Genomic DNA, 56,735 nt, shown 5'->3' with positions numbered 1-56,735 from the left:
GGGCCCTTGCCCTCGAGAGCCTTGCGGCCGTGCCCGCCGGTGCCCGTGGTGGGGCCCTTCTTGGACTTGCGCACCGCTCCGGGGCGGGGTTTGTTGGCCATGATACTTACCTTCGATCAGCTGGCAGCGTCTGCACCGACTCGGCGGACGCCGGTCGCATTGGGATGATGCCGGTCAAATAGAGTTTAGCGGTCTGCCACGGACCACGTGGCGCCGTCCGCGGAGTCCGCCACCGTGATCCCCGCCGCAGCCAGGGTGTCCCGGATGGCGTCCGCCCGCGCCCACTCCTTGGCCTCGCGGGCCGAGCGGCGTTCCTCGAGCTGCGCGCGGACGAGGGCGTCCAGAGCCTGGTGCTCGACGCCATCGCCGGCGGCGCTGCGCCAGTGCGGATCCAGCGGGTTGATGTACAGCACGTCCGTCATGGCGATGACCTGGTGCAGGGCACGGTCCGCCGCGTCTTTGTCCTTGGCGTCCAGGGCCGTGTTGCCGGCGCGCACGGCCTCGTGCACGGCGGCCAGCGCCTGCGGCACGTTCAGGTCGTCGTTCATCGCCGCCTCGAAGGCCTCCGGCACGCGCTCACGGGATGCCGGCACGGCGGCCCCCTCGCCATAGAGGAAGGCCAGAGCCCGCTGCATGAAGCCTTCAATGCGTTCGACGGCGGCCGCGGCCTCCGCAAGGGAGCCCGGGTTGTAGTCCAGCGCCGAACGGTACTGGGCCTGCCCGAGGTAGTAGCGGACCACCAGCGGGCGGGCGATCGCGAGCATCTCGGCCGGGGTCACGATATTGCCGACCGACTTGGACATTTTTTCGCCCTCGTAGGTGACCATGCCGTTGTGCATCCAAAAGCTGGCGAACCCGTGGCCGGCCGCCCGTGACTGCGCCACCTCATTTTCGTGGTGCGGGAACCGCAGGTCCAGCCCGCCGCCGTGGATGTCGAACGCGGTGCCCAGGTACTTCGTGACCATGGCCGAGCACTCGAGGTGCCACCCCGGGCGGCCCGTGCCCCACGGGCTGGGCCAGCTGGCGGTGGCGGGTTCGCCCTCCTTGTACCCCTTCCACAGCGCGAAGTCGCGCGGATCGCGCTTGCCCCGGGGACCGGCGTCGGGCGCGGCCTGCATGTCCTCGATGTTCTGCCGCGTGAGCGAGCCGTACTCCGCCCAGGAACGGACGTCGAAGTACACGTCGCCGGAGTCGTCAAGCGCCGGGTAGGCGTGGCCCCGGTCGATCAGCAGCTGGATGAGCTGGTGCATCTCCGGGATGTGCCCGGTGGCACGGGGCTCGTAGGTCGGCCGCGCGACGCCCAGCGTGTCGTAGGCGCGCTGGAAGGCCTGCTCGTAGCGGTAGGCCAGCGCCCACCAGGGCTCGTTGGCGATGGCCGGCGCGTCCTGGTCGGCGGGATCGAATGGCCCGAACGAGGCAGCCGACTTGGCGAGGATCTTGTCGTCGATGTCCGTGACGTTTCGGACGACCGTGACCTCGTAGCCGCTGTAGCGCAGCCACCTGGTCAGCTGGTCGAAGGCGATACCCGAGCGGATGTGGCCGACGTGGGGATCCCCCTGCACCGTGGCGCCGCAGTAGTACAGGCCTACTTTGCCCGGCTCCAGCGGGACGAACTCGCGGACTTCTGCGGCGGCGGTGTCATAGAATCTCAGGCTCACCGCTCCAGATTAGCCGCGCCTGCGGCTTGGGGCGCAACTGCCATGACGACGGCGGTGGCGACGGCTGCGATGCCCTCGCCGCGGCCGGTGAAGCCGAGCCCGTCGCTCGTGGTCGCCGAAACGCTGACCGAGGCACCGGCCGCCTTGCTGAGCACCGCCTCGGATTCCCCGCGCCGGGGGGCGAACTTGGGCCGGTTGCCGATGACCTGGACGGCGATGTTGCCGATCTCGAAGCCGGCGGTCCGCACGATCCTCGCGGCCTCGCCCAGCAGCCGGACACCGGAGGCGCCGGCGTACTCCGGGCGGTCTGTACCGAAATGCGTCCCGAGGTCCCCCAGGCCCGCGGCGGAGAACAGCGCATCTGCCGCGGCGTGGGCCACGGCGTCGCCATCGGAATGTCCAGACAGGCCGCGCTCACTTTCCCAGAGCAACCCGCCCAGCCAGAGGGGCTGCGGCTCGTCGTCGGGAGCGAAAGCGTGCACATCGACGCCGATGCCGGTGCGGGGGACGTTGCTGGGACCGCTCATTGTTGGCCTTCCTGTCCGGGGGCAGCTGCGGAGGCGAGCCGGCGGGCCGCCAGCGCCTCCGCCGTCATCAGATCCAATTCAGTGGTGATCTTGAGGGCTTCTTCCGAACCGGGCACCAGGAATACCGTCACTCCCCTGCGCTCGACCAGCATCGCGTCATCCGTGATCCCTTCGGCGTCTTCGCCGGCCGACTCCAGCCAGCCGTGGGCCTCGGCCAGGATCCGGGCATCGAAGCCCTGCGGGGTCTGGACCGCACGGAGGATGGCCCGCTCGGGTGTCCCGGCAACCTTTTCGGCGGCGATGCCGTGCTCCTGCGGCGAACTGGGAACCGCCGTCTTGATCGTGTCCGTGACCGGGACGGCGGGGATGACGGCCTGCGCCCCGGAGGCCAGCGCTGCTGCGACGCGGCTGAAGACCTCGGGCGGCGTCAGCGCACGTGCGGCGTCGTGCACCAGGACGGCATCCAGCCCGGCTCCGAGCCCCGCCAGCGCCCTGCCGACCGACTCCGCCCGGCTGCTGCCGCCCTCCACCACTGTTACCAGGGTCTTCACGCCGGCGCGCGCGCAAATGCCGCGGAGCCGGGTGTCGCCCGGAGGAACCGCAACGCAGAGGCGGGCGGCCACGCCGGAGGCAAGGACCGAGTCGAGCGCATGTTCCAGCAGGGTGCGCCCCGCCAGTTCGACCTCGGCCTTGGGGATGCCATAGCCGAGCCGCTGGCCGGAACCCGCGGCCACGATGACAACGCCGATGCGCAGCGTGGGAGGTGTAGACACGCGTCAAGCCTACCGGCACGAAAAAGGCGGCCGGTCCGCTGGGACCGGCCGCCGGGGCTTTCAGGGGCAGTCTAGGCTGCTAGGACGCAAGCACCTCGTCCAGCACTGCCGCCGCCTTGTCTTCGTCTGTCTTTTCCGCAAGGGCCAGCTCCGAAACCAGGATTTGCCGGGCCTTGGCCAGCATGCGCTTTTCGCCTGCCGACAGGCCGCGGTCCTGTTCCCGCCGCCACAGATCGCGCACTACCTCGGCAACTTTGATAACGTCGCCGGATGCGAGCTTCTCCAAGTTGGCCTTGTAGCGGCGCGACCAGTTCGTGGGTTCCTCGGTGAACTCGGCACGGAGTACGTCAAACACGTGCTCCAGGCCTTCCTTGCCCACCACATCACGAACGCCTACCAGATCTACGTTCTCCGCCGGAACCTCAATGGTCAGGTCACCCTGAGCCACTCGGAGCTTGAGATACATCTTCTCTTCGCCCTTGATGGTGCGCATCTTGATCTCTTCGATCTTCGCAGCACCGTGGTGAGGGTAAACAACCGTCTCGCCGACCTCAAATACCATGTGGACTTTCCCCTTTCCCACAGACAAGTTTATCATGCCGCTTACGGTCTCCCCGGGCCGCCGGGTGGGCGCCGATCCGCGCCATTGCAGCGATTCGGCGCCGGCCACCCCTTGACGAAGAGCGAATTTGATGCATGCGGGCAGGTTGGTTACGCCGGAGGAATCCAACTTTTGCCGGGACTGCCGGTAGGCTATGGCTGAGCTGTGTACAGCTCCCGCTCGATGTAAAGCCTTTGAATGAGGAGTCCCTGCCGTGAAGATTGCGCCGAAGAACCGTGTGCAGCGTGCCCTAGCAATTGGCACCGCCGCGCTAGCCCTCCTGGGGTCCGCTGGGTGCAGCACCATTAACGACCAGGCGACTACCTTCTCGTACGCCGCAAGCGACGGCATCGTGGCCAACGTCGGCCCCATCCTGCTGCGCAACCTGATGCTGGTCGCCGCCGACGGCGATTCGCAGGCACGGGTGCTGGGCACCGCCAGTAACTCCTCCGACTCCCCCGTGCAGGTGACGGTGACCGGTACGGGCGGCACGGCGAGCGTCACGGTTCCGGCGAACGGGCAGATCCGCTTCGAACAGGATGAGAACAAAACGATCGTCGAGACCCCGGGCGCGGACCCGGGTGCCCTGGTGAACCTCGAGGTAAAGGTCAACTCGGAGTCCACCGAGCTCGGCGTGCCGGTACTGGACGGGTCGCTGGCCGAGTACAAGCCCTTCGTTCCGAGCTCCGCGGCGTCCCCGGCACCGGCCGAGAGCGGTGCCGCGGCTCCCTCCGGTTCCGCCACCCCGGCGCCGACCGAGGCCGGTCACTAACCGGGCTGCCCCTACCGGACTCACGAAGGAGGGCCGCATCCTTGAACGGATGCGGCCCTCCTTTGCGTTTGCTTCGCCGGCGTGAGCCTATGTGTCCACGCCACGGCGGTCGCTTCGAAGCATCTGCCTAGGGCTCGAACTTGTAGCCCAGCCCGCGGACCGTCACCAGGTAGCGGGGTGCGGACGGGTCCGGTTCGATCTTGCCGCGCAGGCGCTTGACGTGCACGTCGAGGGTCTTGGTGTCCCCGACGTAGTCGGAACCCCAGACCCGGTCGATGAGCTGCCCGCGGGTGAGGACGCGGCCTGCGTTGCGAAGCAGCATTTCGAGCAGTTCGAACTCCTTCAGGGGCAGCGAGATGGGTTCCCCGGAAACGCTGACCACGTGCCGTTCCACGTCCATCCGCACGGGGCCGGACTGCACCGTGTTGGAGATCAGCTCTTCCGGCTCGCCCTGCCGGCGCAGCACCGCGCGCACCCGCGCGACGAGCTCGCGGGACGAGTATGGCTTGGTGACATAGTCATCCGCGCCCAGCTCCAGGCCGACGACCTTGTCGATTTCGGCGTCCTTGGCCGTCAGCATGATGACGGGCACATTCGAGCGCTGGCGCAGCTGGCGGCAGACCTCCGTGCCGGACTGGCCCGGAAGCATGAGGTCCAGCAGGACCAGGTCGGCACCCGAGCGGTCGAACTCGACAACGGCGTCCAGCCCGTTGTCGACGACCTGCACTTCAAAGCCCTCTTTCCCCAGAAGGTAGCTGAGCGGATCGCTCAACGACTCTTCGTCTTCGACAACCAAAATGCGGGTCAAGCACTAACTCCTTGCTCACGGGCCCCGTTGGAGCCCTTTTTTGTCGGCTCAGCCGGCTCGCCGCCGGCCTCCGTTTCCTCTTCGGTCTGGTCCATCTCAGGCAGGCGGACGGTGAAGGTCGATCCCTGGCCGGGCTGCGACCACACCGACACCTCGCCGCCGTGCTGGGAAATGATGTGTTTGACGATGCTCAGCCCAAGGCCGGTTCCGCCGGTCTGGCGGGAACGGGCGGCGTCCACCCGGTAGAACCGTTCGAAGATGCGGTCCTGCTCTTCGGCCGTGATGCCCGGTCCCTGGTCCGTTACGGAGATGGTCGCGAGTCCGTCGCGGAACCGCAGGCCCACGCCCACCTTGGAGTGTTCGGGCGCGTACCTGATGGCGTTCTCGATCAGGTTCCGCAGGGCGGTCATCAGCAGGTCCGGGTCCCCGTAGACCTTTTCCTCGACCTTGCCGCCCACGATGATCTGGATGTCCTTGCTGTCCGCGGTCAGGCGGTTGCGGTCCACGGCCTCGGCCACCACCGGGTTAAGGTCCACGGCCGTGCCGGTTTGGACCACGTCGGCGGCCTGCAGCCGGGAGAGTTCGATGATGTCCTGCACCAGCGCGCCCAGCCGCGTGGCTTCCTTCTGCATCCGCAGCGCGAACCGGCGGACCGCCTCCTCGTCGTCGGCCGCGCCCTCGATCGCCTCGGCGAGCAGCGACAGCGCCCCGACCGGGGTCTTCAGTTCGTGCGAGACGTTGGCCACGAAGTCGTTGCGCATGGCCTCGGTGCGGGTGATTTCCGTGCGGTCGTCGGCCAGCAGCAGGATGTAGTCGTCCCCAATCGGTGCCACCCGAACCTGCACGATGATGCTGCCCTGCCCGAACGGGCCCCGGGGCAGTTCCAGCTGGCGCTCCTCGATCACGCCGTCGCGGCGGACCCTCGCAGTCAGCTCCAGCAGTTCCTTATGGACCACGGTGTGGCCGCGCACCAGCCCGTAGGCGTACGCACCCGGGCTTGCACGCACCACGCCGTCGATCACGTCGACAATGACATAGGCGCGTCCGACGACGGCGAGGACTTCCGCTGCGCCTTCGCGGATGGTGGGCTCGGCAACCTCCACCTGGCGTCGCTGGCGTTCGCTGAGCCGGAAGGCCAGCACGCCGAAGGCGCCCATCAGCAGGCCGACCAGCCCGGCCAGCAGGGCGATCATCAGAGGTTCCACGCCTATAGCTTATGCCGCGGCAGACGTCACCCTCCCCGGATTTGGTGGCATTCAGTCAGGGGTTCAACTAACGTTCACTTAGAGAAGCACCGGATGTTAACGGCGCGGTGGCAGTCTCCACTGTGACTGTGGCTGCTGCGCGGTCGACTGAGTGTGGCTAAAGACAAAATGAAAGGACGGCCTGTGCGAAAGGTATTTCAAGCGGAGCTCCATCAGGTAGGCGAACAGCTGGTCGAGATCTCGCGGCTCGTGACCGAGGCCATCGAGAAGGCGAACACGGCTTTCACCACTGCGGATACCGAACTCGCGCAGGACGTCATCGCTTCCGACGCACGGATCGACTTCCTCCAGAACAACCTGGATGAACGCGCCATCGAGATTCTGGCCCTGCAGGGCCCGGTGGCTTCGGACCTGCGCGTCATCGTCGGCTCGCTGCGCATGAGCGCCTCGCTCGAGCGCATGGGCGACCTGGCGCGCCACATCGCCCAGCTGGCCCGGATGCGCTACCCGGAACTGGTGGTCCCCGAGCACCTGCGCCCGACCTTCGACGAGTTCGCCGAGCAGGACATCGCCATTTCCCGGCTGCTGACCCAGCTGCTGGACACGCGCGACCTGGACCTCGCCCGCGACATCGCCCGGCACAACGACCGGGTCAACGAGCTCCACGCCGGGATCTTCAAGGCCATTGCCGCCCCGGACTTCTCGGGCTCGCCGGCGACCGCCGTGGATGTTGCCCTTGCCAGCCGCTACTTCGAGCGCTTTGCGGACCACGGCATCTCCGTGAGCCGCAAGGTGACCTACCTGGTCACCGGCGAGTGGACCGTCAACGGCGACGCCGTCTAGCCGGCATCCGAGCAGACAGAAGGCCGGTCCCGAGCAGGGAACCGGCCTTCTGTGTGTCCTGGGGCTGCTACTTCTTGCCCTGGTTGGCTACCGCCTCGATTGCCGCGGCCGCCGCGTCGGCGTCCAGGTAGGTGCCGCCGGCCTTGACCGGCTTCAGGTTCTCGTCGAGCTCGTAGACGAGCGGGATGCCGGTGGGGATGTTCAGCGCCGCGATGTCATCGTCACTGATGCCGTCGAGGTGCTTGACCAGCGCGCGCAGGGAGTTGCCGTGGGCGGTCACCATGACGGTGCGGCCGCTGAGCACGTCCTTGGAGATGTCCGACTCCCAGTAAGGCAGGAAGCGCTCCAGCACGTCCTTGAGGCACTCGGTACGCGGGACCGAGGCCAGGTCCGCGTAGCGCGGGTCTTTCGCCTGCGACCACTCGCTCGAGTCGTCCAGCTCAGGCGGCGGGGTGTCGTAGGAGCGGCGCCACAGCATGAACTGGTCGTCGCCGAACTCCTCGCGGATCTGGGTCTTGTCCTTGCCCTGCAGGGCTCCGTAGTGGCGCTCGTTCAGCCGCCAGTTGCGCTTGACGTCGATCCAGTCGCGGTCAGCGGCCTCGAGGGCGATGTTCGCGGTGACGATGGCACGCTTGAGCCGGGAGGTGTAGAGCACATCCGGAAGGATGCCTGCCTCGACCAGCAGCTCGCCGCCGCGCTTGGCCTCGGCCCGTCCCTGGTCGGTCAGGGGAACATCCACCCAGCCGGTGAAAAGGTTCTTCTCATTCCAGTCGCTTTGGCCGTGCCGCAGCAGAATCAACTTGTAGTTCGTCGAGGCAGTCATGGCGTTCATCCTATCCGCCAGCCTATGCCGGGCCCTCTCCCGTGCCGTGACGTTACGCACTCGCAGGTGCTGAATGGAACAACCTGGCGTCCGCGGAGTCTATTCTGATTTTCCGTGCCGAGCTCCCGTCCCGCAGCTGCCGTCCGCCCGAAAACCGCCAAGCCGATCGGAGCGGTCACGCGGGGCACCACCAATCCGAACCGGCTGCGCCGGATGGACCGCTGGCTGTGCGGTCCCCGGGGAGCCCTGCTGCGCTCGGCCGCGGACCCGCTCGTGATCGACCTGGGCTACGGCGCGTCGCCGACCACCGCCGTCGAACTTCACCACCGGGTCTCCAGGCTGCGCGCGGACGTGGAAGTGATCGGCGTCGAGATCGAGCCGGACCGCGTCCTGCGGGCGAAGCCGCTGGAACGCCCCGGGCTGAGCTTCCGGCAAGGCGGTTTCGAGATCCCGGTGCCCGGACGCCGGCCGGCAGTGGTGCGGGCCTTCAATGTCCTGCGGCAGTACGCCGAGTCCGAGTACGGCGCGCACTGGGACACCGTACGGGACCGGCTGGCCCCGGGCGGTGTGTTCATAGACGGCACCTGCGACGAAATCGGGCGCCGGGCCACATGGGTCGCGGTGGAGCCGGGCGGCCCGGTTTCCCTGAGCATCTCGCTGCGCTTCGGGGCGTTCGAGCGGCCCTCCGACGTGGCCGAGCGGCTGCCCAAGGCGCTGATCCACCACAATGTTTCCGGCGAACGCGTCCACTCCTACCTGCAGGCGCTGGACCGGTGCTGGGCAGAATCTGCCGCCGTCGCCTCTTTCGGGAACCGCCAGCGGTGGCTGTCCATGTGCCGCATGATGCGGACGGCCGGCTGGCCCGTGCAGGACGGCCCGGCGCGGTGGCGGCTCGGGGAAATCACCGTCGGCTGGACGGCCGTCCGCCCGGACTAGGCCGTCCCCGTACCTACCAGGGGCCGTAGGGCCCGTAGGCGCTGCCGCCGGAGCCCTTGAGCTCATTCAGTGCCGGCTTGACGTCCGCCAGGTAGACGGAGGCGGCGATCACGGCGGCCAGCTGGAACAGCATCCACGTGCCCAATCCACCGCCGAAGAGGGACAGCGCGCCGACCGCGGTTGCAGCGGCCGTCATGCCGATCCAGAAACCCTTGGTGCGCTTGAAAGCGGCCTGGAAGTGCTCGCCCTTGCGGCCCACGCAGTCGATGAGCGCCCACAGTTCGATGCCGAGGGCCACGTAGCCCAGGCACCGGTAGAGCCATTCCTGAATCTCATACGCAATCAGCACGTCTCCAGCCTAACGGTTCGGAGTCCGGTTAGTCCTGCACTTTCTGGAGCGCCCGGTCGAGGTCGGCCCACAGGTCCGCGGCGTTCTCGATCCCGACGGAAAGCCGCAGCAGGTGTTCCGGCACGGAGGCGGGCTCGTTGGCATGGCGCCGGCGGCGCTCGATCAGCGACTCGACTCCGCCGAGCGACGTCGCGGGAGTCCACAGCTGCAGGGCCTCCACGACGGCGTCCGCAGCCTCGGCGCCGCCCCGGACCGTGATGGCGATGATGGAGCCGAAGCCGTCCATCTGCGCGGCGGCCCGCTCATGTCCGGGGTCGCCGGGCAGCCCCGGGTAGCGCACGGCCTCCACGCGCGGGTGTTCCTGCAGCTTGCGGGCCAGCTCCATGGCGGTGGCCTGCGAGCGCTCGATCCGCAGCGCGAGCGTGCGCAGACCGCGCAGGGCCAGCCAGACCTCGAACGGCCCGGCGATCGCGCCGCGCAGCGAGCGGTAGGACAGCAGGCGGGTGCGGAGGGCTGGATCCGAGGTCACCACCGCGCCGAGGACGACGTCGGAGTGGCCGGCCAGGTACTTAGTGACGGAGTGTACGACGACGTCGACTCCGCTTTTCAGGGGGCGCTGGCCCAGCGGGGTGGAGAAGGTGTTGTCGGCGATCACCAGGGCCCCGGCGTCGTGCGCCGCGGCGGCGAGGACGCGGATCTCGGCGATCTCCAGCATCGGGTTGGTGGGGCTTTCCAGCCACAGGGCGTCGGCGCCGTCCAACGCCGCCTTGACCGCCTCGGTGTCGGCGATGTCCACGGGGCGGACCGTCAGGGCACCGCGGTCGGCCAGGTCCTGCGACAACGCCAGGCTGCCCTGGTAGCTGTGCCGCGGCATCACGACGACGCCGCCCGAGGGCACCAGGGACAACGCGGCGGAGACGGCGGCGAGGCCGGAGGCGAAGACGAGGGCGGGAAGCTCCGACCCCTCCAGTTGGCCCAGGGTCTCCTCGAACGGATCCCAGCTCGGGTTCGCGTAGCGGCCGTAGGCCCGGTCCCCTTCGTAGACCTCGCCCTGGCCGACGAATGTCGACGACAGCACCACCGGCGGATTGACGGGGGCGTCGTGCGTTCGGTCGGGGCGACCGCCGGCCACCACAACGGTGTCCGGCGCCAGGAATTCGGGATGCTGGGACGAGTGCTGGCTCATGAAAGAAGGGTAGACCCGGCGGCTGTCCACAGGATAACTGTGACTTCTCCGGCGCCCCGCCGGACCCGATAGGCTGGTCTGGTGACTTCCGAGAGCCATCCCCTGCCTGTCCCTGCGGCGGCCACCGCGCCGGCGAGGAACGGCGGCTTGTTCATCGCGTTCGAAGGAGGCGACGGGGCGGGAAAGTCCACGCAGGCTGCCGCTGTCCAGGCCCGCCTGGAATCACTCGGCCGCACCGTGCTCCGCACCCGGGAGCCCGGGGGAACACCGGTGGGCGAGAAGCTGCGCGCCCTGGTCCTCGAGCACGGCCACGGGGACATCGATTCGCGCACCGAAGCCCTGATCTTCGCCGCCTCGCGCGCGGCCCACGTCCGGCAGGTCATCGTGCCCGCGCTGGAACGCGGGGAAATTGTCCTGTGCGACCGCTTCATCGACTCCTCGGTGGCGTACCAGGGCGCCGGCCGCAGACTCGGGCTCGAAGCCGTCCGCGAACTCAATCTGTGGGCAACCGGCGGAGTCCTTCCGGACCTCACCGTCCTGCTGGACGTCGACCCGGAACGCGGCCGCGACCGCCGCGCCGCGGAGGGCGAAGACCGGATGGAATCGGAGCCGGACGATTTCCACTCGCGCATCCGCGCAGCTTTCCTGGAGCTTGCCGCCGCCCGGCCGGAGCACTACCTGGTGCTGGACGCCGGGCAGGACCGGGAGGAGCTGACCGAGGCCATCATGGAACGGATCTGCGGGATGCGCGGATGAGCGTCTGGACCGACCTTCCCGGACAGGACGCCGTGGTGGAGCAGCTCAGCCGTGCCGCGGCTGCCGAGCACCCGCACCATGCCTGGCTGTTCACCGGGCCCCCCGGTTCCGGCCGCTCCAACGCGGCCCGTTCCTTCGCCGCCGCGCTGGTCTGCGAGCAGCCCCGGCCGGAGGACCGCGGCTGCGGGGAATGCCATGCCTGCCGCACGGCCCTGGCCGGCTCCCACGCGGACGTGTCGGTCATGGCCACGGAGAACGTCACTTTCCGGATCGAGGACGTGCGCGAGTGGGTGACGAAGGCACAGGACAAGCCGTCCTCGGGACGGTGGCGCGTGATCATCATCGAAGATGCCGACCGGATGACCGAACGCACCACCAACGTGCTCCTCAAGGCCATCGAAGAGCCTCCGCCGCGCACCGTCTGGCTGCTCTGCGCGCCGAGTCCGGCGGACGTCCTGGTCACGATCCGCTCGCGCTGCCGCCCGGTGGGACTGCGGATACCGTCCATCGGCGACGTGGCCGAACTGCTGGTCCGCAGGGACGGGGCCACCCCCGAGCTGGCCGAGTTTGCCGCCCGTGTCTCGCAGAGCCACATCGGAGTGGCCCGCCGCCTGGCCCGGAACGAGGACGCCCGGACCCGCCGGGACACCATCGTCCGGCTTCCCCTCCGCCTCCGCGGAGTCTCCGACGCCGTGATGGCCGCGGGCGAACTGGTGGAACTTTCCAACGCGGAAGCGGCGGCCGCCGCCGAGGAACGCAATGCAGCCGAGCGGGAGGCGCTGCTGCACACGCTGGGCGCACCGGAAACCGGAACCCTGCCGCCGGCCATGCGCAGCCAGCTCAAGGCGCTGGAGGAAGAACAGAAGCGCCGGGCCAAACGCAGCCTGAGCGACTCGCTGGACCGGGTGATGATCGACCTGACCACATTCTTCCGCGACGTACTGACGCTGCAGCTGGGAACCCGGACGGAACTCGTCAACGAGTACCTGCGGCCCGAGCTGGCGGCCTTCGCGGAACAATCCTCCCCCGAACAGACGTTGGGCAGGTTGGACGCGATTGCCCAGGCCCGCAAGCGCCTGCAGACCAATGTGGCGCCCGTGCTTGCCATGGAAGCCATGGTGGTCAGCCTGCTGTGAAGCAGCGTCCGGTCCCCGACTCCCCTTGCCGACGACCCAGGAGTGGAATCCTTTAATGCGCCTATCACCGCGCCGAAGCCGCCGTGCCCTCACAACCGGAGCGGCCGCCGTCGTACTCCTGATGCTCGCGGGCTGCGGGCTGCTCCCCCAGCCGCCGGAGCCGTCCGCATCCGGGAACGCGGCGGATCCGGGCACGGTCGATCCGGCGCTCAAGTCCTATTACGCGCAGGACGTTGCCTGGAAGGACTGCGAACAGCAGTTCCAATGCGCCAAGGTCGAAGTGCCGATGGACTACGCCGAGCCGGACGGTGAACGGATCGAGATCGCGGCCATCCGCAGCTCGGCCGGGAACGGTTCGAAGGGGTCCATCCTGCTGAATCCGGGCGGCCCCGGCGGCTCCGGCTATGACACGGTGAAAGACTCGCTCGCGTACATGACCACCGAGGAGCTGCGCCGGAACTACGACATCGTCGGCTTCGACCCGCGCGGCGTGAAGCGCTCGGCCCCGGTGAAGTGCATGTCGGACAAGGAGAAGGACGAGGCGCGGCAGGTCCAGTACGACCTGGACACGGACGCAGGCCTGGCCGAGGCCGCGCGGGACTCCAAGGAGCTGGCCCAGGAGTGCGCCGAGAAGACCGGCGAGGTGCTCGGCCACGTGGACACCGTCAGCGCCGCCAAGGACATGGACATCCTGCGGGCCGCGGTGGGCGACGCGAAGCTGAACTACTTGGGCTTCTCCTACGGCACCTTCCTGGGCGCTACCTACGCCGATCTGTTCCCCGAGCGCGTGGGCCGCCTGGTGCTGGACGGAGCACTGGATCCGTCGCTGAGCAACGCCGAAGTCACCCTGGGGCAGGCCAAGGCGTTCGAGGCCGCCATCCATAGCTACGCGGAGAGCTGCCTGCAGTCCTCCGACTGCCCCATGGACGGGACCGCCGATGCCGCGGTGGGCCAGATCCGGGACCTGATCGCCGCGGTGGAGGACAATCCGATGACGGCCGCGGACGGCCGGCTGGTCACCGTCGGCATGTTCGTCTCCGGGCTCATCGTCCCGCTCTACAACGACCAGAACTGGCCCGCCCTGACCGCGGCGCTCAAGGGCGCGTTCGGCGGGGACCCGACGGAGATGCTGCGGCTGTCGGACCTCGGCGCCGAGCGGCAGCCGGACGGCAGCTACACCGGCAACAGCACCGAGGCCTTCACCGCGATCAACTGCCTCGACTACCCGATGGAGTCCGGCCTCGACGCCATGCGCGAGGAAGCCAAGGCACTGGAAGACGCCTCCCCCACCCTCGGCCGCTACTTGGCCTACGGCGGGACGACCTGCGAGAACTGGTCCTACGATGCCGTGCGGACGCCGGCGCCGGTGAAGGCCGAGGGCGCGGACCCCATCCTGGTAGTCGGTACCACCGGGGATCCGGCGACGCCTTACGAGTGGGCCGAATCCATGGCCGCGTCCTTCGAGTCAGCCTCCCTGCTGACCTTCGACGCCGAGGGCCATACCGCCTACAGCCGCGGCAACAAGTGCGTGCAGGACGCCGTGGACGCCTACTTCATCGACGGCACCATGCCGAAGGACGGGGCGGTTTGCTAAGCCTGTTTTGACCCGCGCGCGGATGCTCTCCTATAGTTATTCCTTGTGGATTCCGCCCGGCACAGCCGAGTGAATCCTCCGCCTCCTTAGCTCAGTCGGTAGAGCGTTTCACTCGTAATGAAAAGGTCGCCAGTTCGATTCTGGCAGGGGGCTCCGTTCAAAAGCCCTCGGATTCCAGTGGAGTCCGAGGGCTTTTCCGCTGTCCGATGCCTCGTGTCCGGTGGATGCCCGCCGCCCCCTAGCAGCCGCACTCCCCGCTGTACAGACCTCGGCCAGGACAGCGGCCCCGGCCCCGGCGTTGTTCACCTGGAGGACTGCCGCCAGCGTTGTTTCCCTCACATCCGCCAATAAATGCCCTAGTCAGCCTGTAAATGCCACGGCCATCCTGCGTACCGTGGTCGCGACCCCTGTATCTCGAATGATGGGAAGCGCGTGACCCGACGAAACGACCATTCTGCTGTTTCGGGCACTTCCGGAGGCCCTGCCGGTGACGGGAGGCGGCCGGCCAGCGGCCGCACCAGACTCAGGTCCCTACCGCTGCTGAACAACCTGGGCGCCGATCTCCCCGCGTCGCTCGTCGTCTTCCTCGTGGCCCTCCCGCTGTCCCTCGGCATCGCGGCCGCCTCCGGCGCCCCGGTGATGGCCGGCCTGATCGCCGCCGCCGTGGGCGGCATCGTGGCCGGAAGCCTTGGCGGCTCGGCGCTGCAGGTCAGCGGCCCGGCCGCGGGCCTCACCGTTGTCGTCGCCGGACTGGTCGATCAGTTCGGCTGGCAGGTGACCTGCGCGATCACCGCTGCCGCCGGCGTCGTGCAGCTCCTGCTGGGCCTGAGCAGGGTCGGGCGGGCCGCCCTGGCCGTTTCGCCCGTTGTGGTCAAGGCGATGCTGGCCGGCATCGGCATCACGATCGTGCTCCAGCAGGTCCAGGTCCTGCTCGGCGGCCAGCCGGAAGATTCGGCGCTCGCGAACATTGCCGCCCTTCCCGCCGCGGTGGTGGCGCTTGAACTGCAGGCCTTCCTGCTGGGCGGGACGGTCGTCGCCGTCCTGCTCGGCTGGAAGTACCTGCCCCGTCCGGTGCGGCGGGTTCCCGGACCGCTGGCGGCCGTGGCCCTCGGGACGGCGCTGTCGGTGCTGCTCGCGGCGGACGTCGAACGGATTTCGTTCAGCGGTTCGATATTCGACGCGGTCGCGCTGCCGAGCCTGCCGGAGGACAACTGGCGCGGGGTCGCCCTCGCCGTCGTTACGGTGGCCTTGATTGCCAGTATCGAGTCGCTGCTCTCCGCCGTTGCCGTGGACAAGATGCAGAACGGCCCGCGCACGAACTTCAACCGTGAACTCGTGGGCCAGGGGTCAGCGAACATGGTTTCCGGGATGCTGGGCGGGCTGCCGGTCACCGGCGTCATCGTCCGCTCCGCCACCAATGTCGAGGCCGGCGCGGCATCCCGGACCTCGGCGGTCCTGCACGGCGTCTGGATCCTGGTGTTCTCGGCGTTGTTCGCCTGGCTGATCCAGCTGATTCCGATGGCGGTGCTGGCGGGCCTGCTCGTGGTCATCGGCGCGCGGCTGGTCAAGCTGGCCGACATCAAGACGAGCCGCCGCACGGGCGACCTGCTGGTCTACGTCACCACGCTCGGGTGCGTGGTCTTCCTCAACTTGCTGGAAGGCGTCCTGATCGGCCTGGCACTGGCCGCGGCATGCGTGCTGTGGCGGATCCTCCGGGCGCCGATGCAGGTGCACGAACCGGCCATGCCCTCGGCGCCGTGGCGCGTCACGATCGCCGGATCCTGCAGCTTCTTCGCCCTGCCCCGGCTGAACCACGTGCTCCATTCGCTGCCCGAAGGCCGCGAGGTGGTGGTGGAGCTCAACGCCGACTACCTGGACCATTCCTTCCGCGAGGCCCTGCTCGCCTGGCAGGGCCAGTACTGCGCCTTGGGCGGATCCGTCGTGCTGGAAGAGCACGGGACCACCGCGTTCCGGGATGCCGCCGACTGCACGCCCGAACGCCAGGAACCGCGGGAGTTTCCGCTGCCGCCGAGGGCCTCCTGGCAGCCGGATCCGGCGGCCGCGCCCGGCGCGCCGTCCGGGGCTGCGGCCGCGGCCGCTGTCGGCGGGCAAACCGCAGCGGCGGATGCGGCGGGTAACGACGACGGCGGCGAGCCTCCCCTGAGGTCCATCCTCCTGGGCATTGACAAGTACCACCGCCGGTATGCCGACAAGGTCCGCCCGCTGGTGCAGGACCTGGCGAACGGCCAGAACCCCGACACCCTGTTCATCGCGTGCGTCGACTCCCGGGTCAACCCCAACCTCCTTACCAGCAGCGGTCCCGGCGACCTCCTGACCCTGAGGAACATCGGCAACGTGGTGTCCAGCGATGCTTCCGTGGATTCGGCGCTCTCCTTCGCCGTGCACGGTCTGTCCGTGGACTCGATCGTTGTCTGCGGACACTCCAACTGCGGGGCCATGAAGGCCGTGCTGGCCGACGCGGAGGGCGCGGGTTCCCCTTCGCTCGGCAGCGGCTTCGACGCGTGGCTCGACCATGCCCGCCCAAGCCATCGGGAGCTGGCGTCCGGCCACCCCGTCGCCCGCGCCGCGGCAGCAGCCGGCTACGGCAAGCTGGACCAGCTGAGCATGGTCAACGTGGCCCTCCAGCTGCGCAAGCTCGAGGAGCATCCGGCGGCCGGGCCGGCACTGGCGGAGGGGCGTATTGAGGCCATCGGCTTGTTCTACGACATCGCCACCGCCCGCGCCGTCCTGGTCACGCCCGATGGCATCGAGCGCCTGGCCCCTGCCCCGGAAGCGTCGGACGCCGGCCGCGCCGGGCAGGAACAGCCTGTCGCCTGACCCCGCAGGTTCCCGCCGCCGGCCATTGTCATGGTTCCGCGGGGAAGAGCACTATGGAACTAGGATTCCTGGGCAGACCTGTCGAATCCGCGCCGTTCCTGATGATGCCGGCGCCTGCCGCCATCATCAGGAACAGCGGACGCCGAACAGCGCCCGTTCAGCAACATGGCCAAGAAAGGAACGTCATCATGCCTGAGTTCATGGATGTTCATCACAACATGGTCGGGATCACCGCCGAGGCGCTGAGGGAAGCGCACAATGCGGACCTTGCTATCCAGGACGACGAGAAGGTCGTCTTCAAACAGGCATGGGCAGATCCCGAGAGCGGCGTCGTCTACTGCCTGTCCGAAGCGCCGTCGGCCGACGCGGTGCAACGGATCCACGAGCGCGCCGGCCACCGCGCTGATGAGGTGCACGCGGTCCCGCTTGTGGTCTGACGCCTGCCTGGAGCGAACCGGATCCCTGCTTCCGAGCGAAGCAGGGATCCTTCGTTTCCGCGCGCTGCTAGCGCGCGTCCCGCCCGTCCAGCAGCCGGACCGCCTCGGCGACGTCCTCGACGACGATGGCCGCCCGCCGTCGAACGCTTTCCGCCGCGCGGGCCGAGCCTGCCGCATCGGTGGCCAGCCGCGCCATGGCGGCTGCCTCGGCGGCGGCCGCGAGGGAATTGCCGGCCTTGGACAGGCAGCGGTGGACGGCCGAGAGGCTGCCGCCGGGGATGTCCAGTCCGTCGCTCGGGTGCAGCCTCTGGGCCTGCGCGCAGCAGGTCCGGACCTGCGGTAGCTGGGCGGACAGTTCGTTGGCGATCACGACGAGCTCGTCGTAGAGGGCGTCATCCGCTACGCCCTCAAGAACCTGGTGGTAGCGGTCCAGTCCGCGCATGAAGCGGTCGTGCGTGCGCCGCCAGATGCCCTTGCCCAGCTCCTTGTCATCCCGGCGGGCCTGCCGGGCGGCGCCGAAGAACTCCATCCGCTACAGGTACTGGCCCGGGCGCGGGTGGGCCGGCGCGTTCTCCGATTCGGACCCTTCGGCGCGGCGGGGCTCGCCGTCCTCGCCGATGACGACGCCGGGCGCGATGACGGTTCCCGGCGGCAGCTGGCGCAGCTGCAGGCGGGCGGCCATCTGCTGGGTTGCCGCCTGCTGGGCCGCGATGGCGGTCTGGATCCCGTGGAAGAGGCCTTCGAGCCAGCCGACCAGCTGGGCCTGGGCGATCCGCAGTTCGGCATCCGAGGGGATGGAGTCTTCACCGAAGGGCAGGTTGATGCGTTCGAGCTCGTCCATCAGCTCGGGCGCCAGGCCGTCCTCGAGTTCCTTGATGGACCGCTCGTGGATCTCCGCGAGGCGGGTGCGCGCGGCGTCATCGAGCGGGGCGCTGCGCACCTCCTCGAGCAGTTGCCGGACCATGGTGCCGATGCGCATGACCTTGGCCGGCTCATCCACCAGGTCGTGGAGCGAGGTGCCCTTCTTGCCGTTCTCCTTGGCCGGGGCCCGGACGGCGTCCGTTTCGCCGGACGCCACCGCGCCCTCGAGGACCGGATCGTCCGCCTGCGGTATCTGCTCGTCAGTCATGGTCTCATCTTGCCAGAGGATAGGGACATTCCGGCGGGACATCGGGCAGGCACCGCCGACGTCGTCCGCGACGGACAAAGGCACCGCCCGTTCGCTGTGCGCCAGCGGGCGGTGCCTTCATGCGTGCCGGTGGTGTCAGCAGCAGCGGCCTTCAGGGTTGCGATCCTGCCGGTCCGTCTTGTCCCGCCAAAACTCCCGCTCGGTCATCGGTGTGGCGCCGGGGTGGGTGCGGCGGTGGAAGTCCAGGTAATCCCGATAGGCGTTCTCGCCCATCATGCCCTTGAAGAACCAGACGAATCCGTGCCAGCCCTCGCGGGCTCGTGCCAGCGCATGGTTCATGACCGCTGCCCGTGATGGTGTGCGCGCTCCAGCCTGAGCTCATCCGGCAACTGGTTCCACTGCTTGTCCAGCTCGCGTTCCGCGGGCGTGGCGATCAGGCCGGCCGGTGCGTACGTGGCCGAGACGGTGGCGGGCTCCTCGTGGGAGGCCCCGCCGCCCCGCTGCCACGCCCTGATCGTGACGGCGATCGCCGTCGCAATCACAATGATGGTCAGGACCACGAACACGATGGACAGCGTGCCCTGGACCGTAGTGTTGCGGACAACCGCCTCCATCTCCGCGACCGACTTCGCGTTGCCGAAACTGGTCTCGCCGGAGGCCAGCGCCCCCCGGTACGCAGCGTTGTTGGCCCAGTAGCCCACGCGCACATCCGGGGAGAAGATCTTCAGGATGGACGCCCAAATAGTGATCACCGAGGCAAACGCCAGCGGCAGTGCAACGATCCAGAGGTACTTGAAGGCGCCGCGTTTGGCGACGATGGCCAGGCAAACCGCGAGCGCGATGGCGGCCAGCAACTGGTTCGCGATGCCGAACAGCGGGAAGAACGTGTTGATGCCCCCGAGCGGATCCGTAACGCCGAGGATCAGGATGTACCCCCACCCGGCGACCATGATGGCCGTGCAGATCCATACGCCCGGCCGCCAGGAGACGTTCTTGAACTGCGGAATGAAGTTGCCGATGGTGTCCTGGAGCATGAACCGCGCCACCCGGGTTCCGGCGTCGACCGCGGTCAGGATGAACAGCGCCTCGAACATGATGGCGAAGTGGTACCAGAAGCCCATCATGCCGACGCCGCCAATCAAACCGTGCATGATCTGCGACAGGCCCACGGCCAGCGTCGGTGCGCCGCCGGTGCGCGAGACCACCGATTCCTCGCCGACGTTCTGGGCCAGCTGGGTCAGCATGTCCGGCGTCAGGTTCACGTTGGCCAGGCCGAGGCTGTTCACAAACGCCACGGCGCCTTCCACCGTGCCGCCGGTGGCCGCCGCGGAGGCGTTCATGGCGAAGTAGATCCCGCGGTCGATCGAGAGCGCCGCGACCAGTGCCATGATCGCCACGAACGACTCCATCAGCATGCCGCCGTAGCCAATGAAGCGGCTCTGCCTTTCCTTGTGCAGCATCTTCGGCGTGGTGCCGGAGGCGATCAGGGCGTGGAATCCGGACAGGGCGCCGCAGGCGATGGTCACGAAGAGGAAGGGCCACAGCGCGCCGGGAACCACGGGCCCGTCCACCCGGCCGGCGAATTCGCTGAAGGCCGGGACGTTGATCTCGGGCCGGACCAGCACGATGGCCACGGCCAGCATGATGATGGTGCCGATCTTCATGAACGTGGACAGGTAGTCGCGCGGGGCCAGCAGCAGCCACACCGGCAGTACCGCGGCGATGAAGCCGTAGACGATGATGCCCCAGGCGATGGTGGTGCGGTCCAGCGTGAACAGGGCCGCCCCCCACTCCGTCTCGGCGATCCAGCCGCCGGCGACGATGGCGGCGATCAGCAGCACGAACCCGATGATCGAGACCTCGCTGACCTTGCCCGGACGCAGGTAACGCAGGTAGACGCCCATGAACAGAGCGATCGGGATGGTCATCGACACGGAGAAGACGCCCCATGGGGACTCGCCCAGCGCGTTGACCACCACGAGCGCCAGGATGGCCACGATGATGATCATGATGGCCAGCGTGGCGATTAGCGCCGCCGTGCCGCCGACGACGCCCAGCTCCTCGCGCGCCATCTGGCCCAGCGAGCGGCCGCCGCGGCGCATCGAGAAGAACAGCACCAGGTAGTCCTGCACCGCACCGGCCAGGATCACGCCGATGATGATCCAGATGGTTCCGGGCAGGTAGCCCATCTGCGCGGCCAGCACGGGTCCGACGAGCGGCCCGGCGCCGGCGATCGCGGCGAAGTGGTGGCCGTACAGCACCCGCCGGTCAGTGGCGACGTAGTCCTTGCCGTCCGCCTTGTACTCGGCGGGCGTGGCCCGCAGGTCATTCGGCTTCGTCAGCTTGTTCTCGATGAACTTCGAGTAGAAGCGGTACGCGATGAAATAGGTACAGACCGCGGCGAAGACGAACCAGATGGCATTGATCGGCTCGCCGCGGACGATGGCAATCATGCTCCAGCTCACGCCCCCGAGCAGGGCGATGCCGACCCAAATGGCGATCTTCGTCGGCGTCCATGTCCGGTCTTCGGCTGCGATCACCGCGGGGTCTAGGGCGACGGGCGGAAGGTTGGGGTCCTGGACCAACACTGTGGAGTCCGGGTCCGGGTCCCGGTCCCGTCCAGGCAGTGGTGCGGATGTCTGGCTCATGATGCTCCCTCGATCAACGAAGCGACCTTATAATTGCAGGCTAACAGCAGCATGCTATGGGTCACAGCCTTTGGCCGCTAAATCTGGCACCGGCCGAGGATCATCCCGCTGACCTGCGGTTATTCAGCTACGGTCAGGAGGACTTTCCCGATGTGATCGCCCGAATCGAAGTACTCGTGCGCCGCGGCGGCCTGCGCCAGCGGAAAGGTCCGGCCCACCTGCACCTTGATATCGCCGGAAGCCACCAGCGGCCAGACATGATCACGGACCGCCTGAACGATGGCGGACTTCTCCTCCGCCGGCCGCGCGCGCAGGGTGGTGGCAATGACCGCGGCCCGCTTCGCCATCAGCTTGCCCAAATCGAGCTCGGCCTTGGCCCCGCCTTGCAGTCCGATGACCACCAGCCGGCCGGCGGTGGCCAGCGCGTCGAGGTTGCGCTGCAGGTACTTGGCGCCGATGACATCGAGGATCACGTCCGCCCCGCGGCCGCCGGTGGCTTCCTTGACCCTCTCGACGAAGTCTTCCTCCCGGTAATTGACCAGCAGCTGGGCGCCGAGCGGTCGTACGACGTCGAGTTTCGCCTGGGAGCCGGCCGTCACCATCGGGATCCCCCCGAAGGAGCGGACCATCTGCACGGCCATCGTTCCGATGCCTCCGGCGCCCCCGTGGATCAGGACGCTCTCGCCTGCCTGCACGCCGGCCGCCATGAAGAGGTTGGAGAACACCGTCGCGGCGGTCTCCGGCAGGCTTGCGGCGTCCAGCAGGGAGACCCCGGGCGGCACCGGCAGCAGCTGCCCGGCCGGAACAGCCACCCGTTCGGCGTAGCCGCCGCCGGACAGCAGGGCGCACACCTCGTCCCCGGCTTTCCAGCCCTCCACGCCCTCGCCCACGGACGAGATCCGGCCGGACACCTCGAGCCCGGGAATGTCGCTCGCGCCCGGAGGCGGCGGATACACGCCGCGGCGCTGCTGCACATCGGCCCGGTTCAGGCCTGCGGCAACGACGTCGACGATCACCTCGCCCGCCCGGGCTTCCGGAGCCGGAACATCCCGCAGCTCAACCACTTCGGGTCCGCCTGCGCCCTGGTAGAAAACGGCCTTCATCTGCGCCTCCTGGAGCTCGGGGAAAGAGGACTGGTCTTTTGATATCTCCAGCGCCTCCATGCCACACTACTAGTCAGGGAAGGTTGTCCGAGCGGCCGAAGGAGCTGGTCTTGAAAACCAGTAGGCGGCAACCCCGTCTCATGGGTTCAAATCCCATACCTTCCGCTCCTGAAAACGGCGAGGGCCCCGGCAACGGGGCCTTTTCCGTTTAAGGGACCGGTTTCCTGCGGGGCAGGGCCCCCTTAAACGAAGCGGCCCGGCGCCCGCCCGAGGGCGCCCGGACGGCCCTTGTCCGTCCTCCCCGCCGCCGCTATTGTCGGAATTGGCCCCGCCTGCGCGCCGCCAGCCACATTTCCACACTCCTTCCGGCCCCTGAGCGGACCGTCTCCCTGCGTTTCCAGCAAAGGAGCTCCAGATGTCAGACCGCGAAACCTTCCCCTCCGGCATTCCCTGCTGGATCGACCTGTTGAGCTCGGACCCGGACAAGGCCCAGGCTTTCTACACCGGCCTCTTCGGCTGGACCGCCGAGACATCCGGTGAGGAGTACGGCAACTACGTCATCTTCTCCAAGGACGGCCATCCGGTGGCCGGCCTGGCCAGGAACGAACAGCAGGGCCAGCCCGACTCGTGGTCCGTCTACCTGTCCTGCCAGGACGTCTCGTCCACGGCCGATGCCGCCGCCGAGGCGGGCGGCCGGATCCTGGCCAAGCCCATGAAAGTCGGGGACCAGGGCTCCATGTCCGTTTTCCTCGACCCCACCGGCGCGGTCATCGGCGCCTGGCAGCCGGACCAGATGAAGGGCTTCGGGCGCGAGGGCGACGAGGGCGCGCCGGCCTGGTTCGAGCTCTCCACCCGCGACCACGACACCGCCGTCGGGTTTTACGAAAAGGTCTTCGGCTGGAGAACCGAAGAGATGAGCGATGCCGCCGATTTCCGCTACACCCTGAACGCCCCCTTCGAGGAGTCGAGTGCCGGCATCTACGATGCGGCGGCCCACCTGCCGGCCGGGGCTCCCTCGACGTGGCAGGTGTACCTGGCCGTGGCGAACGCGGACGACGGCGCCGCAAAGGTACTCGAGCTCGGTGGCACGGTGCTTCGGGAACCGTGGGATTCGCCCTACGGACGCATGGCCCAGGTGGCGGATCCGACCGGTGCCGCATTCATGATCAGCACAGTTAAATAGGCCTTCGCTCCCCCAGTCAAGGGGAGACATGACGAACAGCATGTCCTGAAGGCAATGTTTCAGGAAACTATTCCCCGTGTTCTTACCGCCCGGTAACCTGCAGTTCATCCCGTCGCGATGGGGTGGAACGGGCGTGCGCGCGCGACGCATCCTGCCGCAGCTGCCGGCATTCCCCGCCGGCCGCGCCGCCGCACCATAGTGGGGAATGAAACTGGAGAATAAAGTGCCAAAGGCTGCTTCACCCGTGAAGGCCACATTGGGCGCCGCCCTGTCGATCGGCCTGCTGGCCCTTCCCGTCGCTGCCCTGCCCGCCGTTGCGGCAAATACCGGACCGGAGCCGGAGGCGCCCGCGCCCTCCGCCGGCGGGACCCACGAGCTGAACCTCCTGGGCATCAATGATTTCCACGGCCGCATCGATACCAACACCGTCAAGTTCGCCGGCACCGTCGAGCAACTGCGGGCCGAGAACCCCGAGGGCACGCTCTTCACGTCCGCGGGCGACAACATCGGCGCCTCGCTGTTCGCGTCCGCGGCGCAGGACGACCAGCCGACCATCGACGTCCTCGATGCGCTCGACCTCGCGACCTCGGCAGTCGGCAACCACGAGTTCGACCAGGGCTACGAGGACCTGACCGGCGACGTCATCTCCGGCAAGGACCCGGCCGATTTCGCATACCTCGGCGCCAACGTCTACGAGAAGGGCACCCGGACACCCGCGCTGGACGAATACCAGCTTGCGGAGGTCAACGGCCTGACGGTCGGCATCATTGGGGTCGTCACCGAGGACACCCGGACACTCGTCAGCCCGGGCGGCATCTCTGGCATCGATTTCGGCGATCCGGTGGAGGCGGTCAACCGGGTGGCGGCGGAACTGTCCGACGGCGAAGGCGACGAAGCGGACATCATCCTCGCGTCCTACCACGAGGGTGCGAGCACGTCCGCGGACCTGGGCGCCGCCACCGCCGCCAGCCCGGTGTTCGAACGCATCGTCAACGAGACCTCGCCCGAGGTCGACGCCATTTTCAACGGCCACACGCACCTTGCATATACCTTCGACGCCCCGATCCCGGGCAGCGATGGAACCCGGCCCGTGGTACAGACCGGCCAGTACGGCGAAAACGTCGGCCGGATTCAGCTCACGGTGACCGAGGGCGAGGCAGGCGGCGAGCCGACGTTCGACGTCACGGACTACTCGATGGACATCGTCAAACGTTCCACCACCGACGACGCCGCCCTGACCGAGGCCTACCCGCGCGTGGCCGAGGTCAAGGAAATCGTCGACGCCGCGCTCACCGAGGCCAAGACGGTCGGCGCGCAGCCGGTCGGCTCTGTCACGGCCGACATCACAACCGCGTTCGCGGACGGCAAGCGTGACGACCGCGCCTCCGAATCGACGCTGGGCAACCTCGTCGCGGACTCCCTGGTGGATACCCTCTCCCCTGAGGAACTCGGCGGAGCCGAAATCGGCGTCGTCAACCCGGGCGGCCTCCGCTCCGAGCTCTACTACGTCGACGACCCGGCACTGGATGACGACGGGGGCCGGGACGGTGAAGTCAGCTACGGCGAAGCCAACGCAGTCCTGCCGTTCGTCAACAACCTCTGGACCACCACGCTGACCGGCGCCCAGTTCAAGACGCTGCTCGAGCAGCAGTGGCAGCTGACCGCGGACGGCGAAGTCCCCAGCCGTCCCTACCTGCAGCTTGGCCTCTCGGACAACGTCAGCTACACCTACGATGCCAACGCCGGCCAGGGCTCCCACATCACCGGCGTCTGGATCGACGGCGAGCAACTGGATCCGGACCGCGAGTACCGGATCGGGACCTTCAGCTTCCTTGCCCAGGGCGGGGACAACTTCCACGTGTTCGCCGACGGAGCCAACACCCGCGACTCCGGCCTGGTCGACCGCGATGCGTGGATTTCCTACCTGGAAAAGAACAGCCCGCTGGCCCCGTCGTTCGAGCGGCGTTCGGCCGCCCTCGCCGGCGTCCCGGCGACGGTCGAACCGGGACAGGACGTCTCGTTCCAGGTCTCCAAACTGGACCTGACCTCGCTCGGGGCCCCGGAAAATACGGCGCTGACCCTGCGCTACGAGCCCGCGGACAGCGGCGTCAGCGCCTTCTCGCGCGCCGTTCCCGCAGCAGCGCTGCCGGCGGACCTGGGCACCTTCGACGTGGCCGACGGCGGCGCAACGGTTTCCTTCACCGTTCCGTCCGAGCTGCGCGGCGGAGCGTTCACGCTGACGGCCGCGCCGTCCGGCACGGTGGTGAGGCTGCCGATCGAGGTGCCCACGGCGGGCCTCCCGCACGAGGACGGCGGCCAGCCCGGCGGGGACGAGCCGAGCGCCGAGCCCACCACCGGCCAGCCTGACGGGGACGAGCCGAGCGCCGAGCCCACCACCAGTCCGCTCAACGGAGGCACCGCCGATCCGGGCGCATCGGCCCCGGCCGCTCCGGGCGGCGGCAGCCTTCCGTTCACCGGCGCCAGCGGCCTGCTGCCGCTCGGCATCGGGGCGCTGGTCCTGCTCGGCGGAGGCACCGCCGCCGTCCTGGCGGTCCGGCGCCGCAAGCAGGCAGGACGCTAGCGGCATCCCGAGGGGCTTCCTTCCGGCGAAGGGAGCCCCTCCCTTCGACCTATTTCCCACCACCCGCACTCAAGGAAAGAGAACCATGACCAGGAAACCCTGGAAACCGGCCGCCTGCGGCGCCATCGCCGCAGGCGTCCTGGCCTCCGGCCTCGCCGCGCTCCCCGCCATCGCAGCGCCCGCGGCCACGGCCGCGCAGGCCGCTGCCGGCGCTGTCGTGATTAATGAGGCGTACGTCAACGGCGGCAGCGCCAACGCGCCGTACACCCACAAGTTCATCGAGCTCTTCAACCCCACCGACGCGCCGGTCACGCTCGACGGCATGTCGCTGCAGTACCGCTCCTCGGGCGGCACCTCCGCGCCCACCGGGGTGGTCGCGCTGAAGGGCACGATCCCGGCCAACGGCTACTTCCTGGTCCAGGGCGGCAGCAACGGCGGCACCGGCGCGGCACTCCCCGAGGCAGACCTGGCCAGCGGCGCACTCAATCCGTCGGGCAGCTCCGGGACCATCGTGCTGGCCGGCCAGGCCAGCGCGCTCACCGGACTGGCCACGGGCTCGGTGCTGGACGACGAGCGGGTGGTGGACCTGCTGGGCTACGGGAGCTCCAACACCTTCGAGACGGCCGCGGCCGCTTCCCCCAACGGCACCTCGAACCCCCTCTCGATGAACCGCTCCGGCGGGGTGGACACCGACAATAACGCCGAGGACTTCGCGCTCAGCGGCGCCGTCACCCCTGTGGCCTCGGGCGGAGCCGCCCCGGAACCTGAAGCGGAACCCGAACTTGAAGCTCCCGCCCTGCGGACCATCGCCGAGATCCAGGGCACGTCAAACGTTTCTCCGCTGGCTGGCGAAACCGTGGCCGTCCGCGGCGTGGTCACCGCCGCCTACCCCAGCGGCGGCTTCAACGGCTACTACCTGCAGACTCCGGGCACCGGCGGGGAACAGGACCTTGCGGAGCGTACGGCCTCCGACGGCGTCTTCGTCTACTCCCCCGCCACCGTGGACGACGTAGCCGTCGGCGACTTCGTCGAGGTCACCGGCAAGGTCAGCGAGCACTATGGCATGACCCAGTTGAGCGTGGACGCCGGCGGCCTGGCCCAGCTGGCGCAGCCGGCCGAGGCCGTCAAGGCCGCCGCCGTCGAGTGGCCCGCCACGGACGCGGACCGGGAGAAGCTCGAGGGCATGCTGGTGCGTCCCGAGGGCGCCTTCACCGTCACGGACAACTACTCGCTGAACCAGTACGGCGAGATCGGCCTGGCCGCCGGGGAGAAGCCGCTCGTCCAGCCCACCGCAGTCGGTGCGTACGGCTCGGACGCCTTCTGGGCCGAGACGGAGAAGAACGCGGCGCTCGCCGTCACCCTGGACGACGGCGCCACCACCAACTTCCTCGGCAGCGACCGGAACAAGGACATCCCGCTGCCGTACCTGTCCCCGGAGGAGCCGGTCCGCATCGGCTCCTCCGCCGACTTCACCGGTGACGTCATCCTCGACTACCGCTTCGACCTCTGGCGCTTCCAGCCCGTGGGAGAACTAACGGGAGATGACAGCGCAGGCCTGCAGCCGGCGTCGTTCTCCAACACACGAACGGCCGCGCCGGAGGAAGTGGGCGGAAACGTCAGCATCGCCTCCTTCAATGTGCTGAACTACTTCACCACCACGGGCGACCAGCTTGCGGGCTGTGCCGCGTACACGGACCGCGACGGCAACCCGGTCAGTGCGCGCGACTGCGACGCCCGCGGAGCCTACGACGCTAAGAACCTGGAACGCCAGGAAGCGAAGATCGTCGCCGCCATCAACGCCCTCGACGCCGACGTCGTCGCGCTCGAGGAGATCGAGAACTCCGCGAAGTTCGGCAAGGACCGCGACGCCGCCCTGGCGACCCTGACCGCCGCGTTGAACGAGGCCCTGGCCGCCGAGGGCGAACCGGCGGAGTGGGACTACGTGCGGTCGCCCGGCGAACTGCCGGCGCTGGCGGATGAGGACTTCATCCGCACGGCGTTCATCTACAAGAAGGACGCCGTCCAGACCATCGATGAGTCCGTCATCCACAATGACACCGATGCCTTCGCCAACGCCCGCAAGCCGCTCGCGCAGACCTTCAAGGTCAAGCACGGCGGCGCCGACACCAAGTTCATCGTCGTGGCCAACCACTTCAAGTCGAAGGGCTCCGGCGGGGCCACCGGCGAAAACGCAGACCACGGCCAGGGCGCATGGAACGCGGCGCGGACTGCCCAGGCCGGGTCCCTGGTGGCCTTCGCCGACGGGCTGCAGGAGCAGTTCAGCACGGACAAGGTCTTCCTGACCGGCGACTTCAACTCCTATGCGCAGGAAGATCCCATCCGGGTGCTCCGCGAGGCCGGCTACGTGGGCCAGGGCGAAAAGACCGGCGAGCACACCTACAGTTTCGACGGCATGGTCGGCTCGCTCGACCACATCCTCGCCTCGCCCTCCGCGGATGCCGCCGTGGCAGGTGCCGACGTCTGGAACATCAACTCGGTCGAATCCATCGCGCTGGAGTACAGCCGCTACAACTACAACGTAACCGACTTCTATGCGCCGGATGCCTACCGGGCCAGCGACCACGACCCGCTCATCGTCGGCCTGGACCTGCCGACGGCGAAGGAGAAGGCGCACAGCCGCTAACCACCGCTGGCTGCGCAGGCATATGGACCGCCGGGGCCGGCGTCCGGGATTGTTCCGGGCGCCGGCCCCTGCCGTGCGACTGGGCAGTATTATGGACAATAGTGTGTGAAACACAGTATTGTTTGACCATGAGTTCCGACGACAGCCTCTCGGTCCACCTGCAGGAGCTGCGCCGCGGAACCGTGGTGGTCGCCTGCCTGGCGACGCTCTCGACTCCGGGCTACGGCTACGCCCTGCTGGACACGTTGGAACAGGCCGGGCTGTCGGTCGACGCGAACACGCTGTATCCGCTGCTGCGCCGCCTCGAGAAGCAGGGCCTGCTCGAGGCGACCTGGAACACCGACGAATCCCGGCCGCGCAAGTTCTACCGGACCAGTCCAGCCGGCACGGAAGTACTGGAACAGCTCCTGGCCGAATGGCAGTCACTGCACCAGGCCATCACCGCCCTGCGCCCCACTCCGCCCGCCCGAGCATCCTAGGAGCCACCATGGCAACGCTCACCGAACGCTACGTCGCCGCGGTGGCGCGCGGCGTCCCCGAGGACCAGCGCCCCGACGTCGAGAGGGAGACCGCTGCCGCCGTTGCCGACCTGACGGAGGCCCGCCTGGCCTCCGGCCAGGAACCCGAGGCGGCCGAGCGGGCCGCCCTGCTGGAACTCGGCGATCCGGTCCGGCTCGCCGCCGAGTACTCGAACCGTCCGCTGCAGCTGATCGGCCCGGGCCTCTACCCGGACTACGTGCGGCTGCTGACCGTCCTGCTGGCGGTGATCCTGCCGCTGACCGCCATCGGCGCCACCCTGGGCAACCTGCTGGCGCACGGCGAGCCGGGCCGCACGGCCGCCAGCGCCGCCACGACCACGCTCAGCGTGTTCGTGCAGCTGTGCTTCTGGGTGACCGCGGTCTTCGCGGTGCTGGAACGGACCGGCAACGGCAGGCCGCTCACTCGCTGGCAGCCCGACCAGCTCCGCGACGTGCCCCAGCAGGGCCAGCCCCGGCTCGGGGACACCATCGTCTCCGTCGTGCTGTCCCTGGCGGTGGCCGGCTACATCGTCTGGCAGCAGTTCCGCTCGCCGTTCGTCATCGACGGCGAGCCGGTGCCTCTGCTCGACCCGGCGCTCTGGAGCTTCTGGCTCCCCTACTTCATCACGGTGATGCTGGCCGGCGCCGCGCTGGAAATCATCCGGTACCGCACGGGCGGCTGGCGCTGGCCGCTGTTCGCCGTCAACCTCGCACTGGATCTGGCCTTCGCGCTGCCGGCCCTGTGGCTGGTGTCCGCCGGCGCGCTGCTCAACGCGGAGTTCCTCGGCCGGCTCACCTGGTGGACGTCCGCCGAGTCCTCGGTTGCCGCCACCGTGGCCGTCGTCACCATCGGCGTCACGCTATGGGACGTCGTCGATAGCTTCATCAAGACGCGGCGGGATGAAGCCGCCCGCAACCGGTAGCGGACCGTCGGCCGCTGCCAGGATGTGCGCGGCGATGCCGTCCGCATCCTTGAGGGTACGGCTGCCCTGCTCCGGCGGCGCCCCGGCCTCGGCGGCGATCGCGGTCCCCCACTGAGCGGAGGAGAGCTGCAGGCCCAGGACGTACAGGCCGCGGGTGGCCTGGCCGTTGGCCCCGACCGCGCGGTAGGGCGGCAGTGTCACGTCCAGTCCGGAGGTAGGCACCGGCAGACGGTCCGGCCCGAGCATCAGCTTGGTCCGGGCCAGGCCCTCCTCGAGCAGGTGGCGCAGCAGCGGCGAAACGTTATGGGCCACGCGGTTCGCGGGCATCATCGCTTCGACCAGGTAGGCCCCGGAATAGGAAGCACCTTCCACCCAGGGCGATGTGGCACGGAAGCGGCCCGTCTCCGGCTCCACCTCGAAGTGCGGATCGGGCCCGACGAAGTCCACCAGGCCGGCACGCACCAGCGCCGCGAGCTGTTCGATCCGCTGCGCCGGAGGGCCGCTGGCGAGCCCTTCCACCAGCGGTTCGAACCAGCCGCGCAGCTCGGCCAGCCAGGACTCTTCGGTCAGGCCACCGTCCGCGACAATCTCCTTCAGCAGGCTGCGGCCGGCGTTCAGCGCACCGATGGCCATCTTCAGCGGGTCGTCCTCCCCGCGGGCCGACCCGGCGGCATCCGCGTCCAGGTACCCGAGCATCGCGGCCTGGTACTCCTCGGCGGAGGCGAACTTCCGGCCGGCAAACGGCTTGGCCAGCGCCTCGACATCGAGCAGCCGGTCCGGCAGGACCCGCTCGGCAAGATAGGCGTGCACGGCGTTCAGCAGCACCCGGCTGCCCGGCGCGGACTTCCGCGCAAACAGCTCCTGAAGGCCGTCCAGGAAATCCCGCGCGGGCACGGATACGGCCTGCGGTTCCACGCGCACCAGCGTGGAGTAGTAAGCCCAGAGCACGTCCCGCTGCAGCAGCGGCCAGAGGTCGTGGTCGAAGCCCGGCTGCACGCCGGTCTCCGCGAACAGCCGGGCCGCCGCCGGGGTGAACCAGCGCATGTCCAGGCCGGTCGGCAGGTAGCTTTCCAGTTTGGCCTTGGCCCGGTACGGCGTGCCGCGGCGCGACGCTGCAACGAGCCGGGGTTCCTTGCCCGACGGCAGGTAGCGCAGCGGTCCGGAGTCCGACGCCGGCAGGAACTTTCCGCCGCGGCCTTCCGTCAGCTGGATCATCACATCGAAAAAGTTCAGTCCCATGCCGCGGACCAGCACCGTGCGGCCCGCAGGGATCCGCGTGAAATCCAGGTCCGGGGGCACGTTCGGCGGGAGGTAATGCAGTCCGAAGCGGGCGGCCTCGTCCTGGAGGCGCTGCTGCTCCGGGTTCAGGGCGGTGGGCAGGTGCCCCAGCGCCAGGACGACGGCGTCCGCCTCCAGCTCCCCGCCGTCAGCCAGGTCCAGCCGGTAGCCACCATCGTGCCGGTGCAGCCGCACGGCCTCGGTGGTGTGGACGGAGAGGGCAGCGCTGGTCCCGGCTTCCTCGGCCAGCTGCGAGAAGATCCAGGCCAGGTAGCGTCCGTAGAGCAGCCTGCTGGGGAAGTCCGACGGCCCCAGCGCCGCCGCCTCGTCCCGGTCATCCGCGGGCACTCCGCCGAACGACCCGCCGGCCACGCCCTCGCGCCACGCATCGAAGCTGAGGCCGGCTACGGAAGGCACGGCGTCGGCCTCGAGCCCGTCCCCGGGCACGACCGTGGGGAACAACGACGGGGTATTCATCAGGAACAGCCGGGACTGCCCGTGCCGCCAGACGTGGCCCGGGCCGGGCGGAAACGGATCGATCAGGTGGATCTGCAGTTTCGGGTCCTGCGGGCGCTGCCGGAGCCGGGCCAGGAGCCGTTCCAGCACGGAGAGGCCGCGCGGGCCGGCGCCCACAATCGCCACGCGGTGGCCGTGCTCGGAATCCATAGCCCTAGCTTAACGGCGGCGCCGGCTCCGGCTTGGTTCCCGGCTCCCGCTCGAGCCGGAGCGGGAAGGCCAAAGCGGAGCCGCCGACACAGGGCCGGCCTGCCAGGTGCAGCGACCGGTCCGCGCGCGGCAGCGGCCGTGGCTGCCCGACCGGGTGCCCGGGCAAGGGACCGGGCTGCCTAGGATGAAAGGCATGACGGAGCATGGCCACCTTCCCGCGGACGATTTTATCTGGCTCGAGGACATCCACGGCCCGGAGCCGCTGGAGTGGGTCCGCCGGCAGAACGCGCGGACCGAGGCCCGGCTGGTGGACGAGGACTTTCGGCGGCTGGAGGAAGACATCCTCGCCGTGCTGGACTCCGAGGACCGGATCCCCTCCGTCACCAAGCGCGGCGGCTACTACTACAACTTCTGGCGGGACCGCCGGAACCCCCGCGGCCTGTGGCGGCGGACCAGCTGGGCGGGCTACCTCGCGGACGACCCCGAGTGGGAGATCCTGCTGGATGTGGACGCGCTTGCGACGGACGAAGGCATCGATTGGGTCTTCGGCGGAGCCCAGTTCCTGCGCCCCGCCGACGGCACCAGCTACCGGCGGGCGCTGCTGCGGCTCTCGCCCGACGGCGGCGACGCGGTGCGGATCCGCGAATTTGACGTCGAGGAGCGTGCGTTCGTGTCCGGCGGCTTCGACATCCCCGCGGCCAAGAGCCGCTGCAGCTGGCTGGACGAGGACAGCCTGCTGCTCGGCACGGACTACGGACCGGGCTCCATGACCGGCTCGTCCTACCCGCGGACCAGCCGCATCCTGCGCCGCGGGGTCGCCCTGGCGGATGCCGAGCCGTACTTCGAGATCCCCGGGGACCACATGCTCGCCCAGGCCGTGCACGATCCCACGCCGGGTTTCGAACGCGAGCTCGCGGTGGACGTCATCGACTTCTTCAACGCCCGCACCTACCTGCGCCGCGCCGGGGACTGGCTGCCCGTCGACGTGCCGACCGACGTGGAGGTCGGCCTGCACCGGCAGTGGCTGACGCTGCGGCCGCAGACGGACTGGCAGCCCGCCGAGGACACCTTTCCGGCGGGATCGCTGCTGGCCATCGGGCTCGACGACTTCCTGGCCGGCAGCCGGGACCTGGCCGTGCTCTTCCGGCCGGACGCGAACACCTCGCTGCAGTCCTGGAGCTGGACCGCCGGCTACCTGCTGCTGAATCTCCTGCAGGACGTCTCGTCCCGGATCCTCGTGCTGGACCCGTCTGCGGGCTGGGCCGCCGAGGAACTGGACGCCTGCCCGCCGCTGCATTCGGTGGAGGCGTACGCGGTGGACGAGGAGGACGGTGACGACTACTGGCTCGTGGCCACCGGCTTCCTCACCCCCTCCACCCTCTCCCGCGGCACGATCGGCGGGCCTACGACGGAAGTCAAGCAGTCGCCGTCGTTCTTCGATGCCGCCGCCTACAGCGTGGAGCAGCACTTCGCGGTGTCCGCGGACGGCACCAAGGTGCCGTATTTCCAGGTCGGGCCCGAGGACCTGGAGTACGACGGCGGCAACCCGACCCTGCTGTCCGGGTACGGCGGGTTCGAGGTGAGCCGCACTCCCGGCTACAGCGGCGTGACCGGGCAGGCGTGGCTGCGGCGGAGCGACGAGGCCGGACGCGGCGGCGTGTACGTGCTGGCCAACATCCGCGGGGGCGGCGAGTACGGGCCGGGCTGGCACCGGGCCGCTCTGCAGGCCAACCGGCACCGCGCCTACGAGGATTTCGCCGCAGTGGCCCGGGACCTGATCAGCCGCGGCGTGGCCTCGCGCGAGCGCCTGGGCTGCTCCGGCGGCTCCAACGGCGGGCTGCTGGTGGGCAACATGCTCGCCGGCTACCCGGACCTGTTCGGCGCCGTCTCCTGCGGCGTCCCGCTGCTCGATATGGCCCGCTACACGCAGCTGTCCGCCGGCTCCTCCTGGATCGCCGAGTACGGCGACCCGGCCGATCCGCAGCAGTGGGAGTTCATCCGCACGTTCTCCCCGTACCACCTGCTGGAGGCCGGCGCGGACTACCCGGACACGCTCATCTGGACGGCTACCTCGGATGACCGGGTCGGGCCGGTGCAGGCCCGGAAGATGGCGGCGCGGATGCTGGGGCTGGGGGTGGAGAACGTGTGGTTCCACGAGGCGCTGGAAGGCGGGCACGCCGGCGCGAGCGACAACCGGCAGGCGGCCCGGCTGCAGGCGCTCTCCCACGCGTTCCTGTGGCGCGCGCTCACGGACTGACCCGCCGCCCGGACTGCCGCGGCGGAAGGCCCGTCCCGGTTGCCCCGCAGCCGGGGCTGGTTTTGATCTGGCCGGAAATTCTGGGTAGTCTTGATGGGCTGGCAACAGCACCAGGAGACGTGCCAGAGCGGCCGAATGGACTTCACTGCTAATGAAGGGTCGGGGTTAAACTCGACCGGGGGTTCAAATCCCCCCGTCTCCGCGTCAGGCCCCTGACGGTTCCGAAAGGACACCGCAGGGGCCTTTTGCGTTGGCTTGGCGCCTGGCGCGGGCCGGCCCGCGCCAGGCGCGACCTGCTAGGCCTTGAGGGCCAGCACAAAGGGCAGCACGGACCCGGCGCCCGCGCGGCGGAGGGCCCGGCCCGCGACGGTGAGCGTCCAGCGGCTGTCGGCGAGGTCGTCGACCAGGAGCACGGGTCCGGGGTTCTCCGCGAGCCAGGCCTCGCCGCCGTCCGGCACCTGGAACTGGTCCCAGACGTCCGCCAGCCGGAAGGCGCTGTTACCGCCCGGGCCGTTCCTCGGGCCGCCGTCGGGAACGGCGAGCTCGCCAAGATAAGGCAGCCGGCCGATCTCGGACAGGCCGCGGGCCAGCGACTGGACCAGCTGCGGGCGGCTGCGGGAAGGGATGCTCACGACCGCCACCGGACGTTCGGTCCACCCCCATTCGGCCAGGACGCGCACGCACGCCTGCAGCGTCTGCGGATCCAGCGGGCCGTCGGCGGAGTCCCGGCCGAAGATTTCGCGCAGCCGGCCGCCCCAGCCGAGGTCCGTCAGGCGGGCCAGCGCGCGGCCGGTCGTATTCGCCTCGGCCGGGCCGATCTTGCCCTTGACCTCCACCCCCAGCCGGGACATCCCGGTCGGCCACATGGCCCGGGGCTCGAGTTCGACACCGGCCCGCTGAAGGGAGGCGCCGGCGCTTTCGGTCGCTTCGGCGGCCACGGTGTCCGGGTACCAGGTCCCGGCGCAGGTGTCGCAGCGGCCGCACGGAGCCGCCGCAGGATCGTCGAGCTCCCGGGCGAGGAACTCCATCCGGCAGCCACCGGTGTTCTCGTAATCCAGCATGGCGTTCTGCTCGGCCATCCGCGCCTTCGCGATCCGCTCGTAGCGGTCGCGGTCATAGGTCCACGGCTGTCCGGTGCCTTCCCAGCCGCCGCCGACCTTGCGCACCGCCCCGTCCACGGACAGGACCTTCAGCAGCAGCTCCAGGGGCGAGCGTTTCAGGTTGACGAGGGTCTCCAGCGCGGCTGTGGAGAGCACGGTCCCGGGCGCCGCGAGCTCGCGCAGCACGGCGTTGGCGGTGCCCTCGTTCGGCATCGAGGCAGTCGCGAAGTACTCCCAGATGTCCCGGTCTTCCGCGCCGGGAAGCAGCAGCACATCCGCATTGGGAGTGCCGCGGCCGGCGCGGCCCACCTGCTGGTAGTAGGCGACCGGGGAGGACGGCGCACCGAGATGCACCACGAAGCCCAGGTCCGGCTTGTCGAATCCCATGCCGAGGGCGCTCGTGGCAACCAGCGCCTTGACGCGGTTCTCCTTCAGCGCCGCCTCGGCCAGTTCCCGGTCTGCGGGATCGGTCCGGCCGGTGTAGGCGAGCACCTGGTGGCCGGCCTCGCGCAGCAGCCGGGCGGTGTCTTCCGCGGCGGAAACCGTGAGGCTGTAGATGATGCCGCTGCCGGGCAGGTCCTCCAGATGGGTCAGCAGCCAGCCCAACCGGGCCTTCGGACCGGGGAGCCGAAGCACGCCGAGGCGGAGCGATTCCCGGGCCAGCGGTCCGCGGATGGTCAGCACCCCGCCGCCCGGGCCCGCGGCACCCAGCTGCTCCTCGATGTCGTGGACCACGCGGGAGTTCGCGGTGGCCGTAGTCGCCAGGACCGGCACCGACGGCGGCAGCTGGGCAATCAGGTCGCGGATCCGCCGGTAGTCGGGCCGGAAGTCGTGGCCCCAGTCCGAGATGCAGTGCGCCTCGTCGATCACCAGGAGGCCGGAACTCTGCACCAGCCGGGGCAGCTGCTCGTCGCGGAACTTGGGATTGTTCAGCCGTTCGGGTGAGACCAGCAGGACGTCGACGCTGTCCGCCGCCAGCCGCGCCTGGACCTCTTCCCACTCCAGCTGGTTGGCCGAGTTAATGGCGGCCGCGCGGACACCGGCACGCTCCGCCGCGGCGACCTGGTCCCGCATCAGGGCCAGCAGCGGCGACACGATCAGGGTCGGGCCCGCGCCGCGCGCCCGCAGCAGCAGGCTGGCCACGAAGTACACGGCCGACTTGCCCCAGCCCGTGCGCTGCACCACCAGGGCCCTGCGTCCGCCAGCAACCAGCGCCTCGACCGCCTCGAACTGGCCGTCGTGGAAGCGGGCCTCCTCGTTGCCGACCAGTCGGCGCAGGATCTCCGTCGCCTCGTCGACCAGCGGAACTGTCATGCTCTCGGTTTCAGCCATGTCCCCCAGTATTACAGCCGCGGCTGACAGTCACGGTGGGTTGTCCACAGGCATTCCTTATATGCTGGCCGGGTGACCAGTCTCGATCTCAGTGTTTCTTTCCAGGAGTCCTTCAAGGCCTACGACGTGCGCGGGATTGTCGACGAGACGATCACCGAGGCCACGGTGGAGGCCACCGGCGCCGCCTTTGTGGACGTCCTCGGCCTGGCCGGCCGGAGCGTGCTGGTCGGCGGCGACATGCGCCCCTCCTCCCCCGGCTTCGCGGCAGCCTTCGCCCGGGGCGCCGCCGCCCGCGGCGCGAACCCGGTGATGCTCGGACTGATCTCGACCGACGAGCTCTACTTCGCCTGCGGCACGCTGTCCGCCGCCGGCGTCGTTTTCACCGCCTCGCACAACCCGGCCCAGTACAACGGCATGAAGATGGCCCTGCCCGGCGCCCTGCCGGTCTCCTCCGACACCGGCCTCTTCGACATCCGCGACGCCGCCGCCCGCTACGTCGCCGAGGGCATCCCCGGCTCCGGCACCGTGGGCAGCATCACCGAACGCGACGTCCTGGCCGACTACGCCGGCTACCTGCGCTCCCTCGTCGACCTCACCGGCATCCGGCCGCTGAAGGTCGTCGTGGACGCCGGCAACGGCATGGCCGGCCTCACCACCCCCGCCGTCCTCGGCAACGCCATCCTCCCCGCCCTGCCGGTGGACATCGAACCGCTGTACTTCGAACTCGACGGCACCTTCCCCAACCACCCGGCCAACCCGCTGGAACCGGAAAACCTCGCCGACCTGCAGGCCGCCGTCACCGCGCACGGCGCCGACCTCGGCCTGGCCTTCGACGGCGACGCGGACCGCTGCTTCGTGATCGACGAAACCGGCGCCCCGGTCTCGCCGTCCGCCATCACCGCGCTCGTCGCCCGCCGCGAAATCGCCCGCGCCAAGGCCGCCGGGGAACCCGAGCCCGTGATCATCCACAACCTGATCACCTCCCGCGCCGTGCCCGAACTCGTCGCCGCGGACGGCGGCCGCCCGGTCCGCACCCGCGTCGGCCACTCCTTCATCAAGGCCGTCATGGCCGCCGAACAAGCCGTCTTCGGCGGCGAACACTCCGCGCACTACTACTTCCGCGACTTCTTCAACGCCGACACCGGCATGCTCGCCGCCATGCACGTCCTGGCCGCCCTCGGGCACCAGGACAAGCCGCTCTCCGAGCTCGCGGCCGAATACAGCCCCTACCACGCCTCCGGGGAGATCAACTCCACCGTCGCGGACAAGGACTCAGCCATCGAACACGTACTCGACGCCTGCCTCGGCCAGGACGTCACCATAGACAACCTCGACGGCACCACCGTCGCCGCCACCGACGGCTCCTTCTGGTTCAACCTCCGCCCCTCCAACACCGAACCCTTCCTCCGCTACAACGGCGAAGCCCGCGACAAGGCCACCATGGAACGGATCAGAGACCAGGTCCTCGCCCTCGTCAGGCAGGGCGCATGAGCGGGTCCTGGCGCGACGGCGTCCACCCCGACATCCTGAAGGACATCGACACGCTCTTCGGCACCGGCCTGGGCATGGCGCAGGAGCAGCTGGAAGAGCACGGCGCGTTCCTGCCGGCCGCCCTGGTCCTGGACAACGGCGGCGAGCTGCGGCTGATTGCCGTCGCGCCGCCGGAGACCGGCGACGGTGAAGAGTCCGGCGAGGTGGACGCGGACGCGATGATCCAGGACATCTACGCCGCGCTGCAGCAGCAGAAGGACGGCTTCCGCGCCGTCGCCGTGATCAGCGACATCTACCTGCCGGACCACGACACGGACGCCATCCACGTCGCCACCGAACACAGCCGGGGCACGGCCATCGCCGCCATCCAGCCCTACAGCACGGATGACACGGGCCGGTGGATCTACCCCGATCCGTTCATCGACCCGCAGGAACGCATTGTCTGGCCGGCAGAGGGCGGCAGCAACTGACCCGCAGGGTTAAAATGCCTGCATGCGGATCAATGCCTTCGCCGATGTGTGCCTGCGCGCCCTGATGTTGCTCAGCGCGTCGCCGGAGGGCGAACTGCTGACCACGCAGGCGATCGCCGACGGCGTCGGCACCCCCTACAACCACGTCAGCAAAGCGGTCCTCAGGCTCCGCTCGCTGGGACTCGTCGACGCCGTCCGCGGACGTTCCGGAGGCGTGCGGCTGAGCGCGCGGGGACGTACGACGACGGTGGGCTGGCTGCTGCGCGAACTGGACGAGCGCGAAGACCTCGTCGAGTGCGAGAGCACCGAGGGCCGGGGCTGCCCGCTGAACAACAACTGCGGCCTGCGCGGGGCCCTTCGACGTGCCCGCGAGGCTTTCTACAGCGAGCTCGACGGCATCGTGATCTCCAGCCTGCCGCACCAGTCACAAATGGAACCCGTTTTTGTGATGTTGCACACACGCCGCGCGGAGCTCCCCCGCTAATTCAACGAACTTTTCTACACGTCGTAGAAACATGGATTTAAACCAGCATTTCCGGTGCTACTTTTGAGGCGTCAAACACCTCTGACCCAAGGAGTAACGATGCTCTCGGAGAAGTCCCGCCCCATCATCGAAGCCACTCTTCCCCTCGTCGGCGAGCGGCTCGGGGCCATCACCCCCAACTTCTACCGGCGCATGTTCGCTGCCCACCCCGAACTGCTCGACGGCCTGTTCAGCCGCGCCAACCAGCGCAACGGCGAACAGCAGAAGGCCCTGGCCGGTTCCATCGCCGCGTTCGCGTCGGCGCTGGTCGCCAACCCGGACCTCGTACCCGAGCAGATGCTCAGCCGCATCGCCAACAAGCACACCTCCCTGGGCATCACCGAGGACCAGTACCAGATCGTGTACAAGTACCTCTTCGAAGCCATCGCCGAGGAACTCGCCGACGTCATCACCGCCGAGATCGCGGAGGCCTGGACCGAGGTGTACTGGCTGATGGCCGACGCCCTGATCAAGATCGAAAAGGGCCTCTACGCGCGGCAGGCCAACAACAAGATGTGGGCGCCTTGGAAGGTCATTGAGAAGACCTTTGCCGGGGCCGGCTGCGTCACCTTCGTCCTCGAACCCGCAGACGGCACCCCGGTCACCCGGGCCGTTGCCGGCCAGTTCGTCAGCGTCAAAGTCGCCCTGCCCGACGGGCTGCGGCAGTGCCGGCAGTACTCGCTCTCCGCCGACGTGGATTCGACCACACGGCGCGTCTTCACCACGAAGCGCGACGACGGCGGCGAGGTCTCCCCGGTGCTGCACAACGACGTGCAGGTGGGCGACGTGCTGGAGCTGTCCAACCCGTACGGCGACGTCACGCTGGACGACGGCGACGGTCCCCTGGTCTTCGCGACGGCCGGCATCGGCTGCACCCCCTCGGCCTCGGCCCTTCGCTCGCTGGCGCAGCGGGGCTCGGACCGCGAGGTCATGGTGCTGCACGCCGAGAAGAGCCTCGAGGCCTGGGCGCTGCGCGAGCAGATGGTTGGCGACATCGAGCAGCTCGACGGCGCCAACCTCCAGCTCTGGCTGGAGGAGCCGACGGAGGGGTACAACAGCGGCTTCATGTCGCTGCAGGACGTCGAGCTGCCCGCCGAGGCCAGCGTGTATGTCTGCGGTCCCCTGCCGTTCATGAAGTCCATCCGCAGCCAGGCCATCGAGGCAGGCATTCCGGCCACCAGGATCCACTACGAGGTCTTCGGACCCGACCTGTGGCTGGCGTCCGCCAACTAGTCCCGGCCCGGTCGGGCCCTCAGCCCGAAACCGCCATGCCGACCGGCCGACCGGAACCTCTCCGGGCGGCCGCGCTCGTTAACCTGCAGTGACGGTCCCCCGGTTGCCGTCCACCAGGATGTACTGCCCGTCGCGCAGCACGGCGGTGCCGTTGCCGGTCCCCATCACCGCCGGGATACCGTACTCGCGTGCCACGATTGCGGCGTGCGACCCGAGGCCGCCCAAGTCCACCACCACGGCCGCCGCCCGCCGGAACAACGGCGTCCACGACGGGTTGGTGTACGGGCAGACCAGGATCTCGCCGCTGCGCAGGAGGCCGAATTCCTCCGGTCCCCGGACCAGCCGCACCCGTCCGGCCGCCTGGCCGCGGCTCGCGCCGGTCCCTGTCACCAAGACTCCCGACGGCGGCCTGCGGCGAGCGAACAGGACCACCGGGTCCAGCAACGGGACGCCCTGCAGCTCGCGGCGCTTCGCCGCCCGCGCCCGCACCACCGACCGGTAACTCTCCGCCACCGTCGGAGGCAGCGCACCGCCGTCGTCCGCCTGCCGGACCAGCTCCCCCAGCTCGCCAAACCGCAGGTGGTACACCTCGGCGGGGTCCGCCAGCACGCCCGCGCCGGCCAGGCGGCGGCCGAGCTCGGCGTACGCCCGGCGCAGCACCGGCAGCACCATGGTGGCGTAGAAGTGCGTATTCTCCCGGAACGCGATGCCGCACTTCGCCTCCGCCACCGCGCGCTGGACGGCGCGGCGCAGCGGGGCGAACCGCATCGCGGGGTGCCGCCACAGCCGGGCCAGTGCCTCCTCCGACTGGTCGCGCGCCGCGGGACGCTCCCCGAGCATGGAGCGCACCAGGCCCAGCACCACCTCCGGCGCCTCGGCCCAGGTCGGCGCGCTGCTGAGCACGATGCTCACAGTCTCGCGGTGCCCGTACTCGGCCAGGAACGCGTCGAGGGCCTCCCGGAAGCCGGCAAACTCCGGGTCCTGCCGCAGCCGGACCAGCAGCCGGGCCGGCTCGAGTCCGCGGAAGGCCTGCGCCAGGTCCGGCCGGGCGTTCACCTGCTCGGCCAGCGCCTCCAGTCCGCGGTTGGCCTGGCTGGTGCGGGTCTCGGCACCGGCGATCAGCGCCGGCCCGAGCCGCCCGGCACCGAGCAGGGCCAGCAGCAGCCGCAGCCTCCCCAGCGGCAGGAAAGCGGATGGCAGGTAGGACACCCGCAGCTCGGTAATCAGCGACATCGCCGACAGCGCCTCCTCCGCCGCCGCCAGCAAGGCCCGCACCGGCAGCGCGGCCAGCTCCCCGGCGCGCAGCCGCCCGATCTCGGCCAGGAACGCCGCAAACCGGGGGTCCTCGGTCCACTGCGCCGCATCGAACCGGCGCGCGCGGCGCAGCACGGACAGCGGCGCCCCCAGCATGCGCAGCGTGGGACGGGGCACCGGCAGGATCAGCTGCACCACCACGCCGTCCTCCTCCGGCAGGAGCCGCGGCAGCGGTGGAAACCGCGCGCCCACGCTGCCGGCCATCCGCTCCAGCATCGCCCCGATCCCGTGCTGCATCCAGCCCGACACATCCAATGGGTACGGCCGCTGCTGGAACATCTCCATGAAGAACGGCCCCACCATCCGCTGCAGGCGGTTCAGGCGCGGCGGCTCCGGCGGCAGCGCGGTCATCGGCCGGGCCTGCAGCAAATGGAGCCTGCCCTCCGCCAGGGCCCACTCGATGTCCTGCGGACGTTTGAAGAGCTCCTGCACGCGCCCGGCCAGGCTGGCCAGTCCGGCCAGTTGCGCCGGCACCAGTACTGCCCCGCCCTGCCCCGGCGTGAACCGCAGCAGCGCGCCGTGGACGTCCAGCACGTAGTTGTCCGGCGTGAGCGCTCCGGAGACGACGGCCTCGCCGAGCCCCGCGGCCGCCTCCACCACCAGCTCGCCGCGCCTTCCGGTGAGGGGATTCGCCGTGAACAGGACGCCCGCGGCCTCCGCCCGCACCATGCGTTGGATAACGACGGCGATGCCCACCTGGTGCGGGTCGATCCCGTTCCGGTTCCGGTAGGCCATGGCCCGGTCGGTCCAGAGCGAGGCCCAGCACCCGGCTACCGCCCGGAGCACCGCCCGCTCGCCGTCGACGTCGAGAAAGGTGTCCTGCTGGCCGGCGAAGGCAGCACCGGGCAGGTCCTCCGCCGTCGCGCTGGAGCGCACCGCCACCGGGCCGCCGCCCAGTTCCCGGTAGGCGGCGATAATCGCGGCGCGCAGCCGGTCAGGCATTCCGGTGCCGGCGAAGAGATCCCGGATCGAGGCTCCGTCCGGGCCGGTGACCGCTTGCCCCGCCCGCCCGGCAGCGGTCCCGTCCGGCCCGGGACGTGCCGTCCCCGGCGAGCCGGATGCTGCGCCGGCTTCCAGCAGGCGCACCAGCTCGCCGCCCAGCCCGGTCTCTTTGAGCAGCAGCCGGTAGGCGGCGGTGGAGACGACGAAGCCCGGCGGCACCGGGAAGCCGCCGCGCACCAGTTCCCCGAGGTTGGCGCCCTTGCCGCCGGCGGCCGCCACGTCGGCCGCCCCGAAGTCCGCCAGCGGCGCCGTCAGCTCCTCACCCATCGGCGGCTCCTTCCGGCGGCTGAACCTCGGAGTATGCGGTGGTCCGGAGCCGGCGCTCGGGCAGGAAAAGCGCCAGCACGAAGGCAGCCGCGAGGATCACGCCGGTATAGCCGAACAGCGGAGGAACGGCATCGGCGAAAGCCGCCGCCACCGCGGCCCGGTCCGGTCCTGGCAGCTGCGCCAGCAGCTCTGGCGTGACCGAATCCAACCGGCCGCCGAGGCCCGCAGCCACCGCGTCGGGCAGCGCGGCGTTGAACCGCACCGTAATCAGGGTCCCCAGGACGGCGACGCCGACGGCGGCCCCGATCTGCCGCAGGAAGGTCACGGTGGAGGTGGCCGCACCGAGGTCCGCGCGGGGGACGGTGTTCTGCACCACCAGGACCATGACCTGCATGACCAGTCCGATGCCGAGGCCGATCAGCGCAACCGACAGCAGAACCCGGGCAAGGCTGCTGCCGGGCCGCACTCCGGCGAAGACCAGCATTCCGCCCGCGGCGACCAGCGTGCCGGCAATCGGGAAGATCTTGTAACGCCCCGTGCGCGTGATCAGCAGTCCGGACACAACGACCGCGAGCAGGACCGCCAGCATGAGCACGAGCAGCAGGCTGCCTGATCCCGTCGCCGACATTCCCATGCCGACCTGCAGGAAGGCCGGCAGATAGCTGACGGCGCCGAACATGGTGAAGCCGATCAGGCAGCTGATCGCCACCGGGATAGCGAACCCGCGCTCCCGGAAAAGGACCAGGGGGATGATCGGATCCGCGGCCCGCCGGGACGAGGCCAGCCAACCGGCGGTCCCGGAGGCGGCCAGCACGGCCAGCACCGGTGCGAGCCAGGCGGGACCGCGGTAGCTCCCCATGCTGCAGAGCAAGACAAAGGCGACGATGGCCAGCGTCAACAGCGCGGCGCCGAGGAAATCGATCTTCCGGCCGCGCGGAGCCGCCGGCAGCCGAAGGGTCAGCGAGACCAATAGCAGCGCCGCAACGCCAAGCGGCAGGTATGCGTAGAAGATCCAGCGCCAGGAGAGCAGGTCCACGGCGGCGCCGCCGGCCAGCGGCCCCGCCACCGCGGCGGCGATGTAGGCCGAGCCGACCAGGGCCAGGAACCGGCCCCGCTCCCGCGGGCTGACCAGCTCGCCGATCACGGCCTGCACCCCGATCATCAGTCCGCCGCCGCCGATTCCCTGGATGGCCCGGAAGGCGATCAGTTCCGGGACGCTCCGCGCGAGCGGGCAAAGCACTGCGCCGGCCAGGAACACCACCAGTGCCGCCTGCAGCACCCGCTTGCGGCCGTAGGCGTCCCCGAGCTTGCCGCAGAGGGGCATCGCGGCGGTCGCAGCGACGAGGTAGCCGGTGATGATCGCGGACATTTGGTCGAGCCCGCCGAGGTCCCCCGCGACGGCCGGCAGCGCGGCCGCCATGATCGTCTGGTCGAGGGCCGCCAGGAACATGACGGCCAGAAGCCCCGGCAGGGCCCGCCGCAACGCCGGCGGCACCGCGACGCGGCGGCCAGGACCGGCGTTGGCCTTCATGCGCTTCGCCTCGGCATCGGAAACGGGTGGTTCCTACAAGCTACGCCGGCTCCAGGGAGGGCTCAAGGAACCCGGACAGTTAAACAGATAATGAGGGGACCCCCGACGTTGCCCGTCGGGGGTCCTCTCCTTGCCGGCCTGGTGCGTCCAGGCAGCCCTGCTCAGTCGGCCTCTGCCGCCGTCCGGGGACGGATCAGGCGAAGCGCTCCTTCAGCTCGTCCAGCTGCGCGGCCAGTTCGGCCGGCAGGGAGTCGCCGAAGCGGGCGAACCATTCCTCGATGCCCTTGACCTCTTCGTGCCACTCCTTCGGGTCCACCTTCACGGCATCCTCGACATCGGCCGGCGTCAGGTCCAGGCCGGTCAGGTCCAGGGAATCCGGGGTCGGGATGTAGCCGATCGGGGTCTCGACGGCATCCGCCTTACCTTCGATGCGCTCGATGGCCCACTTCAGCACGCGCGAGTTGTCACCGAAGCCCGGCCAGGCGAAGCCGCCGTCGGCCGTGCGGCGGAACCAGTTCACCAGGAAGATCTTGGGCAGGTGCTCCGCGTCGCTCTTGCCCGAGACGGTGATCCAGTGCTTGAGGTAGTCGCCCGCGTCGTAGCCGATGAAGGGCAGCATAGCCATCGGGTCGCGGCGCACTACACCGACGGCGCCGGCGGCGGCGGCCGTCGTTTCGGACGACAGCGTTGCACCCATGAAGATGCCGTGCGCCCAGTCGTGCGCCTCGGTGACCAGCGGAACGGTCGTCTTGCGGCGGCCGCCAAACAGGATCGCGTCGATCTTGACGCCCTGCGGGTTGTGGTAGTCATCGGCCAGCATGTCGATCTGATCGATCGGCGTGCAGAACCGTGAGTTCGGGTGCGCGGCCGGACGACCGGATTCCGGAGTCCAGTCGTTGCCCTGCCAGTCGGTCAGGTGTGCCGGGGTCTCCTCGGTCATGCCCTCCCACCAGACACCGCCGTCGTCGGTCAACGCAACGTTGGTGAAGATCGAGTTGCCCTTGGCGATGGCCCGCATGGCGTTCGGGTTGGTGCTCCAGCCGGTTCCGGGAGCGACGCCGAACAGCCCGGCCTCGGGGTTCACGCCGCGCAGCTCACCGTCCTTGCCGAAGCGCATCCAGTTGATGTCGTCGCCCAGGGTCTCGGCCTTCCACCCGTCGATGGTGGGATCGAGCAGCGCCAGGTTCGTCTTGCCGCAGGCGGAAGGGAAGGCGGCAGCGATGTGGTAGCTCTTGTTCTCCGGGCTGGTCAGCTTGAGGATCAGCATGTGCTCGGCCAGCCAGCCCTCGTCGCGCGCCATCACGGAGGCGATGCGCAGCGAGTAGCACTTCTTGCCCAGCAGCGCGTTGCCGCCATAGCCGGAGCCGTAGGACCAGATGGAACGCTCCTCGGGGAAGTGCACGATCCACTTCTCCTCGTTGCACGGCCACGGGACATCCTGCTCGCCCGGCTCCAGCGGGGCGCCGACGGAATGCAGGGCCGGGACAAAGAAAGCGTCCGTCTCTTCCATCTTCCGCAGCACGTCCGTGCCGATGCGGGCCATGATGCGCATGGACGCGACAACGTAGGCGCTGTCGGTGATCTCAACGCCGAACTTCGGGTCCTCGGCATCCAGATGGCCCATCACGAACGGAATCACGTACATTGTGCGTCCGCGCATGCTGCCCTTGAAGCGCTCCGTCAGGATGGCCTTCATTTCGGCCGGATCCATCCAGTTGTTGGTGAATCCCGCATCGCGCTCGTTCTCCGAGCAGATAAACGTGCGTTCCTCGACCCGGGCCACGTCCTTCGGATCCGAAGAGCCGGCGAAGGAGTTGGGGAAGAGCTCCGGGTTCAGGCGCTTCAGGGTGCCTGCCTCGACGAGTTCGTCGGTGAGCCTGGTGTTCTCGGCTTCGGAACCGTCCACCCAATAGACGGAGTCGGGCTGCGTCAGCTCGGAAACTTCGGCAACCCAGGCCAGAAGCTTGGCGTGTGTAGTTGGTGCGTTCTCGAGCGATTCGTCAAGAAGCGGCTGACGCGCGGTAATGCCCATGACTCTTCCCTTCCATCGGGCCAGTGGTGTTTATTGATGTTAGGGGGCGCGATGTTGGGCGGAATTGTTGTTGTCCGTCACATTCCGCCCTTCATTTTGCTTCGCCCCCGAGATTCCGCGGAATTTCCAGTCCTCATCGTACAGGTTATGTGATTAAGGTCATATAGACCGGTCTAGTTCATATTGAGCCGAATGGGTGCCAGAAGGGCCAAAAGTCCCGGAATTACGCGGCTGGACGAGGGCGGCACAGATCACACCTCCGCCGATTTGGTGACTGGGAGGTAAACAGGCTAGAGTTATATCCGGCCGCGAGGCCAAGCGCCCATAGCTCAGCTGGATAGAGCGTCTGTCTACGGAACAGAAGGCCGGGGGTTCGAATCCCTCTGGGCGCACCAACAAGAAGGACCCGGTTTCGGCCGGGTCCTTTTGCTTTCCCGGCCCTTCAGCTTTTCCGGCCCATCCAAGGCCGTTCATCGAACGGCCTCCGTCCCTTGAACGGCGTCCAGCGGCCGGTCCCGCTGCCGGCGCTGCGCACCGGTGCGTCTCAGCGCTTCACAATGAAGGCCGTGACCTTCGCATCCCGGCCATCCAGTTCCGCCCAGCTCTTCCCGTGCTCCAGGACCGTCAGGCCCGACGTCGGATAGTGCGAGGCCATGTTCATCACGGCCTCCTCGTCCGATTCCACCGAGGCCAGCCGCATCGCCAGGTCCTGCACCGCCGGCATGTGGCTGATCACGAGCAGGCTGGTGATGGTGTCCGGCAGCTGGTTGATCTCGCTGAGCACCTGCGTGGCCGTCGCGTCGTAGAGGGCATCGGAGAGCATCGGCGTCGGCGCCTTGTCGCCGAGCTCGCTGCAGACCCATGTGCAGGTCTGCCGGGTCCGCAGCGCCGAGGAACACAGGATGAAGTCGGGCACATGGTGGTGCTTGGCCATCCACCGCCCCACCATCGGCGCCTCGTTGTGTCCGCGCTGGGCCAGAGGCCGTTCGTGGTCCTCCACGCCGAGCGGCCACGCAGACTTGGCGTGGCGCATGATCATCAGTTTCCGCGGACGGTGGGCGCTCATGCCCGCCAGTCTATTCCGCCCCGCCCCCGACAGGGCCTTGTGCCGCCCTCCCCCACCTGCGAGGCTCGGTCCATGACCAACCAGACACTGGCCGCGGACGTCGTCGTGATCGGCGGCGGCGCCGTCGGCGAGAATCTCGCGGGACGCACCGCGGCGTCCGGCCTGAAGACCATCCTGATAGAGAAGGACCTGGTCGGCGGGGAATGCTCCTACTGGGCCTGCATGCCCTCCAAGGCCCTGCTGCGCCCCGGAACCGCCCTGGCAGCCGCCCGGCGGGTCGACGGGGCCCGGCAGGCTGCCACGGGCGCGCTGGACCGCGAGGCTGTCCTGGCCCGCCGGACCGCGTTCACCTCGGACTGGAAGGACTCATCCCAGGTCGAATGGGTCCGCGGCGCCGGCATCGAACTCCTGCGCGGGACGGCGCGCCTGGCGGGCAGGAAGAGGGTCGAGGTGGCCACGGACGAGGGGACGACGGCGATCGAGGCGCGCCACGCCGTCGTTCTGGCTACTGGCTCGACCCCCTCGGTGCCTCCGGTCCCGGGACTGGACGAGGTGCCGTTCTGGGGAACGCGGGAGGCCACCGCCGCCCGGGAAGTGCCGCGAAGCCTGCTGGTGCTGGGTGGCGGGGTCTCCGGCGTCGAGCTCGCGCAGGCCTTCGCGCGTCTCGGCTCCACCGTCACGCTCGTGGCCCGCCGAGGCCTGCTTTCCGCATACCCGGAGCCGGCGCAGCGGCTGGTCGAGGCCGGCCTGCGGGCCGACGGCGTGGACGTGCGGCTGCACACTGCGACGGAATCGGTGGCCCGGGAGGGCGAGGGCGTCCGAGCGGAGTTTGCGGCCGCTAACGACGGCGGTACGAGTGCTGCCGCGGTTGGCCCGGTCAGCGCGGAACGGCTGCTGGTAGCCACCGGGCGGCGGCCGGCCTTGGCCGCACTGGGCCTGGAACAGGTGGGGCTGGTGCCCGAGGAGCTGAGGACGGATGCCACCGGGCTGGTGGCCGGCGTCCCCGGACAGTGGCTGTACGCGGTCGGCGACGCCGCGGGCAAGGTGCTGCTGACCCATCAGGGCAAGTACGAGGCCAGGGCCGCCGGAGACGCGATCGCGGCGCGGGCGGCCGGGAGCCTGGACGGCGACAAGGAACCGGCCCCGTGGAGCAAGTACACGGCGACGGCGGACGAGCGGGCGGTCCCGTCCGTCGTCTTCACGGATCCCGAGGTGGCGATGGTCGGGCTGACGCTCGAAAAGGCCCGGGAGCGCGGCCTGGACGCCTCAGCCACCGAACTGCCGATCGCCGTCGCAGGCTCCGCGCTGCACGCGGACGGCTACGACGGCTGGGCGCAGCTGGTCGTGGACGAAAACCGCAAGGTGCTGCTCGGCGCCACGTTTGCCGGCCCGGACGTGTCCGAACTCCTGCACGCCGCCACCATTGCCGTCGTCGGGGAGGTGCCGCTGGAGCGGCTCTGGCATGCCGTGCCGGCGTACCCGACGATCAGCGAAGTGTGGCTCCGGCTGCTGGAGGAGTACGGACTTTAAGCTGACGCGCCCGCAGCGCGGGGTTAGGCGGCTGCTGGTGCCGGTTCCTAAAAGGGCGCTGCGGGCGGGCCGGGGTTCGGGCCGGACCTAGATGGAGTACTCCGGGGCCGCCCAGACGACAACCTCGGGGTGCTCGTAGAAACGGTAGCCCTGGCCGCGGACGGTCCGCACCGTGTTGGCCAGGCGGCCCAGCTTGGAGCGGAGGCGGCGGATGTGCACGTCGATGGTCCGCTCGTTCGGGACTTCCTCGGCGTTCTTCCACAGGCCGGAGAGCAGCTCATCGCGGCCGACGGTCCGCGAGGCGTTCTCGACCAGGTAGTTCAGCAGTTCGAACTCCTTGAACGTGAGGTTCAGCGACTCCCCGTCGAGGTGGACTTCGCGGCGGGAGAGGTCGATCAGCACGCCGCTGGGCCGGGCCGACTGCTGGGCGGGCTGCGGGGCGCGCTGAGGCTCGGTCCGGGGCCGGCGGCCGGCCGTCGGGTCCCCGAGGGCCTGGCGGACGACGTCGATATTCTCGCCGGGCGCATCCGCCGGGGCGATGGCGACGGCGGCGTGGCTCTGAGCTCCGGGCACCAGGCTCTGGACGTAGGAGCGGATCTGCGACGCGAGCTTTGTCAGCGACGTGCCGGCTGCCGCTGCGGCGGACTCGTCAAGGCCCACATACAGGACGAACCCCCGAGCAACCGTGTCCGCCGAGACTGCCTGCGGGCCCGGGATGCCATTGGGCGTGACGACCGGAGTCGGCGCGGTGGTGGGCGCGGCACTGTCGCCGTCGTACTGCCCGGGAACAGAGCGCAGCACGCGATACTGCTGCTGTCCGGGATGCCCGGCGGCTGGCTGGCCGCCATAGGGCTGCCGGGCTACACCCTGGCGCTGCGCTGCGGCGGCGCGGTTCTGGGCATTGCGTACGGAGATGTGGACGTATCCGGATGAAACTGACATGTTCCCTAAAACCTTTGTGTGAATGGCCGTCATCGCGGCGCGAATGCATGGTGTGCCCCGCACGGGATGCTCTGTGCCCGCCATTGGGACGCTGGATTTTTTGCCTGATCGATCTCGAAGGGGTGGTGAGGTCAGGCCTGCATTCGACAACAGCACATCGTCCAGCCGGTATGGGGACCGGGATGGATTGCTGCCTGCGCAGGTGCGGCTGGAATGTTGTTCACGTCTCTGAGTTTCGCCGTAATATTCCGTACGTGCAAGTAACAATAGGGCGTTCGTCTCATTATTTGGACAGTTCAGCGCATAACGTGCCATAAGTCACAATCAGCAGGCTGAATAAATATCGGCTTACTCTGAATGAAACGCATGGTCAGTAATGAATAACTATGCATTGTTGCCCGAATAGCCAGTTCTTTGAACGATCACAAGTCGCCTTACCATGCATCCGGTTCAATATTTGGACGGGCGCGTTCGGCGTCTGTTTCCACCCGGCCACGGGCCGCGGGGCGTGCGCTACCCGGCGACGCCGTAGAGCCGGTCGCCTGCGTCCCCGAGACCCGGCACGATGTAGGCCTTCTCGTCGAGCTTCTCGTCGATCGATGCGACCACAATGGTCACGTTGGTCCCGCCGAGCTCTTCCTCCAGCACCTTCAAACCCTCGGGTGCGGCCAGCAGGCAGATGCAGGTTACGTCCGCGGCGCCGCGCCGGAAGAGGAACTTGACGGCCTCCCGCAGGGTGCCGCCGGTGGCAAGCATCGGGTCCAGCACGAAGACCTGCCGGCCGGTGAGGTCGGCGGGCAGCCGCTCGGCGTAGGTGATGGCCTCGAGGGTTTCCTCATTGCGGGCCATGCCCAGGAAGCCGACTTCGGCGGTGGGGACCAGCTTGGTCATGCCCTCGAGCATGCCCAGCCCGGCCCGGAGGATCGGCACGACCAGCGGGGTCGGTTTGGTGAAGGCCGTGCCCACCGTTCGGGTGACCGGCGTTTCGATCTCCACCGGCTCGGTGCGCACATCCCGGGTCGCCTCATATGCCAGCAACGTGACGAGCTCCTCGGTCAGCTGGCGGAAGACCGGCGACGGGGTGGTCTTGTCGCGGAGCACCGTGAGTTTATGGGCAACAAGGGGGTGGTCCACTTCGAGAACGCGCATGCCACAAAACTACCGGCGGCCCCTGTCCAGCACAAACATCCCCCCGGGATGCAGACGTCGCCGTCGGGCACACCTCGCTGTTGGGCGGAGCTCGGAAATGCCGCCCGGCGATGCTGAGCGAGAATGGGGCCATGACCGAAGTGGACCGCCGGCACGGCGCCTGGATGGAATTGGCCCTGGCCGAGGCCCGCGCGGCACTGGACACCGCGGACGTGCCCATCGGCGCCGTCGTTATTGGCCCGGACGGTGCGGTGATCGGCACCGGGCGCAACGAGCGCGAGGCGCGCCACGACCCCACGGCCCACGCCGAGGTGGTCGCCATCCGGGAAGCTGCCGGGGTGCTTGGTTCCTGGCGGCTCGACGGCTGCACCCTCGTGGTCACGCTGGAGCCGTGCGCGATGTGCGCCGGCGCAACGGTGCTGGCCCGGATCCCCACGGTGGTCTTCGGCGCGTGGGACCCCAAGGCCGGTGCGGCGGGCAGCGTCTTCGACATCCTGCGCGAGCGCCGGCTCAACCATTGGGTAGAGGTCTACCCCGGCGTGCGCGAGGACGAGTGCGGCGACGTCCTGCGCCGCTTCTTCGAGGCACATCGCAGCCATGACAGCTAGCCGACAAGGACGTTTTGGGCCAATGGGCAATCACCCGGTAAAGTTGCTCTGCGTTGGTGACGTGTCCGAGCGGCCGAAGGTGCAACACTCGAAATGTTGTTTGGTGTAACAGCCAACGTGGGTTCAAATCCCACCGTCACCGCCAGCTAAAAAGCAGCAGCCCCGCCCCGGTTATCCGCGGCGGGGCTGCTGCTTTACCGAGCGGCCTTTAAGCTGGGCTGCGTGGGTACAGGACTGTCGGGCCGGGTGGACGACGCCATCGCCTCACTGGCGCCCGGCTATTTCGCGCTCGTCATGGGCAGCGGCATCGTTTCCATCGCGCTGCAGATCCAGAAGTTCCACGCCGCCTCGCTGGTCCTGCTGGCCGTGTGCGCCGCCGGATACATCCTCATCCTCGCCCTCCACCTGCTGCGGCTGCTCCGCCACCGTGCGAGGCTGGTCGAGGAATTCCATGATCCCCGCCGGGGCTTCGGCTTCTTCACCTTCGTCGCGGGCACCAATGTGCTCGGCATCCGGTTGGCGATGGAGGGCCGGCTCGGCTGGACCTCGGCGCTGCTGGCCGTGGGGTTCGGCGCCTGGCTCATCTTGGGCTACGTGGTTCCGTGGACGGCCGTCCTCGGCAGGACCGCGCGCCCGGTAGTGGCGACCGCCAACGGCACCTGGTTCATCTGGGCCGTGGCAAGCCAGTCCTGCGCCGTGGCGGCCGCCACCCTCGAGCCGGCGCTGCCGCTGCTGCGCCGCGAGCTCGCCGTCCTTGCGGTGTTCTCCTGGTCCGTCGGCATCTTCCTGTACGCGGCCTGCGGGGTCTTCGTCGCGCTGCGCATGATGCTCTACGAACTCAAGCCCGTGGACCTGACGCCGTCCTACTGGGTGGCGATGGGGGCGATGGCCATCACCGTGGTGGCCGGGGCGCGCATCGTGGAAATGGAAGACACTCCCATGGTCACCGTGGTCCGCGGCCTGGTCGCCGGGCTCTCCGTGGTCTGCTGGGCCTTCGCCACCTGGCTCATTCCGGCACTGGTGGCGGCCGGGTGGTGGCGGCACTTTGTCCACCGGGTCCCCCTGAACTACGAGCCGACGTTGTGGAGCATCGTCTTCCCCGTCGGTATGTACACGGTCGCGTGCCTGACGGTCGGGGAGGCGGACGGCCTGCCGGTGCTCGGGGGCATCGGGGCGGCCTGGCTCTGGGTCGCCTGCCTGGTCTGGCTCCTGGTGTTCGCGGCCATGTGCCGGCACCTGTGGCGCACTCTGATCCGGCCGCGGCCCTGAGCACGCGCCGGCGCCGCCCGCGGCCCGGTGCTGCATCCGCCGCCTGCCCCGCCCGTCGTTACAGTGGGAGGATGGCCGACTCCATCATGACCGCCGCCACCGAGCACATTGGCGCGCAGAGCGAACCTGTTCCGGATTCCTACTACCTCCGGCTGGACGCCACCCGCTTCCATTCCACGCTGCATTCCCAGGGCGCCTGGAACGACCACGAACAGCACATGGCGCCGGCGTCCGGCCTGCTGATCCACGCCGTGCAGCGGAACCATCCGCGTCCTGAGATGGCGCTGAGCCAGGTGACCTTCGAGATCCTGGGCATCATTCCGGGCGGCGAGGTCGAGGTCAGCACCGAGGTGATCCGTCCGGGCCGGACCATCGAACTGATCGAGGCCACGATGAGCGGCAACGGCCGCCCGGCCATCCGGGCCTTTGTCTGGCGGCTGCTGACCGGAGACACCGCGGAGGTCGCAGGCGGCGACGGCGGCGTCCTGCCTCCGCCGCACGAGTGTCCCCCCGCCGAGGTCCGCTCCGTCTGGGACGGCGGGTTCATCCATTCGACCGAGTTCCGCAGTGTCGCAGACCGCGGTCCCGGGAACGCGGCGGTCTGGGTGCGTGGCCCGTACGCCCTGGTCGACGGCGAGGATTCCGATCCGGTGGCGCGTTTCCTGGCGTTCGTGGACACCGCCAACGGCATCGCCGTGCGCCAGGACCCCCGGGAGTACATGTTCCCCAACCTCGACCTGACCGTCCATCTGTTCCGCCAGCCTGCCGGCGGCTGGACGGGGCTGGACACGCGCGTGCACTTCGGGCCCGACGGGGTCGGGCTGACGGCCTCCGACCTCTTCGACGAACAGGGCCTCGTGGGACGCGCGGCGCAGATCCTCACGGTCCGGAAGTTCCCCTCCCCCGAAGGCTAGGCCGGACACCGGCAGCTGGCCCTTTCCACAGCCGGAATCACGGGACGGTAACGCCAATCGGCCGGCGGCTAGGATCGGAAGCGGGGGTACCGGCGTGATGCGAGTCCGCGGCGGTCACCGCATCATCCGTCCAGTCTCAACGAAAGTCGCATCGCCATGGAACTTGGCTATTTGGCCGCCATCGCCGTCATTGTCCTCGTCGTCCTGGTAGGCATCATGCGTGCCTACCGCGTCGCCGGCCCGTCCGAAGCACTCATCATCACCGGCCGCGGCGGCCAGGAGGACCAGAAGGTCGTCTCCGGCGGCCGCGTCATCGTCTATCCGTTCGTGCAGCGCACCTACAGCATGTCGCTGGCCTCCCGGCAGATCCGGGTGGACATCGAAGGCATCTCCAAGAACGGCATCCAGCTGCAGCTGACCGGCGTGGCCCAGGTCAAGGTCGGCGGGGACGACGTCTCCATCCGGCGCGCAGCCCAGCGCTTCCTCAACCAGCAGGAACAGATCGACCACTACACCCAGGAAATCCTGGCCGGTTCGCTGCGCGCCGTCGTCGGCACCCTCACGGTGGAACAGATCATCCAGGACCGTGCCTCCTTCGCCGCCTCCGTCTCGGAGGAGGCGGAACATTCGATGAACAACCAGGGGCTGGTCATCGACACCTTCCAGATCTCGTCGGTCGACGACCAGGGCGACTACATCACCAACATGGGCCGCCCGCAGGCCGCCGAGGTCGCGAAGCTGGCCGCCATCGCCGAGGCCCAGGCGACCCGTGAAGCCGCCGAGGCCCAGGCCCTGGCGGACGAGAAGGTCGCGGTGGCCCAGCAGACGCTGGCGCTGAAGCAGGCCGAGATCAAGGAAGAGACGGACGCCCGACTGGCCAGCGCCAATGCCGCCGGCCCGCTGGCCGAAGCCGCCCAGCAGCAGCGCATCCTCGAGCAGGAGGAGCTGGTCGCCGTCCGGCAGGCCGAGCTGAAGGCCAAGCAGCTGGACACCGAGGTCCGCCGCCCGGCCGACGCCGAGCGTTACCGCCAGGTCCAGATCGCCGAAGCCGCGAAGGCCGCAGCATTCCTGGCCGCCGAGGCCGAGCTGGCGCGCCGCCGGGCGGACGCGCAGGCGGTCGAGCTCGAAGGCGCCGCGCAGGCCGCGGCCGTCCGTGCCCAGGGCGAGGCCGAGGCGTCCGCCACCCTGGCGAAGGCGGAAGCATACAAGCAGTTCAACGATGCCGCCGTCCTCGACCGGATGCTGGCCACGCTGCCGGAGGTCGCCCGTGAGCTCGCGGCTCCGTACGGCCAGATCAAGGACCTGACGGTCATCTCCAACGACGGGGCGGGCAAGCTCAGCCAGAGCGTGACCACCAACCTCGCCGAGACGCTCTCGATGCTCAAGTCGCTGACCGGCGTCGACCTAGCCGACCTGGCGCGGAACGTCGCCTCGGAGCACAAGGACGGCAGCCGGACCGCGGCGCCCGAGGGCTTCATGGAAGCCCCGGTCGTTTCCTCGAACGGGGAAACGCACCGCTGATCGGCGGACCGGTCCGGCGGGCTGGGACAATGGGTCCATGTCCCTGCGCATCCTGACCATCGGCCGCAAGCATGAGAGCTGGGTGGCCGAAGGTATCGACCGCTACGAGAAACGGCTGAAGAAGCCCTTCGATGTCACGTGGCTGCCGATCCCCCACTCCGCCCGCGAGAATGACGCGGCGCGGAAGGAAGAGTCCACCCAGCTCCTGGCCAAGCTCTCGGGCAAGAATGCCGGCGACTTCGTCATCCTCCTGGACGAGCGCGGCAGGAACATCGATTCCCCCGCGCTCGCCCGGACCCTCCAGGCCCCGCTGGACAGCTCGCGCAACGTCACCCTGATCATCGGCGGGGCCTACGGCGTGGACGAGACCATCCACCGCCGCGCGGACTTCGTCTGGTCCCTCTCCAAGCTCGTCTTTCCGCACCAGCTGGTGCGGCTGATCCTCATCGAACAGCTGTACCGGGCTCAGGAAATTGCAAGCGGCCGTCCCTACCATCACGAATAGCCGCGGATTCCGCGACGACAAATTCCACGGCGAATACAGCTAGACTTTTACGCGATGTAAAAGAGGGCGCAGAGGAGGCGGCCATGAACAGCAAGGCACCGCTGCGCCTGCTGCGCGCAGGCGGATTCAGCACCGCCGCCTTCTGCCTCTCTGCCGCCGCGCATGTGGCCGGCGGAGGCACCCTGCCGGCAGCCGCCGTCGTTGTTGCCCTCGGCGCGCTGACCCTGCTGCCGGTCATGGTGCTGGCCGGGCGGAAACTCGGCGCCACGACCACGGCCGCCATCCTCGGCGCCAGCCAGTTGCTCCTGCACCGCGCCTTTACCGTCCTGAGTACGACGTCGACCTGCACCGAGGCGGGCGGGCACAGCCACGCGGGGGCGGGGTCGCTCGACTGCGTCGCCGCGGCCTCGCACGCCGCCGCCGACCACGGTGCCGGCATGCTCGCCGCCCACGTGGTCGCCACGGCGTTTATCGGGCTGCTGCTGGCCCGGGGCGAAGAGGCGCTGTGGGCGCTCGCCGCCTGGCTGCGCCCCCTGGTCCGGCTGCCCTCCACCACAGCCGGGCCTGTGCCCGACCGGCCGAGCCCGGCCGCGACGCCCCGGCTGCTGCGCACGCTGTGCCAGCTCGAGCTCCATCCGCTGCGCGGGCCGCCCGCGCCGTCCTTTCAGTAAGCATTACCGCCCGTTCGGGCAACATCACCGCGCCCCCTCGGCGCACCCTGCGCCGCTTCGGCGCACCCTGAAAGGACTTGCCATGAAAACCAC

General features: G+C 69.1%; 49 protein-coding genes and 5 tRNA genes (2 of these 54 cut by a window edge). 31 read left to right on the top strand and 23 right to left on the bottom strand.

Annotated features, from left to right (window positions below; all coding sequences use genetic code 11):
• From rlmB to WFH44_RS20065, 5 genes are all read right to left on the bottom strand, one after another.
• On the bottom strand, positions 1-101 hold the start of the coding sequence (rlmB, locus tag WFH44_RS20085; protein WP_336716217.1) for a 23S rRNA (guanosine(2251)-2'-O)-methyltransferase RlmB. The gene continues 886 nt to the left of window position 1, outside the view; 101 of the gene's 987 nt are visible here — the first part of the coding sequence; it begins with the start codon at positions 99-101; its stop codon lies beyond the left edge, outside the window.
• An 84-nt stretch (positions 102-185) separates the two neighbouring features.
• Positions 186-1,658 carry a cysteine--tRNA ligase gene (gene cysS / locus WFH44_RS20080; RefSeq protein ID WP_336716215.1) on the bottom strand — a complete coding sequence of 491 codons (1,473 nt, stop codon included), beginning with the start codon at positions 1,656-1,658 and terminating at the stop codon, positions 186-188.
• Positions 1,655-2,185, bottom strand: coding sequence for a 2-C-methyl-D-erythritol 2,4-cyclodiphosphate synthase (gene ispF / locus WFH44_RS20075; RefSeq protein ID WP_336716213.1), 531 nt, complete (start codon positions 2,183-2,185; stop codon positions 1,655-1,657). The genes cysS and ispF overlap by 4 nt, the downstream gene beginning before the upstream one ends.
• Complete coding sequence (gene ispD, locus WFH44_RS20070; protein ID WP_336716211.1) at positions 2,182-2,958, bottom strand: 2-C-methyl-D-erythritol 4-phosphate cytidylyltransferase; 777 nt, start codon at positions 2,956-2,958, stop codon at positions 2,182-2,184. Before ispD ends, ispF begins: the two co-directional genes overlap by 4 nt.
• 79 nt (positions 2,959-3,037) lie before the next feature.
• Positions 3,038-3,520: a CarD family transcriptional regulator gene (locus WFH44_RS20065; protein WP_262107805.1), complete on the bottom strand. Its 483-nt coding sequence runs from the start codon at positions 3,518-3,520 to the stop codon at positions 3,038-3,040.
• 253 nt (positions 3,521-3,773) lie between these two features.
• Between WFH44_RS20065 and WFH44_RS20060 the strand changes: the two genes are divergently transcribed.
• Positions 3,774-4,331, top strand: a complete 558-nt coding sequence (locus tag WFH44_RS20060; protein ID WP_336716210.1) for a hypothetical protein — start codon at positions 3,774-3,776, stop codon at positions 4,329-4,331.
• 127 nt (positions 4,332-4,458) lie between these two features.
• On the opposite strand, the gene WFH44_RS20055 is transcribed toward WFH44_RS20060, so the two are convergent.
• Positions 4,459-5,139 (bottom strand): response regulator transcription factor, encoded by a 681-nt coding sequence (locus WFH44_RS20055; protein WP_264796872.1) that lies wholly within the window; start codon positions 5,137-5,139, stop codon positions 4,459-4,461.
• On the bottom strand, positions 5,136-6,344 hold the full coding sequence (locus WFH44_RS20050) for a sensor histidine kinase (RefSeq protein ID WP_336716208.1): 1,209 nt from the start codon (positions 6,342-6,344) through the stop codon (positions 5,136-5,138). Before WFH44_RS20050 ends, WFH44_RS20055 begins: the two co-directional genes overlap by 4 nt.
• Positions 6,345-6,527: 183 nt before the next feature.
• On the opposite strand from WFH44_RS20050, the gene phoU reads away from it, so the two are divergent.
• Complete coding sequence (gene phoU / locus WFH44_RS20045; protein WP_336716206.1) at positions 6,528-7,187, top strand: phosphate signaling complex protein PhoU; 660 nt, start codon at positions 6,528-6,530, stop codon at positions 7,185-7,187.
• Positions 7,188-7,254: 67 nt separating this feature from the next.
• Here phoU and WFH44_RS20040 read toward each other — a convergent pair whose 3' ends face one another.
• A complete protein-coding gene (locus tag WFH44_RS20040; RefSeq protein ID WP_336716204.1) occupies positions 7,255-8,010 on the bottom strand; it encodes a phosphoglyceromutase in 756 nt (251 codons plus the stop codon).
• A 213-nt stretch (positions 8,011-8,223) separates the two neighbouring features.
• Here WFH44_RS20040 and WFH44_RS20035 point away from each other — a divergent pair, with 213 nt between their 5' ends.
• Positions 8,224-8,946 (top strand): class I SAM-dependent methyltransferase, encoded by a 723-nt coding sequence (locus WFH44_RS20035; protein ID WP_336716247.1) that lies wholly within the window; start codon positions 8,224-8,226, stop codon positions 8,944-8,946.
• Positions 8,947-8,959: 13 nt separating this feature from the next.
• On the opposite strand, the gene WFH44_RS20030 is transcribed toward WFH44_RS20035, so the two are convergent.
• Both WFH44_RS20030 and WFH44_RS20025 read right to left on the bottom strand, forming a co-directional pair.
• Positions 8,960-9,295 carry a DUF2516 family protein gene (locus WFH44_RS20030; RefSeq protein WP_264796876.1) on the bottom strand — a complete coding sequence of 112 codons (336 nt, stop codon included), beginning with the start codon at positions 9,293-9,295 and terminating at the stop codon, positions 8,960-8,962.
• 28 nt (positions 9,296-9,323) lie between these two features.
• A complete protein-coding gene (locus WFH44_RS20025) occupies positions 9,324-10,481 on the bottom strand; it encodes a trans-sulfuration enzyme family protein (protein WP_336716202.1) in 1,158 nt (385 codons plus the stop codon).
• Between the two features lie 81 nt (positions 10,482-10,562).
• Between WFH44_RS20025 and tmk the strand changes: the two genes are divergently transcribed.
• The 6 genes from tmk to WFH44_RS19995 all read left to right on the top strand — a co-directional run bounded on the left by tmk (position 10,563) and on the right by WFH44_RS19995 (position 17,242).
• On the top strand, positions 10,563-11,237 hold the full coding sequence (gene tmk / locus WFH44_RS20020) for a dTMP kinase (RefSeq protein WP_442892940.1): 675 nt from the start codon (positions 10,563-10,565) through the stop codon (positions 11,235-11,237).
• Positions 11,234-12,373 carry a DNA polymerase III subunit delta' gene (locus tag WFH44_RS20015; protein ID WP_336716200.1) on the top strand — a complete coding sequence of 380 codons (1,140 nt, stop codon included), beginning with the start codon at positions 11,234-11,236 and terminating at the stop codon, positions 12,371-12,373. The genes tmk and WFH44_RS20015 overlap by 4 nt, the downstream gene beginning before the upstream one ends.
• 55 nt (positions 12,374-12,428) lie before the next feature.
• Positions 12,429-13,967 (top strand): alpha/beta hydrolase, encoded by a 1,539-nt coding sequence (locus WFH44_RS20010; protein ID WP_336716198.1) that lies wholly within the window; start codon positions 12,429-12,431, stop codon positions 13,965-13,967.
• A gap of 80 nt (positions 13,968-14,047) precedes the next feature.
• Positions 14,048-14,120: transfer RNA gene (locus tag WFH44_RS20005), tRNA-Thr, on the top strand.
• 384 nt (positions 14,121-14,504) lie between these two features.
• Positions 14,505-16,805 carry a bifunctional SulP family inorganic anion transporter/carbonic anhydrase gene (locus WFH44_RS20000; RefSeq protein ID WP_336716243.1) on the top strand — a complete coding sequence of 767 codons (2,301 nt, stop codon included), beginning with the start codon at positions 14,505-14,507 and terminating at the stop codon, positions 16,803-16,805.
• A 188-nt stretch (positions 16,806-16,993) separates the two neighbouring features.
• Positions 16,994-17,242: an SCO4226 family nickel-binding protein gene (locus WFH44_RS19995; RefSeq protein ID WP_262107815.1), complete on the top strand. Its 249-nt coding sequence runs from the start codon at positions 16,994-16,996 to the stop codon at positions 17,240-17,242.
• 67 nt (positions 17,243-17,309) lie between these two features.
• Here WFH44_RS19995 and WFH44_RS19990 read toward each other — a convergent pair whose 3' ends face one another.
• The 5 genes from WFH44_RS19990 to WFH44_RS19970 all read right to left on the bottom strand — a co-directional run bounded on the left by WFH44_RS19990 (position 17,310) and on the right by WFH44_RS19970 (position 22,122).
• The gene (locus WFH44_RS19990) at positions 17,310-17,771 is read right to left on the bottom strand and encodes a hypothetical protein (RefSeq protein ID WP_336716196.1); all 462 of its coding nucleotides are present in this window, start codon (positions 17,769-17,771) and stop codon (positions 17,310-17,312) included.
• A 3-nt stretch (positions 17,772-17,774) separates the two neighbouring features.
• Positions 17,775-18,371 carry a bacterial proteasome activator family protein gene (locus WFH44_RS19985; RefSeq protein WP_336716194.1) on the bottom strand — a complete coding sequence of 199 codons (597 nt, stop codon included), beginning with the start codon at positions 18,369-18,371 and terminating at the stop codon, positions 17,775-17,777.
• Between the two features lie 135 nt (positions 18,372-18,506).
• Positions 18,507-18,710 carry a YbdD/YjiX family protein gene (locus WFH44_RS19980; RefSeq protein ID WP_336716192.1) on the bottom strand — a complete coding sequence of 68 codons (204 nt, stop codon included), beginning with the start codon at positions 18,708-18,710 and terminating at the stop codon, positions 18,507-18,509.
• The gene (locus WFH44_RS19975) at positions 18,707-21,019 is read right to left on the bottom strand and encodes a carbon starvation CstA family protein (protein ID WP_336716191.1); all 2,313 of its coding nucleotides are present in this window, start codon (positions 21,017-21,019) and stop codon (positions 18,707-18,709) included. The genes WFH44_RS19980 and WFH44_RS19975 overlap by 4 nt, the downstream gene beginning before the upstream one ends.
• A 119-nt stretch (positions 21,020-21,138) precedes the next feature.
• Complete coding sequence (locus WFH44_RS19970; protein ID WP_336716190.1) at positions 21,139-22,122, bottom strand: NAD(P)H-quinone oxidoreductase; 984 nt, start codon at positions 22,120-22,122, stop codon at positions 21,139-21,141.
• 77 nt (positions 22,123-22,199) lie between these two features.
• Here WFH44_RS19970 and WFH44_RS19965 point away from each other — a divergent pair.
• The 6 genes from WFH44_RS19965 (at position 22,200) to WFH44_RS19940 (ending at position 29,971) form a co-directional block, all read left to right on the top strand.
• Positions 22,200-22,287: transfer RNA gene (locus WFH44_RS19965), tRNA-Ser, on the top strand.
• Positions 22,288-22,537: 250 nt separating this feature from the next.
• On the top strand, positions 22,538-23,305 hold the full coding sequence (locus tag WFH44_RS19960) for a VOC family protein (RefSeq protein WP_336716188.1): 768 nt from the start codon (positions 22,538-22,540) through the stop codon (positions 23,303-23,305).
• Positions 23,306-23,510: 205 nt separating this feature from the next.
• Positions 23,511-25,886 (top strand): bifunctional metallophosphatase/5'-nucleotidase, encoded by a 2,376-nt coding sequence (locus WFH44_RS19955; RefSeq protein ID WP_336716186.1) that lies wholly within the window; start codon positions 23,511-23,513, stop codon positions 25,884-25,886.
• Between the two features lie 85 nt (positions 25,887-25,971).
• Positions 25,972-28,530, top strand: a complete 2,559-nt coding sequence (locus tag WFH44_RS19950; RefSeq protein ID WP_336716185.1) for an ExeM/NucH family extracellular endonuclease — start codon at positions 25,972-25,974, stop codon at positions 28,528-28,530.
• 128 nt (positions 28,531-28,658) lie between these two features.
• Complete coding sequence (locus WFH44_RS19945; RefSeq protein WP_336716183.1) at positions 28,659-29,009, top strand: PadR family transcriptional regulator; 351 nt, start codon at positions 28,659-28,661, stop codon at positions 29,007-29,009.
• 8 nt (positions 29,010-29,017) lie between these two features.
• Complete coding sequence (locus WFH44_RS19940) at positions 29,018-29,971, top strand: permease prefix domain 1-containing protein (protein WP_336716181.1); 954 nt, start codon at positions 29,018-29,020, stop codon at positions 29,969-29,971.
• On the opposite strand, the gene WFH44_RS19935 is transcribed toward WFH44_RS19940, so the two are convergent.
• Positions 29,909-31,915 (bottom strand): FAD/NAD(P)-binding protein, encoded by a 2,007-nt coding sequence (locus WFH44_RS19935; protein WP_336716178.1) that lies wholly within the window; start codon positions 31,913-31,915, stop codon positions 29,909-29,911. The two genes, WFH44_RS19940 and WFH44_RS19935, sit on opposite strands and share 63 nt — an antisense overlap.
• A gap of 193 nt (positions 31,916-32,108) precedes the next feature.
• On the opposite strand from WFH44_RS19935, the gene WFH44_RS19930 reads away from it, so the two are divergent.
• Both WFH44_RS19930 and WFH44_RS19925 read left to right on the top strand, forming a co-directional pair.
• The gene (locus WFH44_RS19930) at positions 32,109-34,172 is read left to right on the top strand and encodes a prolyl oligopeptidase family serine peptidase (protein ID WP_336716176.1); all 2,064 of its coding nucleotides are present in this window, start codon (positions 32,109-32,111) and stop codon (positions 34,170-34,172) included.
• Positions 34,173-34,285: 113 nt separating this feature from the next.
• Positions 34,286-34,374 (top strand) — tRNA-Ser (locus WFH44_RS19925).
• 94 nt (positions 34,375-34,468) lie between these two features.
• Here WFH44_RS19925 and WFH44_RS19920 read toward each other — a convergent pair.
• Positions 34,469-36,604, bottom strand: coding sequence for a RecQ family ATP-dependent DNA helicase (locus WFH44_RS19920; RefSeq protein WP_336716174.1), 2,136 nt, complete (start codon positions 36,602-36,604; stop codon positions 34,469-34,471).
• 72 nt (positions 36,605-36,676) lie between these two features.
• Here WFH44_RS19920 and WFH44_RS19915 point away from each other — a divergent pair, with 72 nt between their 5' ends.
• From WFH44_RS19915 to WFH44_RS19900, 4 genes are all read left to right on the top strand, one after another.
• On the top strand, positions 36,677-38,095 hold the full coding sequence (locus WFH44_RS19915; RefSeq protein ID WP_336716172.1) for a phosphomannomutase/phosphoglucomutase: 1,419 nt from the start codon (positions 36,677-36,679) through the stop codon (positions 38,093-38,095).
• Positions 38,092-38,565, top strand: a complete 474-nt coding sequence (locus WFH44_RS19910; RefSeq protein WP_336716170.1) for a hypothetical protein — start codon at positions 38,092-38,094, stop codon at positions 38,563-38,565. Before WFH44_RS19915 ends, WFH44_RS19910 begins: the two co-directional genes overlap by 4 nt.
• Before the next feature lie 22 nt (positions 38,566-38,587).
• On the top strand, positions 38,588-39,049 hold the full coding sequence (locus WFH44_RS19905; protein ID WP_336716168.1) for an RrF2 family transcriptional regulator: 462 nt from the start codon (positions 38,588-38,590) through the stop codon (positions 39,047-39,049).
• 99 nt (positions 39,050-39,148) lie between these two features.
• The gene (locus WFH44_RS19900; protein ID WP_336716167.1) at positions 39,149-40,321 is read left to right on the top strand and encodes a globin domain-containing protein; all 1,173 of its coding nucleotides are present in this window, start codon (positions 39,149-39,151) and stop codon (positions 40,319-40,321) included.
• Positions 40,322-40,399: 78 nt separating this feature from the next.
• Here the strand turns inward: WFH44_RS19900 and WFH44_RS19895 are convergent, their stop codons facing one another.
• From WFH44_RS19895 to WFH44_RS19885, 3 genes are all read right to left on the bottom strand, one after another.
• Positions 40,400-42,904, bottom strand: a complete 2,505-nt coding sequence (locus WFH44_RS19895) for a PEP/pyruvate-binding domain-containing protein (protein WP_336716166.1) — start codon at positions 42,902-42,904, stop codon at positions 40,400-40,402.
• Positions 42,897-44,435, bottom strand: coding sequence for an MFS transporter (locus WFH44_RS19890; RefSeq protein WP_336716164.1), 1,539 nt, complete (start codon positions 44,433-44,435; stop codon positions 42,897-42,899). Before WFH44_RS19890 ends, WFH44_RS19895 begins: the two co-directional genes overlap by 8 nt.
• 193 nt (positions 44,436-44,628) lie before the next feature.
• Positions 44,629-46,467, bottom strand: a complete 1,839-nt coding sequence (locus WFH44_RS19885) for a phosphoenolpyruvate carboxykinase (GTP) (protein WP_336716162.1) — start codon at positions 46,465-46,467, stop codon at positions 44,629-44,631.
• Positions 46,468-46,785: 318 nt separating this feature from the next.
• Between WFH44_RS19885 and WFH44_RS19880 the strand changes: the two genes are divergently transcribed.
• Positions 46,786-46,862 (top strand) — tRNA-Arg (locus WFH44_RS19880).
• A 149-nt stretch (positions 46,863-47,011) separates the two neighbouring features.
• Here the strand turns inward: WFH44_RS19880 and WFH44_RS19875 are convergent.
• Positions 47,012-47,533 carry a SixA phosphatase family protein gene (locus WFH44_RS19875; protein ID WP_336716160.1) on the bottom strand — a complete coding sequence of 174 codons (522 nt, stop codon included), beginning with the start codon at positions 47,531-47,533 and terminating at the stop codon, positions 47,012-47,014.
• 72 nt (positions 47,534-47,605) lie between these two features.
• On the opposite strand from WFH44_RS19875, the gene WFH44_RS19870 reads away from it, so the two are divergent.
• Positions 47,606-49,063, top strand: a complete 1,458-nt coding sequence (locus WFH44_RS19870) for a dihydrolipoyl dehydrogenase family protein (protein ID WP_336716158.1) — start codon at positions 47,606-47,608, stop codon at positions 49,061-49,063.
• 87 nt (positions 49,064-49,150) lie between these two features.
• Here the strand turns inward: WFH44_RS19870 and WFH44_RS19865 are convergent, their stop codons facing one another.
• A complete protein-coding gene (locus WFH44_RS19865) occupies positions 49,151-50,005 on the bottom strand; it encodes a winged helix-turn-helix domain-containing protein (protein ID WP_336716156.1) in 855 nt (284 codons plus the stop codon).
• 513 nt (positions 50,006-50,518) lie between these two features.
• The gene (gene upp, locus WFH44_RS19860; protein ID WP_336716154.1) at positions 50,519-51,154 is read right to left on the bottom strand and encodes a uracil phosphoribosyltransferase; all 636 of its coding nucleotides are present in this window, start codon (positions 51,152-51,154) and stop codon (positions 50,519-50,521) included.
• A gap of 131 nt (positions 51,155-51,285) precedes the next feature.
• Here upp and tadA point away from each other — a divergent pair, with 131 nt between their 5' ends.
• The 8 genes from tadA to WFH44_RS19820 form a co-directional block, all read left to right on the top strand.
• On the top strand, positions 51,286-51,762 hold the full coding sequence (tadA, locus tag WFH44_RS19855) for a tRNA adenosine(34) deaminase TadA (RefSeq protein ID WP_336716152.1): 477 nt from the start codon (positions 51,286-51,288) through the stop codon (positions 51,760-51,762).
• 55 nt (positions 51,763-51,817) lie between these two features.
• A tRNA-Ser gene (locus WFH44_RS19850) sits at positions 51,818-51,907 on the top strand.
• Positions 51,908-51,984: 77 nt separating this feature from the next.
• A complete protein-coding gene (locus WFH44_RS19845; protein WP_336716150.1) occupies positions 51,985-53,031 on the top strand; it encodes a tellurite resistance/C4-dicarboxylate transporter family protein in 1,047 nt (348 codons plus the stop codon).
• Positions 53,032-53,102: 71 nt separating this feature from the next.
• Positions 53,103-53,945 (top strand): thioesterase family protein, encoded by an 843-nt coding sequence (locus tag WFH44_RS19840; RefSeq protein WP_336716149.1) that lies wholly within the window; start codon positions 53,103-53,105, stop codon positions 53,943-53,945.
• A 156-nt stretch (positions 53,946-54,101) separates the two neighbouring features.
• On the top strand, positions 54,102-55,466 hold the full coding sequence (locus tag WFH44_RS19835) for a flotillin family protein (protein ID WP_336716147.1): 1,365 nt from the start codon (positions 54,102-54,104) through the stop codon (positions 55,464-55,466).
• 37 nt (positions 55,467-55,503) lie between these two features.
• On the top strand, positions 55,504-55,971 hold the full coding sequence (locus tag WFH44_RS19830; protein ID WP_336716145.1) for a 23S rRNA (pseudouridine(1915)-N(3))-methyltransferase RlmH: 468 nt from the start codon (positions 55,504-55,506) through the stop codon (positions 55,969-55,971).
• 83 nt (positions 55,972-56,054) lie between these two features.
• Positions 56,055-56,642, top strand: coding sequence for a hypothetical protein (locus WFH44_RS19825; protein ID WP_336716144.1), 588 nt, complete (start codon positions 56,055-56,057; stop codon positions 56,640-56,642).
• A gap of 82 nt (positions 56,643-56,724) precedes the next feature.
• On the top strand, positions 56,725-56,735 hold the beginning of the coding sequence (locus WFH44_RS19820; RefSeq protein ID WP_336716142.1) for a YcnI family copper-binding membrane protein. 730 nt of this gene lie beyond the right edge of the window; 11 of the gene's 741 nt are visible here — the first part of the coding sequence; the start codon lies at positions 56,725-56,727; its stop codon lies off the right edge, out of view.

Source organism: Arthrobacter sp. USHLN218 (assembly GCF_037144715.1).
Taxonomy (GTDB): Bacteria; Actinomycetota; Actinomycetes; order Actinomycetales; family Micrococcaceae; genus Crystallibacter.
This window is presented reverse-complemented; position numbering and strand designations above follow the sequence as displayed.

Coding starts and splice junctions, on each gene's coding strand:
- ispF (WP_336716213.1), bottom strand. CDS start 2,185: ATGAGCGGTCCCAGCAACGTCCCCCGCACCGGCATCGGCGTCGATGTG.
- WFH44_RS20065 (WP_262107805.1), bottom strand. CDS start 3,520: ATGGTATTTGAGGTCGGCGAGACGGTTGTTTACCCTCACCACGGTGCT.
- WFH44_RS20040 (WP_336716204.1), bottom strand. CDS start 8,010: ATGACTGCCTCGACGAACTACAAGTTGATTCTGCTGCGGCACGGCCAA.
- WFH44_RS20035 (WP_336716247.1), top strand. CDS start 8,224: ATGGACCGCTGGCTGTGCGGTCCCCGGGGAGCCCTGCTGCGCTCGGCC.
- WFH44_RS20025 (WP_336716202.1), bottom strand. CDS start 10,481: ATGAGCCAGCACTCGTCCCAGCATCCCGAATTCCTGGCGCCGGACACC.
- WFH44_RS20015 (WP_336716200.1), top strand. CDS start 11,234: ATGAGCGTCTGGACCGACCTTCCCGGACAGGACGCCGTGGTGGAGCAG.
- WFH44_RS20010 (WP_336716198.1), top strand. CDS start 12,429: ATGCGCCTATCACCGCGCCGAAGCCGCCGTGCCCTCACAACCGGAGCG.
- WFH44_RS19995 (WP_262107815.1), top strand. CDS start 16,994: ATGCCTGAGTTCATGGATGTTCATCACAACATGGTCGGGATCACCGCC.
- WFH44_RS19990 (WP_336716196.1), bottom strand. CDS start 17,771: ATGGAGTTCTTCGGCGCCGCCCGGCAGGCCCGCCGGGATGACAAGGAG.
- WFH44_RS19985 (WP_336716194.1), bottom strand. CDS start 18,371: ATGACTGACGAGCAGATACCGCAGGCGGACGATCCGGTCCTCGAGGGC.
- WFH44_RS19980 (WP_336716192.1), bottom strand. CDS start 18,710: ATGAACCATGCGCTGGCACGAGCCCGCGAGGGCTGGCACGGATTCGTC.
- WFH44_RS19975 (WP_336716191.1), bottom strand. CDS start 21,019: ATGAGCCAGACATCCGCACCACTGCCTGGACGGGACCGGGACCCGGAC.
- WFH44_RS19970 (WP_336716190.1), bottom strand. CDS start 22,122: ATGAAGGCCGTTTTCTACCAGGGCGCAGGCGGACCCGAAGTGGTTGAG.
- WFH44_RS19960 (WP_336716188.1), top strand. CDS start 22,538: ATGTCAGACCGCGAAACCTTCCCCTCCGGCATTCCCTGCTGGATCGAC.
- WFH44_RS19955 (WP_336716186.1), top strand. CDS start 23,511: ATGAAACTGGAGAATAAAGTGCCAAAGGCTGCTTCACCCGTGAAGGCC.
- WFH44_RS19950 (WP_336716185.1), top strand. CDS start 25,972: ATGACCAGGAAACCCTGGAAACCGGCCGCCTGCGGCGCCATCGCCGCA.
- WFH44_RS19945 (WP_336716183.1), top strand. CDS start 28,659: ATGAGTTCCGACGACAGCCTCTCGGTCCACCTGCAGGAGCTGCGCCGC.
- WFH44_RS19940 (WP_336716181.1), top strand. CDS start 29,018: ATGGCAACGCTCACCGAACGCTACGTCGCCGCGGTGGCGCGCGGCGTC.
- WFH44_RS19935 (WP_336716178.1), bottom strand. CDS start 31,915: ATGGATTCCGAGCACGGCCACCGCGTGGCGATTGTGGGCGCCGGCCCG.
- WFH44_RS19930 (WP_336716176.1), top strand. CDS start 32,109: ATGACGGAGCATGGCCACCTTCCCGCGGACGATTTTATCTGGCTCGAG.
- WFH44_RS19920 (WP_336716174.1), bottom strand. CDS start 36,604: ATGGCTGAAACCGAGAGCATGACAGTTCCGCTGGTCGACGAGGCGACG.
- WFH44_RS19910 (WP_336716170.1), top strand. CDS start 38,092: ATGAGCGGGTCCTGGCGCGACGGCGTCCACCCCGACATCCTGAAGGAC.
- WFH44_RS19905 (WP_336716168.1), top strand. CDS start 38,588: ATGCGGATCAATGCCTTCGCCGATGTGTGCCTGCGCGCCCTGATGTTG.
- WFH44_RS19900 (WP_336716167.1), top strand. CDS start 39,149: ATGCTCTCGGAGAAGTCCCGCCCCATCATCGAAGCCACTCTTCCCCTC.
- WFH44_RS19895 (WP_336716166.1), bottom strand. CDS start 42,904: ATGGGTGAGGAGCTGACGGCGCCGCTGGCGGACTTCGGGGCGGCCGAC.
- WFH44_RS19890 (WP_336716164.1), bottom strand. CDS start 44,435: ATGAAGGCCAACGCCGGTCCTGGCCGCCGCGTCGCGGTGCCGCCGGCG.
- WFH44_RS19885 (WP_336716162.1), bottom strand. CDS start 46,467: ATGGGCATTACCGCGCGTCAGCCGCTTCTTGACGAATCGCTCGAGAAC.
- WFH44_RS19875 (WP_336716160.1), bottom strand. CDS start 47,533: ATGAGCGCCCACCGTCCGCGGAAACTGATGATCATGCGCCACGCCAAG.
- WFH44_RS19870 (WP_336716158.1), top strand. CDS start 47,606: ATGACCAACCAGACACTGGCCGCGGACGTCGTCGTGATCGGCGGCGGC.
- WFH44_RS19865 (WP_336716156.1), bottom strand. CDS start 50,005: ATGTCAGTTTCATCCGGATACGTCCACATCTCCGTACGCAATGCCCAG.
- upp (WP_336716154.1), bottom strand. CDS start 51,154: ATGCGCGTTCTCGAAGTGGACCACCCCCTTGTTGCCCATAAACTCACG.
- tadA (WP_336716152.1), top strand. CDS start 51,286: ATGACCGAAGTGGACCGCCGGCACGGCGCCTGGATGGAATTGGCCCTG.
- WFH44_RS19840 (WP_336716149.1), top strand. CDS start 53,103: ATGGCCGACTCCATCATGACCGCCGCCACCGAGCACATTGGCGCGCAG.
- WFH44_RS19835 (WP_336716147.1), top strand. CDS start 54,102: ATGGAACTTGGCTATTTGGCCGCCATCGCCGTCATTGTCCTCGTCGTC.
- WFH44_RS19830 (WP_336716145.1), top strand. CDS start 55,504: ATGTCCCTGCGCATCCTGACCATCGGCCGCAAGCATGAGAGCTGGGTG.
- WFH44_RS19825 (WP_336716144.1), top strand. CDS start 56,055: ATGAACAGCAAGGCACCGCTGCGCCTGCTGCGCGCAGGCGGATTCAGC.